We start from the raw sequence: 56,562 nt of genomic DNA, 5'->3' as shown, positions 1-56,562 counted from the left end.
CCCGAGGACCACCGACGTGGTCGTGGTCGGGGGTGGCCAGGCGGGCATGGCCATGAGCCACTGCCTCACTCGGGCCGGCATCGACCACGTCGTCCTCGAACGGGGCGGGACCGCGGAGTCGTGGCGCACGGAACGGTGGGACTCCCTGCGGCTGCTGACGCCGAACTGGATGACCAGGGTGCCCGGCCACTCCTACGAGGGGCCGGACCCCGACGGCTTCATGACGGCCACCGAGGTCGCCGCGTTCATCTCGTCCTACGCCGCCTCGTTCGGGGCGCCCGTCCTGGCCGGCACCACCGTCGCGTCGGTGGTGCCGGTCGACGGCGGCTACGTCGTCGACACCGACCGCGGCCGGTGGCGCACCCGGGCGGTGGTCATCGCCACCGGAGCGTGCAGCGACCCCCACGTCCCCGCCGTCGCGCAGGACCTGCCGGGCCACCTCGTCCAGGTGACTCCCTCGGACTACCGCAACCCCGGGCAGCTCCCCGACCGCCCCGTGCTCGTGGTCGGCGGCTCGGCCTCGGGCGCACAGATCGCCGACGAGCTGGCCCGCTCGGGTCGCGCGGTCACCCTGGCCACCGGGGAGCACGTGCGGCTGCCGCGCACCTACCGCGGCATGGACATCCACTGGTGGATGGACACCATCGGCATGCTCGACGAGCGCTACGACGAGGTCGAGGACATCGAGCGCGCTCGCCGCCTCCCCTCGCTCCAGCTCGTCGGGAGTCCCGAGCTCCGCGACCTCGACCTCAACGCCCTCACCGCCCGCGGCGTCACCGTGGTCGGTCGGCTCGGGGGCATCGACGGTGCCCGGGCGTTGTTCGCCGGTTCCCTCGACAACGTCTGCCGGCTGGCGGACCTCAAGCAGCGCCGCCTGCTCGACCGGATCGACGAGTTCGCGACGGAGCACGGGCTCGACGCGGAGCTGGGAGAGCCCTCGAGACCCGCGGCGACCGTGGTGGACCCCGACCGGCTCGACGCCGACCTCACCGCGTTCGGAGCCGTGGTGTGGGCCACCGGCTTCCGGCCCCGCTACCCCTGGCTCGACCGCAGCCTGCTCGCCCCCTCCGGGCGGCTGCGCCACGACGGCGGCGTGCTGGAGGCGCCCGGGCTGTACGCGCTCGGACTCACCTTCCAGCGCCGACGCAAGTCCAGCTTCCTCGACGGCGTCGGTCCCGACGCCGTCGAGCTCCTCCCCCACCTGGTGCGCCACCTCGACGGTGCCAGCAGCCAGGTCCGGTAGCGCCGGATCCCTCACCAGAATTGGGCAAACCCCCTCCGTCTCCAAGAGCCGCGGCGTGCCTCCCCCGTAGGTGTCGAGGGGTGGGCGCCAGGAAGCGGCGCCGGCGCGTGAACCGGAGCCCCGGCCCGATCGGGGACGACGACACCGATCCCTGGGGGAACGATGAACAGGTCCACCACCGTCCTTCCTGCGCTGGCAGGACTGCTCCTGGCGGGGCTGGTCGCGACCGGTCCGACGGCCGCGGCAGCACCGCCGGGGCACGACGTCCTGCCCCGGGAGGTGCCGGCCGCGGGCACGCCCGGTTTCCCTGACGGGGAGGTCCACGCGATCACGCAGGTCGGCGACACGATGGTCGTCGGCGGGTCCTTCAGCCAGGTCACCTCCGGCGGCACCACCCGCAGCGCGAGCCGGATCGTCGCCTTCGACGCCGACAGCGGACAGCTGGTCAACGGCTTCCGGCCCACCCTCAACGGCAGCGTCGAGGACGTCCTGCCGGGACCGGACCCGGGCACCGTCTACGTCGCCGGGCGGTTCAGCACCGTCAACGGGGCCAACCAGAGCCACGTCACGCTCCTCGACGTCGCGACAGGGCAGGTCGTCGACGGCTTCCGGCCCGCGGCGACCAACGGCCGCATCGAGACCCTCGTCGTCGCCCAGGGGAGACTGGTGGTCGGTGGGACGTTCCGCAGCGCGGGCGGTCAGGACCACCGCGGCCTCGCGTCCCTCGACCCGCGAACGGGTGCCCTCGACCCACTGATGGACGTCGACGTCACCGGCCACCACAACGACTCCGGCAGCGGCGCCCAGGGTGCCGTCGGGGTTCGCGACATGGTGGTCAACGGAGACGGCTCGCGGCTCGCGGCCATCGGCAACTTCAAGCAGGCCGACGGTCTGGTCCGCGACCAGGTCGTGGTCCTCGACCTCACCGGCAGCTCCGCCACGGTCGCCCCGGACTGGCGGACCCGCCGCTACGAGCCCTACTGCTACAGCTTCGCCTTCGACAGCTACATGCGTGGCATGGCCGTCTCGCCCGACGGCTCCTACTTCGTCATCGGCACGACCGGCGGCGGCAACCCCGGCACCCTGTGCGACAGCATCGCCCGCTTCGAGTTCGACGCCACCGGCGACGACGTGCAGCCGACCTGGGTGTCGGCAGCCGGTGGCGACACCCTCTGGGGCGTCGAGATCACCGAGAACGCCGTCTACGTCGGCGGCCACCAGCGCTGGATGAACAACTCCGAAGGACGGGACAGCAACGGGCAGGGGTCGGTGCCCCGAGCGGGACTCTCCGCCCACGACCCCGACTCCGGCGTCCCGCTCAGCTGGAACCCCGGACGCAACCCCCGCGGCGAGGCGGCGTACGTCATCCACGCGACGCCCGACGGCCTGTGGGTCGGCAGCAACACGGTCTGGATCGGCAACCGCCAGTGGCGGCGCGAGCGACTCGCCTTCTTCCCGCTCGCAGGTGGAGAGGCGCCCCACCCGGAGACGACGCCCGGCCTCCCGGGTGACGTCCTGCTCGGAGGCGCGCAGGCCGTGGACCCCGGGAACGTCCTCTACCGCGTCAACGCCGGCGGGTCCGCACTCCCGGGCGTCGACGGCGGCCCGGCGTGGGAGGCCGACGACCAGTCGGCGAGCCCCTACCGGAACAGCAACAGCAACGCCGCGGGCTATGCCTCCGGCGCGACCGTCGACGGCACCGTCCCGGCGAGCACGCCGCCGCAGGTCTTCGACACCGAGCGGTGGTCGCCCAACGACAACCCGCCGATGTCCTGGGACTTCCCGGTCGAGGCCGGGCTTCCCCTGCAGGTGAGGGTCTACCTCGCCAACCGCTGCACGTGCACCAGCACCGCCGGCGCGCGCCGGTTCGACGTGGCGCTCGACGGTCAGACCGTCCTCGACGACGTCGACATCGTCGCCTCCGTCGGCGACCAGCGCGGCACCATGCGCTCGTGGGACGTCACCAGCGACGGCAACGTCGACCTCGACTTCTCCCACGTCGACGAGAACCCGCTGGTCAACGCGATCGAGATCGTGCGACGCGACCTGCCCCCGCCCGTCCCCGCGGAGAACTCGCTGGTCGCCGTCGGGTTCGACGGCACGACGGCCGAGGCGCCTGCGGCGACCGACCCGCGCGGCATCGACTGGAACGACGTACGCGGTGCCTTCGTCGTGGGCGACACCCTCTTCACAGCGGAGACCGACGGCTACGTCCACCGCCGGACCTTCACCGACGACCAGACCGGGCCCGACGTACGCGTCGACCCCTACAACGACCCGTTCTGGAGCGACGTCGACACCGGCTCCAACAACACCTACCGGGGTCGCGTCCCCGACCTCTACGGCCAGATCGGCAGCCTCACCGGCCTGACCTACGCAGGTGACCGGATCTGGTACACGCGGTCGGGCGACAACCAGCTCTACTGGCGCTGGTTCAACGCCGACAGCGGGATCGTCGGCAGCGAGACCTTCACCGCCAACGGCGGCCGGGGCTGGGCCGACACCGGCGGGCTCTTCGTCGACGGGGACACGCTGTACGTCGTGAGCCGGTCCTCCGGCGACCTGCTCGGCGTGCCCTTCGACGACGGCCCGCAGGGGGCGGCGTCGCTGGTCGACGACACGCTCGACTGGCGGGCGGACGCGGTCTTCATCGGCTCGGGGGCGAGTGCTCCCCCGCCGCCCCCGCCACCGGTCAACGAGCCGCCCACGGCGTCGTTCACCGTCAGCTGCGACGAGCGGGTCTGCACCGTCGACGGGTCCGGCTCACGCGACCCGGAGGACGACCTGGCGTCGTACGACTGGACCTTCGGTGACGGCGGCACCGCGGCCGGCCGGACCGCTGGCCACACCTACGCCGACGACGGCACCTACACGATCCGGCTCGAGGTGACCGACGGCGAGGGCGCCACCGACGCCACGACCCGGCAGGTCACCGTGGCGGCCGAGCCGCCGCCGCCACCGCCCACCGGGGACGTCGCCTTCCGCGCCTCCGCGTCCGAGACCGGCAACCGCCCCGCACCCCGCGTCGTGGTGCCCGGCAACGTGGCCGCCGGCGACCAGCTGGTCCTGGTCGGGACCTTCCAGGACAAGGCCGCGGTCAGCGACCCGATCGGCTGGGACCGTGCCGGCGAGGACGCGCAGCGCGGCATGACCAGCGTCGTGTGGACACGCACGGCGACCGGTGGTGACGCCGGCAGCACGGTCACGACCCCGGCCGGCACCCGGCTGAAGTACGCACTCGCGCTGACGGCCTACGCCGGTGTCGACACCACCGACCCGGTCGCGGCCATCGCCTCGGCGACCGATCGCAACCAGACCCAGCACGTCAGTCCCGAGGTCGACGCCCCGGCCGGCGCCTGGGCGCTGCAGGCGTGGACGGACAAGTCGGGCTCGACCGTCGACTGGTCGGCCCCGGCCGGCGTCACCGTCCGCGAGGAGGCGATCGGGAACGGTGGCGGCCGCATCACCGCCCTCCTGGCCGACAGCAACGGGCCCGTCAGCGCGGGCACCGTCGGCGGCATGACCGCGACGACCAACGCCACCTCCCACGGCATCAGCTGGACGGTGGTCCTCGCCCCGGCCCCCTGACCGGGGCCACCGCCGTCCACGGACGCCGCGGGGTTGCCGATTGGTCACCAACGACAGGAATCCGCTCGGAAATCTGCCATTGGGGACCAATCGGCGACCCGGTGGTGCGCCGAGGGGGTCAGGTCGGGGTCTGCGCCGAGCGACGGACGAGGGCGGTCGTCACGCCGGACACGGTCGCCGAGAGCACCGCACCCCAGGCGAGGTCGATCGGGACCAGCGCGGCCGGGAAGCCGTCGATCACCGACAGGCTGGTGAGGTCCCACGTGGCGTAGGTGACCAGGCCGAAGAAGGCGCCGGACAGGATCGCCCGGCGGACGCTGTCGCGCTCGACGGCCGGAAGCACGACGAAGTGCACGAGACCCGCCACGAACAGCCCGTAGAAGAGGACGGCGGGGACCGGACGGACCGGGTCGGCCAGCAGCGGGCCGAGCTGGTCGTCGTAGAGGTCCTTCGCCACGACCGTCAACCAGACCAGGTCGACGACCAGGAAGACGACGACGGCGACGGCGTAGGAGCGCAGGGCGGTGCGCGCGAGGGAGCTCATCCACCGAGCCTAGGTCCGGGCCGAGGACCGGGAACGACGAAGGCCCGGACCATCAGGTCCGGGCCTTCGTCATCTGGTAGCGGGGGCAGGATTTGAACCTGCGACCTCTGGGTTATGAGCCCAGCGAGCTACCGAGCTGCTCCACCCCGCGTCGGTGATGTGAACACTACGCGATGGGGGGTGGGCCACCAAATCGGGGGTCAGCCCTCCGATCCGGAGGCGGAGCCGGCATCCCCGTTGCCGCCCCCGTCACCGGCCTGGTCGGACAGCTCGAAGGCCTGCTCGATGTAGTCCCGCGCCTCCTCGGTCTTGCGCGCTCCCTCGACCGTGTCGCCGTCGCGGTAGGCGGCATCGGCGTCCTCGAAGGCCTGCTGCGCCTGGGCGAGCAGCGCGGCGATCTGCTCCTCGCGGGTGCCCGGGTCGGGGTTCTGTCCCCCGCCGCCGGGCCCACCGGGTGTCTGGTCGATGACGTCGCCGGGGTCGACGCCGAGCACGTCGCCCAGCGCCTGCTCGAGGGAGTTGCCGATGCCGACCCGACCGCCGTAGGACACGATGACGAACTGCAGGATCGGATAGCTCGCGTCGGACAGCTGACGCACGGCGTAGACCGGCTGGACGTACATCAACCCGTCGTTGACCGGCAGCGTGAGCAGGTTGCCGAAGGTCGGCTTCGTCTCGCCCGCGTTGAACGCGAGCAGCTCGCGACGCACGTTGTCGGCGTTCGCCATGTCGCTCGCGACCTGGCTCGGCCCGTCGACCTGCTCGCTGGGGAGCTGGAGCGCGCGGATCCGGCCGTAGTTGTCATCGGTCGCGTCGGAGTCGACCGACATGAAGGCGGCCAGGTTGGCGCGGTCGAACGGCGTGAAGACCGAGGTCATCGACCAGGTCTCCCCCTCGTCGATCGTCGGGTCGTCGATGAACAGGCGGTACGGCGGCTGATAGCTGCCGCGCTGGTAGGGATCCTCCGGGACCGCCCACCGGTCGGCGCCGCGGTAGAAGTCCTCGGCGTCGGTGACGTGGTAGCGCGCGAACTGGTAGCGCTGGGTCTTGAACAGGTCCTCGGGGTAGCGCAGGTGCTCCAGGACGCTGTCCGGGATCTCGTCGCGGTCCTGGACGGTGCCCGGGAAGGCGTTGCGCCACGCCTCCAGCACCGGGTCGGACTCGTCCCACGCGTAGAGGTTGACCGTGCCGTCGTAGGCGTCCACGGTCGCCTTGACCGCGTTGCGCATGTAGTTGATCTCGTCGGTCGGCAGCGTGCCGAACGCCGAGTCGTCGGCCAACGAGTCGTCGATCATCGTGTCGAAGGACTCGCGCTCGGCCTGCGGGTAGCGGTCGGAGGTGGTGTAGCCGTCGAGGATCCACACGATCCGACCGTCGATCACGGCCGGGTAGGGGTCGGCGTCGACCGTCAGCCACGGCGCGACCCGCTCGACCCGCTCGGCGGGCTGGCGGTGGTAGAGCACCTTGGAGTTCTCGTGGACACGGCCCGAGAGCAGGAAGTTGGGCTCGCCGAAGCGCAGCGCGAACATCAGCTCCGAGAAGATGTTGCCGACCTCGACGCCACCGGCACCGTCGTAGGTGACCGTCGTTCCCTCGTCGCTGCTGGCGTCGCCGAGGTCGAGCTCGACGTCCTGGGCGCCGTCGCTCGGCTTGCCGACCACGGAGTAGTCCGGACTCTGCTCGCCGAAGTAGACCCGGTCCTCGTAGCCCTCCGAGTCGAGGTTCTCCAGCGCGTCCTGGCCGGCTCCGCGACCCTCCGCCCACGGGATCTCGCTCTGCTCGTCGACGTCGTCCTCGCCGCGCTGGTTGGCGTAGGCCGCGATCATCCCGTTGCCGTGGGTGTAGACGGTGTGGAGGTTGGTCCAGTTGCGCGCACCCTCGGAGATGCCGGCCTGGTCGAGCTCGCGCACCCCGAGGACCAGGGCACGCTCGGTGCCCTCGATGTCGTAGCGGTCGACGTCGAGCACCGGGGCGACGGAGTAGTAGGACCTGACCTGCTGGAGCTGGTCGAAGGTCGCGTTGACCACTTGCGGGTCGACCAGCGGCACGCTGTCGGTGCTGGAGGCCAGCTGCGCCAGCCCGGAGCCGCCCACGTCGGTCGAGGCCGTGTAGGGCTCGACCTCGATGTCCTCGAGGTCGTACGCCGCGCGCGTGGCGTCGATGTTGGCCTTGATGTAGGGCGCTTCCTTGTCGGCCTCGGTCGGGTTGACGCTGAACTGCTGGATGATGGCCGGCCAGATCATGCCGAGCAGGATCGAGCTGAGCACCAGCAGCGCCAGGCCGACCGAGGGCAGCATCCACGTGCGGCGCCACACGTTGAGGAAGAACAGCACCGCACAGATGACGGCGATGCCGAGCAGGATGTTCTTGGCCGGGAGGACCGCGTTCTCGCCGGTGTAGGTCATGCCGGTGAGCAGCGATCCCTTGTCGTTGACCAGGTCGAAGCGGTCGAGCCAGTAGTCGAGGGCCTTGAGCAGGACGAAGACGCCGAGCAGCACGGAGAGGTGCACCTGGGCCGAGCCGGAGAGCCGGTCGTGGCGCGTCTGGAGCTGGATGCCGCCGAAGAGGTAGTGGACCAGCGCCGCCATCAGCAGCCCGATGACCGTGAAGGCCATCGCGGAGTCGACGACGTAGTGGAGCCACGGCAGGTCGAACACGTAGAAGCCGATGTCGCGGCCGAAGTAGGCGTCCTGCGATCCGAAGTCGCCGCCGTTGGACCACAGCAGGTACTGCCGCCACTGGCTCGAGGCCGAGGTGCCGGCGAAGAGCCCGAACAGCGCAGCGACACCGATCGTCAGCCACAACCGGATCGGCACGACGACCTCGCGGTAGCGGTCGAGGCTCCCCTGCTCCGGCGACGGCGGCCGGTAGAGCGGCCGGAACCGGAAGGCGAGATACATGTTGAGCCCGACCACGAGCCCCATCAGCCCGCCGAACACGGCGAAGAGGCCGACCCGGGTCCACAGCAGCGTGGTGAAGACGCGGGAGTAGTCCACGACCTCGTACCACGCGCGGTTGGTCCAGAACGCGGAGAAGGTCGTCAGGCCGAAGAAGCCCACGACCAGCACCACCGCGGTGATGATGAGCGCGCGCGAGCGGCGCGGTTCGGGAGGCGGCGTACGGCGCTGCTCCTCACCCTCGTCGAACAGGTCGCTCACCGGTCGTCCTCCTCAGGATCGTCCTGCAGGGTGGCGACGATCAGCTCCAGCAGGCCGGGCACCAGGTCGATGCCGGCGACCACGGACTGGTCGTCGTCGTGGGCGCGCAGACGCAGCGCGCAGTAGGTGGAACCGCCGCGGGTCGCGCCGGCGACGATGCGAACCTCCTGGCGGTCGGGGTGGGTCGCGGCGTACTCCTCCGCGGCGGCGGGGTCCTCCGGCAGCTCGCCGTCGGCCCCCGGCGGCAGCACCAGCCGCTCGACGACGGCCGCACAGCCCGTCACGCCCGAGGGCCAGGAGATGCCCTCGAGCACCGACTCCAGCGGCTGGTCGGGCCGCAGCTGGTCCTGCTCGACGGGCGTGAAGGATCCGTCGGCGGAGGCGTCGGTGAGGCCAGCGCTCGCCGCCAGTGCGGGCTCCTGCTCGACGAGGCGGGCGGTCTCCACGAGCGCGTAGAGCCGGGCCGGCTGGTCCCAGCCCTCTCCCGCGACGTGGGTCTCGATCTCGAGGACGGCGGCGGCCAGCGCGGGGTCGGCGTCGAGGCCGGCCAGCGGGTCGTCGTTCATCAGTGCTCTCCTGCGGCCTGGGTCTGGGCACCGCCCCCGGCGGTGCACTGGGGGAGGTCGGTGTCGGGGTCGGCGGCCCACGCCTCGACGGCGTCGACTGCCTCGGACATGGTGGACACGCGGGTCAGTCGCATGTCTCCGGCCGGGGCGTCGACGGCGTCGTCGCAGTTGTCGGCCGGCACGAGGAACAGCTGGGCGCCGTCGTCGCGGGCGCCCGCGATCTTCTGGTCGATGCCGCCGATCGGTCCGACGGTGCCGTCGGGCGCGATGGTGCCGGTGCCGGCGATCACCTCTCCCCCGGTCATCGAGCCGGGCGTCAGGGTGTCGTAGATGCCGAGCGAGAACATCAGGCCGGCGCTGGGCCCGCCGATCTGGGGGTCGACCCCGACGGTCACGTCGACCGGGAAGCGGAAGGAGTCGCGCATCTGGATCCCGATGCGCTGGCCGCCCTCCATCTGCTCCCGCGGGATGGCGAAGTCGAGCCGCTTGCCCTTGCGGTTGACGGTCAGCTGGACCGGCTCACCGTCGCCGGTGGCGTCGACGGCCTCGGCCGCCTCCTGGACCGTGGTGACCTCGCGGTCGTTGATGGAGACCAGGTGGTCGCCCTCGCGCAGCTCGCCGTCGGCGGGGGTCCCCTTCTCGACGACAGCGACGACCGGTGTCGGGTTGACGTCGTAGCCGAGCTCGACGAGGGCCGAGGCGATCGCCGCGTCCTGCGAGGTCGCCATCTGGAAGGCCCCCTCCTCGCGCTGGGTCTCGTCGGTGTCGTCGGGGGCGTAGACCGAGGCGTAGGGGTAGATCGCGTCGTCGCCGTCGAACCAGGCGCCGATCAGCTGCGGCAGCGTGACGGTGGTGTCGGGCTGCGAGACCAGGACGGTGGTCATGCGCAGCTGGCCGTCGTCGCGGTAGGTCTTCGCGCCCTCGACCTCGATGATCTCGTCGCCCTGCCCGTCGGCCTCGGTCGTGCCGAGCACGTCGACGGTGAGCCCGGGCGAGTAGACGACGTAGGGCAACGGCTCACGGAGCACCTGGACCCACAGCGCCACGAGCAACGGCACGGCCAGGAGGCCGGCCAGCGTGCGCTGCGTCATCGCGCGCAGCTCCGCGTGCGCTGGGTCATGGCGCACAGCCTCTCACCCGGCGCAACTCCGTCACCGCGTGACCCAGTGGTCGGCCCGCTCAGGCGGGGCCGCGCGAGCGCGACGGTCGTACGGCGATGCCGGTGCTGCGGTCGACCGGGGCCGTGGGGCGGGGCCGGTGGCGGGCGGTGTGGTCACGCTGCATCGCGGCCGCCAGCTTCTCCACGGCGGCGTCGCGGTCGACCTCGCCGCGACCGTCGCGCCCCAGCCAGGCGACCCACAGCATCGCGACCGCGGTCACGACGGCGGTCGGCACCAGCCACAGCAGGATCTCCACGCGCCGAGCGTACGGCGCGAGCCGCGCCGGTCCGGTCAGGGCGCGCCGACCCACTCCTGGGTGCCGTCGCCGAACCGCTGGTGCTTCCAGATCGGGACCTCGGACTTCAGCGTGTCGATGAGCGCGCGGGAGGCGACGAACGCCTCGCCGCGGTGGGCCGCGGTCGTCGCCACGACGACGGCGATGTCGCCGATCTCGAGCGTGCCGACCCGGTGGACGGCGGCGACACCGGTGACCTCGTGGTCGGCGGCGACCCGGTCGCACACCTCCTGCAGCTTCTCCAGGGCCGAGGGGTGGGCGGAGTAGTCGAGCCCGTCGACCCCCTTGCCACCGTCGTGGTCGCGCACCCGGCCGACGAACAGCGTCAGGCCGCCGGAGGCGTCGTCGTCGAGGGCGTCGAGCACCTCGGTCACGTCGAGCGCGGTGTCGCGGAGCGCCACCAGCCGCACGGCCGGTCGCTGGTCCCTCCTGGTGCTGTCGTCCACGCCGCCGACCCTAGCGCCCGACGACCCCTGCCGCCTTCCCGTCCGCCGCGTACCGTGGATGCATGAGCAACGAACCCGACGAGGGCAACAACCCCTTCAAGGGCACCCCCTTCGAGCAGTTCTTCAACGCGCTCGGCGGCGGCGCCGGCGCTGGAGGCACTGGCGGCATCGGCTTCAACGCCGGCACGCCGGGGCAGCCCGGCGGCAGCCTCCCCGACCTCAACGCGCTCTTCGCGCAGGTCCAGGCGATGATGCAGCCGCACGAGGGTCCCCTCAACTGGGACCTCGCGCTCGACCTCGCCCGCAAGCAGGCCGCGTCGGAAAGCGACCCGACGCCCACCCAGCGCCAGCAGGACCAGGTCGCCGACGCGGTCCGCCTCGCTGACCACTGGCTCGACGAGACCACCGACTTCCCGTCCGGTGTGACCTCGACCGCCGCCTGGAGCCGCGCCGAGTGGATCGTCGGCACCCTCGACGTCTGGAAGGGACTCGTCGAGCCGATCGCCGCGTCCTCGGTCAGCGCGCTGTCTCAGTCGATGCCCGAGCAGATGGAGGGCATGGGCCTGCCCGGCCTCCCCGGCATGGGCGGCGGGATCGTCGAGATGCTCCAGCGTGCCGTCGGCGGGATGCTCGCCCAGCAGATCGGCTCCGGCCTCGGCGCGCTCGCCGGCGAGGTGCTGACGGCCTCCGACATCGGGCTGCCGCTCGGCGCTCCGGGCAAGGCGGCCCTGGTGCCGGCCAACGTCACCGCGTTCGCCGAGGGCCTCGACGTCTCCGAGGACGACGTGCTGCTCTACCTCGCACTCCGCGAGGCCGCCCACCAGCGGCTCTTCGCCCACGTCCCGTGGCTGCGCGACCACCTCATCGGCGCGGTCACCGACTATGCGACGGGCCTCGAGATCAACACGCAGCGGCTCCAGTCCAACCTCGAGGAACAGGTGCGCGGCCTCGACCTGTCCAACCCCGAGTCGCTCCAGCAGCTCGCCGACGGCGGCATGTTCGACCTCGGCCACGGCCCCGAGCAGGAGGCCGCCCTCCAGCAGCTCGAGGTCACCCTCGCCCTCGTCGAGGGCTGGGTCGACGAGATCGTCGGTCAGGCCACCGCCGAGCGGATGCCGGCCGCCGACAAGCTCCAGGAGGCCGTACGCCGCCGCCGCGCGTCCGGCGGTCCGGCCGAGCACACCTTCGCCTCGCTCGTCGGCCTCGAGCTGCGGCCGCGCCGGCTGCGCGACGCCTCCACCCTATGGGCCTCGCTGCGCACCCGGCAGGGCACCGAGGCGCGCGACGGCGTCTGGATGTCGCCCCACCTGCTCCCCACCGCCGCCGACCTCGACGACCCGCTCGGCTTCCGTGAGGACGCTGCCGCGCCCGAGGAGCTCAGCGACGAGGACTTCGACGCGCAGCTGAAGAAGCTGCTCGACGGGGAGTGAGCAGCACCGACGGGCTGCACGCCGACGCGCTGGCGCTGCTCCGGACGTGGGCCCCGCCCACGTCCGGACAGGCGTCGCTGCGCGACCGCTACGTCGCCCACCTCGAGGCGCAGCCGACCGGCATGACCCGGGACTGCTACCCGGACCACCTCACCGCCAGCACGCTGGTCCTCTCCCGCGACGGGTCGCACGTCCTGCTGACCCTGCACGCCAAGGCCCGCCGATGGTTCCAGTTCGGCGGCCACTGCGAGGCCGGTGACCCCACCCTCGCCGCGGCGGCCGAGCGGGAGGCCGTCGAGGAGTCAGGTCTCACCGGCCTGCGGGTCGACCCGGCGCCCGTCCAGCTGAGCGAGCATGCCGTGCCGTTCTGCGACCCGCGTGGCGGCGTACGGCACCTGGACGTGCGGTTCCTGGCCATCGCCCCCGAGGGAGCCGACCACGCGGTGAGCGAGGAGTCGCTCGACGTCCGCTGGTGGCCGGCCGACGCGCTGCCGGACGACGACCTCGCCGACCTGGTGCGGCTGGCGCGCGAGCGTCAGTCGACGTCGCCGGGTGCGTCGGTGCCGTCGTCGGGCGGGTCGAGCCGGGCGGCCGCGGACCAGCCGAGCAGGTAGCCCTTCGCCTTCTCGGCGTGGGGGTAGCGGTCGACCCAGGCCCAGAACTTCTGGTCGTGGCCGGCCTCCAGCAGGTGGGCCAGCTCGTGGACCAGGACGTAGTCGACGACCCAGGCCGGCATGCCCTGGAGCCGCGCCGAGAGCCGGATCGTGCGGTCACCCGGCGTGCAGGAGCCCCAGCGCGAGACCTGGTTGTCGACCCACCGCACCGACTCCGGCTGCGCCATGCCGCCGAGGTGGCTGTCGCTGAGCCGGCGAGCCCGCTTCATGAGGTCGTCGTCGGAGAGCTGCTTGCGCTTCTCGGACTTCTCCAGGCGCGCGAGCATCGTCTCGACCCACTCGGCCTCCTGGGCCCGGGTCATCGTCGCCGGGATCATCACCACGACCGTGTCGCCGTCGCGGTACGCCGAGACCGTACGCCGCCGGCGCCGGGAGCGGCGCACCTCCACCTCGGGGGGGCGGGATCCGGCGGCCATGGCTGCAACCTAGCCCTTCGCGGCCCAGGACAGGAGACGCTCGCGGGGCCAGGTGTTGACGATCCGGTCGGGGTCGATGCCGGCCTGCTCGGCCCGCTCGCAGCCGTAGTCGAGCATGTCGAGCTGGCCCGGCGCGTGGGAGTCGGAGTCGATCGAGAACAGGCAGCCCGTGTCACGGGCGAGCTCGAGGAGCCTCGTCGGCGGGTCGCGACGTTCCGGGCGCGAGTTGATCTCGACGGCCACGTCGTGCTCGACACAGGCCTCGAAGACGGCCCGTGCGTCGAACTCGCTGCTGGGCCGCGTCCCCCGGTTGCCGGTCACGAGCCGACCGGTGCAGTGGCCGAGGACGTTGGTGAACGGGTTGCGGATCGCGCCGACCATTCGCCGGGTCATCGGCTCCGTGTCCATCCGCAGCTTGGAGTGGACGCTCGCGACCCGTACGTCGAGGCGGGCGAGCATCTCCTCGCTCTGGTCGAGCGAGCCGTCGTCGAGGATGTCGACCTCGATCCCCTTGAGCAGGGTGAAGGCGCCGCCGAGGTGCTCGTTGACCGCGTCGACCACCCCGAGCTGGCGCTGCAGCCGTTCGGCGCTGAGACCGTTGGCCACGCGCAGCCGCGGCGAGTGGTCGGTGAGGACGAGGTAGTCGTGGCCGAGCTCGATGGCGGTGAAGGCCATCTCCTCGATGGGCGACCCGCCGTCGGACCAGTTCGAGTGGCTGTGGAGGTCGCCCCTCAGCGCTGCCCGGATCTCCCGCCCGCCGGGCGCCAGCGGGCCCCGGTGCTCGGCCTCGAGCCGTGCGAGCCGCTCGGGCAGGACACCGCGGACCGCGTCGGCGATGACCCCACCGGTGCTCTTGCCGATCCCGGGCAGCTCGGTCAGGGTGCCGGCCTCCACCCGCGCCGTCACCTCGTCGGCGGGCAGCGGCAGGATCGTGGCCGCCGCGGCCCGGAACGCCTCGATCCGGCGCGACTCCTCGCGCCCGCGCTCCATCAGGAACGCGATCCGCCGCAGCGCGGCGACCGGCCCCCCGTCGTAGCTCTCGCTCACTTCTTCTCCTCCACAGCCCGTGGACGACCATCCTGCCTGCTCAGCGCGCGGGTGCACGAGGGGACCCGCCCCGTCCTCCACAGGCTCGTCCCGAGGCGATCCACCGCTGTGAGCCGCTCTGCACACCGTTGTCCACAGCCTCCTCCACAGCCCGGGAGGGTGAGATCACGAGACGGCGTTGACCTGCGACGTCGTCGCCTCCTAGCGTGGCGCCTGATGAGGCCCCCGGCCCGTCGAGCGACATCCGCAAGGGGAAGGCAGGTGTCGTGAGTCGGCCAGGGGCCTCTTCGCCTGTCAGCGGCCGGTGAAGCGGGGCGCGCGACGCTCCCTCGAGGCCGCGATCCCCTCCTGGAGGTCGGCGGTCGCGAGCGTGATCGGCTGCGCCATCGCCTCCCACTGCAGTGCCGACTCGAGGCTGTCGTGGCCGCCGTCGCGCAGCGCCAGCGTCGTCAGCCGGGTCGCGACCGGCGCGGTCGCCGCGACCTCGTGCGCCGTGGCCATCACGTCCTCGAGGAACGTCTCCGGTGCGTGGACGCGCGAGACCAGTCCGATCCGCAGCGCCTCCTCGGCGTCGACGACGCGACCGGTGAGCAGCAGGTCCTTCGCGTGGGCGTCGCCGACGACCTCTGGCAGCAGGTGGGTGCCGCCCATGCCCGCGTGCATCCCGAGCTTCACGAACGGCACGCCCAGCTTCGCCCCGGCGGCGGCGTACCGGAGGTCGCAGGCGAGCGCGAGGCACAGGCCGGCCCCGATCGCGTGGCCGTTGACCGCCGCGATCGTCGGGACCTCGAGCCGACGGATCGAGAGCCAGGCCCGGTAGAACGGGAGCATCCGGGTGCGGAGCTCGTCGACGGTGGCGTCGGGCTCGCTGGCGATCCACGAGGTGTTGCCGCCGGAGCAGAACGCCGATCCCTCCCCCGTCACCACCACGACCCGCACCGACGGGTCGCCGGCGAGCTCGTCGACGGCAGCCGACCAGGACGCCGTCATCCGGTCCGACATCGCGTTGCGCTGGTCGGGGTTGTCGAGGGTCAGCAGCGCCACGCCGTCGCCGGTGCGGTCGAGCCGGAGGTGTTCGTAGGAGGACATGAGCGCAGGGTAGTGAGACGCGGGATCCACGCTCAGGGCGTGCCTCTCACACGCTGGGACGAGCGTGTCGTAGGGTCGTGGACGGTTCAGGGGCTCCGTGCCCCGAACTCCGGCGGGCTTCCCCACGAATCCCCGCCGCGACGACCGAACAACGAAACAGCAAGGAGGCCGTCATGGCGGAGACCTGGAGCGGCGAGTTCTACTGCGTCAAGTGCAAGGAGAAGCGCGAGGCGGAGGGCGAGGTCAAGGTCAACGACAAGGGCACCCGCATGGCCAAGGCCGTGTGCCCCGTGTGCGGGACCAACCTCAACCGGATTCTCGGCAAGGCCTGAGCACACCCCACACGTCACGGCGGCACCCACCCGGTCACCCGGGCGGGTGCCGCCGTTGCGTTGGGTCGGGCGAGCTCTGTGGAGGAGTCCCGGCAGGGTGGCGCCGTCCGTGGCAGGGTCGGCGGACATGGGGGAACACAGGCCGCGCGTCCGGCTGGCACCGGGGACCCGGCTCTCGGAGCGCGGTGACGGCCGCTGGCAGCTCGGCCTCCACGCCGACCGGCGGCTGGTGCTGGCCGCCGAGGCGACCGATCACCTGCTGCTCGCCCGGCTGCGGACCGGGGTCGACCCGCTCCGGGTCAGCGTGCCCCAGCGCGAGCTGCTGGTCCGGATCGGCAGTGCCGGGCTGCTCGTCCCCTGCGATCCGCCTCCGGCCTCCGGTGCGGTCTCGGTCGACGCACCCGGAGACACCCGCGCCGCGGTCGTGGCGGCGCTCTCCCGGGCCGGGCTCGCGGTCACCGAGGCAGCGGGAGCCCTGGCCCTGGTCGTGACGACCGGGGCGGAGGTACGCCGCGACCGGCTCGACCCGCTGGTCCGCGACGACCTCCCCCACCTCCTGCTGACCGCCGTCGCCGGTCGGGTGCGGCTGGGGCCACTTGTCGTCCCGGGCGTCACCTCGTGCCTGCGGTGCGTCGACGAGCACCTCACCGACCGCGATCCGCGTCACCCGCTGGTGGTTCACCACCACCTCGAGCGCGCCGTCGACGACCGCACGACACCGGGCGACCTCGCCCTCGGCCTGGCCTGGGCGGCGCGCGACGCACGGTCCTGGCTGACCGGCGGCCGGCCGACGACGTGGGCGGCGACCGTCGAGCTCACCGAGACGGGGCCGGTGACGCAGACGTGGAGCCGTCACCCGCGCTGCGGCTGCGCGTGGGGCGAGGCGCTCCTCGCCTGAGCCACCACGACATCACCACCCGCTCACCACCACTCGGAGTCGAGCTTGCCCTCCATCGCCCGCAGGTGCTCGCGCGAGCAGGTGTCGCAGAAGGTGCGGTGGCGACCGTTCTCGACCGCGGTCGACCACGTCAGGGTCTTCGCCTCGTCGGCTTCCTGCCGACCGCAGAAGTCGCAGGTCGTCATGCTCGGAGCCTAGGACATGACAAGGAGCCGGGTACGACGCCCGTGGGGCGCCGTACCCGGCTCCTGTGTTCAGCTCACCCAGCGATCAGGGTGGAGGTGGCCCGTCCCCGAGGGGAGGTGGCCGCCGGCTCCTCAGATCGCGCGAGCGAGAGCGAGGCGTGCCTGCCGCGCGGCCTTCTCGGCCTTGCGGCTCACGCGACGGGCCTGGGCCTGGTGGTAGGCCCGTCGCTGCAGCTGCGCCTCTCCCAGGCGCACGGACATCTGTGCCCGTGCGAGCTCTTCGTGCATGAGTTCCATCTCGGTGCTCCGGTTTCGTGAAAGTGGTGGTGGTCGTGTGGTGCTGCTGTGACGCGGGGACGTGTCAGGCGGCGTCCTTGCGGGGCCGGCCGCGAGGCCGCTTGCGCGGGATCACGACGCCCTGCAGGAAGAGCTGGCCGCCCCAGACCCCCCACGGCTCCCGGCGCTGCTGGGCGCCGGCGAGGCAGAGGTCGCGCACGGGACAGTCCGTGCACAGGGTCTTGGCGTACTCCACGTCGGTCGGGGACTCGGCGAACCACAGCTCCGGGTCGTTCACCCGGCACGGCAGTCTCTCCTCGTCCACCTCGCTGGCTGTGTCGTGAAGACCGCCGAGCGAGGCGTGAGACCCATCAGTGCGGTCGAGAACGCTGATGGTCATCTGGTCACCTCCTGTTGGACCTGATCGCTGGTGTGGTGCGGAAACAGAAAGGCCGCGGATCCCGGGTTTCGGGTCCGCGGCCTGGAGGTAGCCGATGCTGTTGCTAGGTCAACAGGTCGGTGGACTCCAGGCGGTGGAACCCGGGCGGTAGGCCTGGGCGACGGCGATGCCCGCCACGTGCCGATCGCGCACGGCAAACGTGGGGGCGGTGCAGACCGCGCCGGTGGTCTCGGTCATGCCGAGGCCGGTGCCGGAGATGGCACCGGAAACGGGCATGCCGAAGCCGGACGGGATCTGAGCCGTCACGGTGAGCTTGTTGCTGATCATGTGTGCCACCTCCTTGTCGTTCTTCGTGCGCCGGCCGTGCCAGGGCCGCGATGCGCTGATGGATGTCTGCAGGCAGTTCTCTCGAACTGCCCCTGAAAGATATCGGCTCGGCTCGGTAAGGAGCAATCGATTTATTGGGTATTTCGCGGAAAAGTTTGCGCGAGCTCCCCGATCCGCCCTCAGGAGATGAGGGCGAGCACCTCGTCGCCGTACTTGTCGAGCTTGGAACGCCCCACCCCGCTGATGCGCAGCAGCGCCTGCTCGTCGCCCGGCTTGTGCTCGGCGATCAGCTGGAGCGTGGCGTCGGTGAAGACGACGTAGGCCGGCACCTCGTCGTCGCTCGCACGGCTCCGCCGCCAGTCGCGCAGTCGCTCGAAGAGCGCCTCGTCGTAGGAGGCCGGACAGTCGGCGCAGCGCCCCACCTTCTTCTCGGCGGGGGTCGAGACCGGCTTGCCGCACTCACGGCAGTGGACCGCCTTGCGCCGGCTCCCCGAGGTCGTGCGCTGCCGCTCGTCAGCCGGCAGCAGCTCGGTGAGGAACCGCGACGGCTGGCGGGTCGCGCGACCCCCGGGGTTGCGTGCCTGGGCCCAGGAGACCGACAGGCTCCGGCGGGCACGGGTCATCCCGACGTAGAGCAACCGCCGCTCCTCCTCGACCTCGGCCGGCCCCTCGGCCATCGAGATCGGGAGGGTGCCGTCCTGGACGCCGGCGACGAAGACCGCGTCCCACTCGAGGCCCTTGGCGGCGTGGAGGGTCGTGAGCGTGACGCCCTCGGCGACCGGGGCGTGCTGCTCGGAGGCGCGACGATCGAGGTCGTCGACGAACGCCCCGAGGTCGGCGGCGGGATCGGCGGCGGAGAACTCGGTGGCCTGGTCGACCAGCGCCTGCCACGACTCCCAGCGGTCGCGCACCTGGCCGCGGGCCGTCGGGGGCTCGTGGGTCCACCCCATCGTGGACAGCGTGGCGCGCACGGCGTCGACCAGCCCTGCGTCGGGGTCGACCGGGGCACCACTGCCGGCGCGTGCGGTGCCGCGCAGGAGCGTGACCGCCTGACGCACCTCGGGTCGGTCGAAGAACCGGGCGGCCCCGCGCACGACGTAGGGGATGCCGCGCTCGGTCAACGCCTCCTCGTGGGCCTCGGACTGGGCGTTGATCCGGAACAGCACCGCCATCTCGCTCCAGGGCACGCCCTGGTCGGCGAGGCGGCGCAGCTCACCTGCGATCGCGCTGGCCTCGGCCACCTCGTCGGGGTGGCCCCGGAAGGCGACCGCCGGCCCCGAGGCGTGCTGGGACCGGAGCCGGACCCCTTGGCTCGGGCTGCCGGCGAGCAGCCGGTTGGCCGCGTCCACGACCTCGGGGGTCGAGCGGTAGTTGCGGACCAGCTCGACCGAGGTCGTCCCGGGGAACTTCTTCGCGAAGCCGGTCAGGTGGTCGGCGCGGGCACCGGCGAAGGAGTAGATCGTCTGGGCGGGGTCACCCACGACGCAGATCTCGTCGCGCCCTCCGAGCCAGAGGTCGAGCAGCGCGGACTGGAGCGGGGAGACGTCCTGGAACTCGTCGACGACGAAGCGCTTGTACTGCGACCGGACCTGGGCCGCGACGCGCTCGTCGTCGGCCAGCATCCCGGCGGTGAACAGCAGCACGTCCTCCATGTCCATCCGGCCCTGGCCGCGCTTGCCGTCCTCGTAGGCCGAGAAGACGCGGGCGACGGTCTCGGGGTCGTGGCCGGCGACCGACCGCCCCCGCGCCGGGGCGACGCGGGCGTAGTCGTCGGGATGGACGTTGGAGACCTTCGCCCACTCCACCTCGGAGGCGAGGTCGCGCAGCAGCGCCTGGTCGGCGCTGACCCGGCAGCGGCGAGCGGCCGTCGCCATCAGAGCGAGCTTGGACTCGGTGAGGGTCGGCAGCTCGGTGCCGTGGACGTGGGGCCAGAAGAAGCGCAGCTGCCGCAGGGCGGCGGAGTGGAACGTCCGCGCCTGCACCCCGGCCGCCCCCAGCGTCCGCAACCGGGCGCGCATCTCCCCCGCCGCCCGCGTCGTGAAGGTCACCGCCAGGACCTCGGACGGCTGGTAGAGCCCGGACGCGACCCCGAGCGCGATCCGGTGGGTGATCGCGCGCGTCTTGCCGGTGCCGGCACCCGCCAGCACGCGCACCGGGCCGCGCAGCGCCTCGGCGACCTGGCGCTGCTCGGGGTCGAGGGCCTCGAGCAGCTGCTCGGGACGGGGGCCTGGCATCAGGGGAACATCTCCGGTCGGACGTGGGTTGTGGTGTCGTACGGGTTCGAGCAACCAACCCTAGACGCGACCGAGGACACTTCTGCGATGACGTTCACCATGTTCAGCACCCCCTGGTGCGGCTACTGCCACCGCCTCAAGAGCCAGCTGAACCGCGAGGGCATCGAGTTCGAGATCGTCGACATCGAGCAGCACCCCGAGGCGGCGAAGACGGTCGAGCAGGCCAACGGCGGCAACCAGACCGTGCCGACCCTGCTGTTCGCCGACGGCACCACCCAGACCAACCCGTCCGTGGCGCAGGTCAAGCAGAAGCTCGCCGCCCTGGCCTGATCGGGCGGTCCGGCTGAGTACGCCGACGGGTAGGCCACCACCGCGTCGTACGGCGACGCTGGTCGGGTGGACGAGAACCCCGACCAGCCGCTCCCTCCGCCCGTCGTCGTCGGACACGGGGCGGCCCCGCGGTCGACCTCCCTGCCGTGGTCGCTGCCGGCGACCACCATCGGGCTGCTCGGCCTCACCGCACTGACGGCTCTCACGTTCGCCGTCGACGGCCTCGGCCACGGTGCGCTGGCGGTGCTCGCACCCCTGGGCGACAGCACGCCGGCGGCGCCGCGGGCCTCCCACTACGTCGGCACGCTGGCGCTCGGCTGCGTCGCCGGACTCGGCGTCGCGACGGCCGGCTCGGTCCTCTGGGACGGTCGGGCCTCCCGTGCGCCCGCCGCGGTGCGTGGCCTGGTCGTGGGCGCCGCCGCCTCGACCGTGGCCGCCGTGGTCGTGGCCCTCGGTCTCGGCCTTCTCTGAGTCACCAGCCGCCGGGCAGCGGAGCGCCGTACCAGAGCGAGAGCAGGGACGAGGAGATCGAGACGCTGCGCGGCACGAACACCTCCCCGGTGTCGACGGCCTCGCCGAGCTGCTCGCGGGTGAACCAGCGGGCCTCCTCGATCTCCGCTCCGTCGACGTTGACGTCCTTGGAGAGCGCCTCGGCCACGAACCCCACCATCAGGCTCGCCGGCAGCGGCCACGGCTGGTTGCCGACGTAGGTGACCTTGCCGACGGGAACTCCGACCTCCTCGTCGACCTCCCGGCGCACGGCGTCCTCCAGGGTCTCCCCCGGCTCGCAGAAGCCCGCGAGGGTCGACCAGCGACCCGCGGGCCACCGCGGCTGGCGGCCCAGCAGGATCGAGCCGTCGGCGTGGACGACCGACATGATGACGGCCGGGTCGGTGCGCGGGAACTGACGCCGGTCGCAGTGGGTGCACCGCAGCTCGTGGCCCGCGGCGATCGACTCCAGTGGTCCCCCGCAGCGCGGGCAGAACCGGGTGGCGAAGTGCCACTCCGCCAGGCCGATCGCGTGGAAGAGCAGCGGTGCCGCGTCCGGGTGGTCGGCGAGATCGTTGAGCAGGGCACGCAGCGACACCCAGTCGTCGTGGTCGCCCGGCGCGTCCGCCGGGTCGACCAGGCACGCGGCGTACGTCGTGCCGCCCTCCTGGCCGAGCAGCACGCGGGTGCCGTCGGGCACGTCGGCGGGCGAGGACCACTCGACGGCACCCTCGACCGGCCGCAGCCGGTTCCCGGCGACGACCAGCACCCGGGTGGCGGGGTCGGCCCACTGCTCGGCGAGCCAGGCGTCGTCGGTACGACGCAGGCCGAGCCGGTTGTGGGCGTGGCGCGAGAGTGCGACGTGCGGCAGCTGCGGCTCGGTCACGCCCCCGAGGTTAGCGACCGCCCGTGACCGGTAGGTTGCGTGGCCGTGAGCACCCACATCGGAGCCCAGCCCGGAGACATCGCCCCCGTCGTCCTCATGCCCGGTGACCCGCTGCGTGCAAGGTGGATCGCGGAGACCTCCCTCGACGACGCCGAGTGCTACACCGAGGTCCGCGGGATGCTCGGCTACACCGGCACCTGGAACGGCCACCGCGTCTCGGTGCAGGGCTCGGGCATGGGGCAGCCGTCGCTCGCGATCTACGCCAACGAGCTCTTCCGTGAGTACGACGTCACCACCGTCGTGCGCGTCGGCTCCTGCGGCGCCCTCACCGAGAAGGTCGCCGTGCGCGACCTGGTCATCGCCGCCGGCGCGTGCACCGACTCCTCCATGAACGCGATCGCGTTCGAGGGGCTCCACTACGCCCCCGTCGCCGACTTCGGCCTGCTCCGCGACGCGGCGGCCGCTGCTCCCGAGGCCCACGTCGGGCTGATCTTCTCCAGCGACTCCTTCTACTCGGCCCGGCCCGAGCTCGTCGCCCGCATGGTCGACTACGGCGTCCTCGCGGTCGAGATGGAGGCGGCAGCGCTCTACACCCTCGCGGCCAAGCACGGCGCCCGGGCGCTCGCGATCTGCACGGTGTCCGACCACGTGGTCACGGGCGAGGAGACGACCGCCCAGGAGCGCGAGCAGACCTTCGGCCGGATGGTCGAGGTCGCCCTCACGGCTGCGCTGGGCTGACCAGCGCCTCGAGCTCCACGCGACCCGGCAGGTCGTCGTGGCTGACGATCGCGCCGGTGCGGACGTAGTGGAAGGCCGCTCGCACCTGCTCGACCGGAACCCCGGCGAGCTCCGCCCACGCCAGCCGGTAGAGAGCGAGCTGGAGCGGGTCGGCGTCCTGGCGCCGCCCGGTCTTCCAGTCGACCACGAGATAGCCGGGCTCGCCGCCGACGTCCTCGGTGTAGACCGCGTCGATGCGACCCCGCACCACCTGTCCGGCGAGCACGAGGGCGAACGGCGCCTCGACTCGGTGCGGTGTGCGGTGCGCGAAGGGGCCGGCCTCGAAGGCCGCCACCAGCTCCTTGAGGTCGGAGTCGTCGTCGATGCCGGCGTCGGCCCGTCCGGGGAGCTCGTCGAAGTCGAAGAGGTCCTGCTGTCCGAACCGCGCCTCCACCCAGGCGTGGAAGCGGGTGCCGAAGCGCGCCGCTGACGACGGCGGGCGCGGCATCGGCCGGGCCAGGTCGGCGGCGAAGGCGTCGGGGTCGTCGCGCAGCCGCGCCAGCGCGGTGGCGGACAGGCTGCTGGGCAGGGTCACCGGCAGCTCGGGCGCGCGGTCGAGCCGGGCCTCGGCGACGAGCCGGTCGAGCTCGGCGTCCCAGTCGGCGACCCTCGCGACCTCCAGCATGTCGAGCTCGTCGTCAGGCGCGGACGGGTCGGCGGCCATCACGAGCTCGGCGGCCTCCCGCCGCCGCAGCGCCTCCGCGCCGGCCTCGAGCACCGGCCACGGACGGGAGGGGTCGACGGCGTCGTAGGGGTTGGGGTCGCCCTTCACCGGCCGGTCGCGCCACGGCTCGACCACCTCGCCCCACTCCTCCAGCTGGTCGCGCACGACCCGCTGGTAGTCCGACGGGCCGAAGGGTGTCGTCCGCGGCGTCCAGCAGTAGGAGGTGACGCTGAGACGGTGGGCGGCCCGCGTGAGCGCGACGTAGCCCAGTCGCAGCTCCTCCTCGGCGTCGTGTGCCCGGGTGGCGGCGCGGTAGGCGTCGAGGGCGGCCTTGTCGGACCCCTCCAGCTGGGGCAGGTCGTGGGCGTCGCCGCGCAGCGGGGCCGGCAGGATGGCCGGAGAGCTGGTCCAGAGCGTGCGCGACCGGTTGGAGGGGAACCGGGTCTCGCACACCCCCACCAGGAACACCGACCGCCACTCGAGGCCCTTCGAGCGGTGGACGGTCAGCAGCTTGACCGAGTCGGCCTCGGTCGGGGTCGCCACGTCGAGCCCGTTGCCCTGGTCGTCCTCGGCCGTGAGGTAGGCCAGCAGCGCGGCGAGCGAGACGTCGCCGTCGACGGCCTGGAAGTCGGCGACGGCCTTGACGAAGAGGTCGAGGTTGTCGCGCCGGGCGGCCGCAGCCGGGCTGGTGGAGGAGGCCAGCTCCACGTCGGTGCCGGTGGTGTCGATGATCCGCCGGACGACGTCGAGCAGCGGCTCCCCCACGTGGGTGCGCAGCATCCGGAGCTCACCGGCGAGCAGCGCGAACCGGTCGAGGGCCTCCGCCGAGTAGGGATGGTCGCCGGGGTCGGCCAGGGCGTCGTCGAGCGACGGCACCTCGGCGGGGTCGATCCCGTCGGCGATCGCCGTGAGGTGGTCGGTCACCGACTCCGGCGTCTCGCCCCGCCCGCCGCGACCCGCGATCTCGTGGGCCCTGCGTGAGAGCAGCCGCAGGTCGCGCGGCCCGATCGCCCAGCGGGGACCGGTGAGCAGGGTGAGCAGGGAGGCGTTGGCAGTCACGTCGTGGAGCAGGTGGAGCGTCGCGACGAGCTCGGCCACCTCGGGGAGGCGGAGCAGCCCGGACAGGCCCACGATCTCGACCGGCACCCCGGCCGCGGTGAGGGCGTCGAAGACGTCCTCGGCGTGGCTGTTGTCGCGGGTCAGGACACCGACGTCGGACCAGGCGCCACCGGCCTCGTGGGTGGCACGCACCTCGGCCACCAGGGCGTCGAGCTCCTCCGCGTGGGTCTCGTGGACGCCGGTGGTGACCACACCCGCGTCGGCCCCGTCGGCGGGCACCAGCGGCTCGACCTGGGAGTACTTCTCCATCAGGGGCGCGGCCAGCCGGTTGGCCACCTCGAGGATGCGCCGGTCGGAGCGACGGTTGACGGTGAGCGGGTAGGTCGGCACCGGCTGCCCGTCGGCCGCCGGGAAGGTCTCGCCGAAGCCGAGGATGTTGGACACCGACGCCCCGCGCCAGCCGTAGATCGCCTGGTTGGGGTCCCCGACCGCCGTGACCGCGTGGCCACGACCACCCTCCGCCGCGGCGCCGGAGAACAGCCGGGACAGCATCACCGCCTGGGCCACCGACGTGTCCTGGTACTCGTCGAGGAGCACGACCCGGAACTTCTCGCGCTCGGCAGCCCCGACCTCCGGCTGCTCGCTCGCGAGCCGTGCCCCGAGCTCGATCTGGTCGGAGAAGTCCATGAGCCCGAGGTCGCGCTTGAGCCGCCGGTAGGACTCCACCAGCCCGAGCAGCTCACCGCGGCGCTCGATGGCGGAGAGCGCCTTCTCGACCGGCTCGCGGTAGGTGGAGCGGTTCTTGCCCGCGGTCTCCTCCGCCAGGGCCGCCTCGAAGCCACGACACGCCTCGTCGTCCACACGGCGTACGTCGCCGGGGCCCACGAGGTGCTCGGACATGGCGGAGTCGAGCGCCAGCAGGTTCTGGATGGCCGTCTCGGGGTGGTCGGTGAGCGCGCGGACCTCGCCGGTGAACCGGTCGACGGCGCGGGCGCCGAGCTGGTAGCGAGCGGCGTCGGTGATGACGCGGGTGTCGGGCTCGTGGCCGATGCGGAGACCGTGGTCGGTGAGCAGTCCCGCGGCATAGGCGTTGTAGGTCGCCACCGTCGGCTCGAGGACGTCGTCACCCTCCTCGGGCTCGTCGAGGGCGCCGGCGGTGCGCAGCGCGGAGCGGATGCGGGTCCGCAGCTCGCTCGCGGCCTTGGTGGTGAAGGTCAGGCCCAGCACCTGGTCGGGACGCACCTGGCCGGTCACCACGAGGAAGACCACGCGGGCCGCCATCAGGGTGGTCTTGCCGGAGCCGGCGCCCGCGATGACGACCGCCGGAGCGAGCGGCGCCGAGATCGCGGCCCACTGCTGGGCGCTCGGCGCGTAGTCGGTCTGCATCACCGCCTGCAGGTCGGCCGGGGTGCGGAGCTCGACCGGGCTGACAGCGCTCACGGGGCTCACAGGGCTCACAGGGCTCATCGGGTCACCGGTCCTGCGGACTTGATGGGACACAGCGGGACGAAGGAGCAGTCACGGCACTGCTCGCCGGCCACCGCGGGGAACGACTCCTCCCGCAGCAGCCGGGCGCTGCGGGCGAGGTGGCCCCGCAGCTCGCCGCGGCCGGGTCCGTCGTCGGGCTGGACGGGCTGCGGCTGCACGGTGGCGGTCGTGCCCCCGTCGAGCAGGCCGAGCTGGACGAGCTCGGCACCGCCGGCCGCCACGGGACGCTCGAGCTCGTCGTCGAGGGCGCCGGCGTCCACGGCGTACTGGTAGAGCCCGAGCTGGACATGACGCTCGACCGCCTTGTTGCTCGGCTTGCGGCGGGCCGTCTTGAGGTCGACGACGACGACGCGACCCTCGGCGTCGAGCTCGAGCCGGTCGGCGAAGCCGGTGAGCCGGACCCGCTCGGGGGCCGCCCCGGCGTCGGCCGGGTCGGCGAGCTCGACGACCGTGGAGAAGGGCGCCTCGGTGGCCACGAGGGTGCGTCCGTTGTCGTGGTGCCAGGTGAGGAACCGCGCCAGGGCCACCCGGACGCGCTCGTGCTCGCGCGCCTTCGACCACGGGGTGCGGAAGGCGAGCCGGTCCCAGACGGCGTCGACGTGCTCCATGAGCAGGTCGACGTCGTCGCGGCCGGCGGCCACCTCGCCCGAGGCGACCCGCTGCGCGAGGGCGTGGACCATCTCACCGAGGTTCGCGGACTGGTGGACCCGCGAGACCCCGCCGGCCTCGCGTTCGAGGAACCAGCGCGTGGGGCAGACGAGCATCGACTCCAGGACGCTCGCGGACACCGGCACCGGTTCACCCGGGTCGCGCACCGGCTGGGTGCTGCGGGTGGCGGAGCGGGTGCCCCACCAGCTCGACGGATCGGCGGCCGGGACCAGCGGACGCGCCCCCACCTGCTCCCCCGCCAGGCGGGCCAGGCGGCGGGCGGCGGCGTCGCGCAGCCCCGGGGACGCCGACGGGTCGGCGACGGTGCGGCGCAGCTCGGCGACGAGGCCGGCCATGGACAGCGGGCGGGTCGGCCGGCCAACCACCTTCTCGACCCCCACGCCGAGCTCGTCGAGGAAGCGGGACGGCTGCTCGCCCTCGTCGTCCGGGCTCTGCACCGCGGTGACGACGAGGCGCTCTCGGGCACGGGTGCAGGCGACGTAGAACAGCCGCCGCTCCTCCAGCAGGAGCTCGCGGCTGCTGACCGGCGGCACCACCTCGCCCTCGCCGATGCGGTCGGCCTGGAGCAGGGTCGAGCGACGGCGCAGGTCCGGCCAGCCGTCCTGCTGGACGTGGGCGACCACCACGAGTCGCCACTCCAGCCCCTTGGACCGGTGGGCGGTGAGGAGCCGTACGGCGGCGCCGCGCGCGCCGCGGTCGGCCAGGGTGTCGGCCGGGATCTGCTGGGCGACGAGGGTCGCGAGGAAGGCACGGACCCCGACGTGGTCGCGCCGCTCCTCGGCACGCGCCGCCACGTCGAACAGGGCGCAGACCGCGTCGAGGTCGCGGTGGGCACGGCGGGCGGCGCCGCCGCCGAGGTCGACGCCCCGACGCAGCCGCGCGGGCCACCCGGTGCGCGACCACAGCGTCCAGAGGAGCTCCTCGGCCGTCGCGCCGGCGTCGAGCTCGTCCCGGGCTTCGGCGAGGAGCGTGGTCAGCGCCCGCGCCTTGGCCACCTCCGGGGCGTCGAGGTCGGCCAGGAAGGCCACGTCGACCACGGCCGCCCGGACCAGGTCGCGGCTCGGGCGGGCAGTCCGGCCCTCCTCGTGGGCGAGCGTCTTCTCCCGGGTGCGCAGGAGGCGGGCGAGGCGGCGCACCTCGCCGGCGTCGAGCCCGCCGAGCGGACCGAGCAGCAGCGCCTCGGCCCGCGTCGGGTCGAGGTGGTCGACGTGCTCGGGGTCGTCGTTGTCGAGGTTGACGACGGCGCGCAGCGCGTCGACCAGCGGCAGCACCGCCGGGTCACGCACGAGCGGCAGCTCGTCGCTCGCGACCTCGACCGGCACGCCGGCGGCGCCGAGCGCGCGGCGCAGCGGCGGGATGGAGCCGCGTCCGGAGCGGACCAGCACGGCCATGTCGTCCCAGGCGACGTCGTCCTCGAGGTGGGCCCGGCGCAGCAGGTCGGCGAGGTGCTCGGCCTCGGCTCGCTCGGTGTCGAAGGTCCGCACCAGGACGCGGCCGTCGCCGTGGGCGCCACCCTCGGCGCGTGGCGACAGGAAGGCCTCGCGGGCCTCGGTCGGGATGGAGCCCGGCAACGCCAACCGGCCGGCCACCCGCTGGGAGGCCACGAGCAGACGGCGACCGAAGCGACGGGTGGTGCGCAGGGCGACCACGTCGGCGGCACGGCCGTCGCGCTGGGGGAAGGACGCCGGGAAGTCGAGGATGCCGCGCACCTCGGCGCCACGGAAGCCGTAGATCGACTGGTGGGGGTCTCCGACGACCACCAGGTCGCGCCCGTCGCCGGCCAGGGCACGCAGCAGGGCCACCTGCCCGGGGTCGGTGTCCTGGTATTCATCGACGAAGACGTGGCGCAGCTGGGCGCGCACCTCGTCGCGGTGCGCCTCCGCCTCCAGCGTGGCCCGCCGGATCAGGTCGGCGTAGTCGACGGCTCCCTGGGAGTCGAGGTTGGTGAGGTACTGGTCGAGGAACAGGCCGGCGGCGACGAGCTCGGGCAGGCCCTCACGGCGCCCGAGGTCGTGGAGCGCAGCGCCGTCCAGCCCCTTCTCCCGGGCCCGGGACAGCACCGCGTGGACCTCCCGGGCGAATCCCCGGGTGCCGAGCGCGCTGGCGAGGGAGTCGGGCCACGCGACCGACTCGGGCCGGTCGGTGAGCAGCTCGCGGAGGACGACGTCCTGCTCGGGGGCGCTCAGCAGGCGCAGCGGCGCCTCGTAGAGGTCGACCGGCGCGAAGCGGCGCACCAGCGCGTAGGCGAAGGAGTGGAACGTCGAGCTGACCGGGGTCGCGACCGTGCGTCCGAGGCGGGCGGTCACCCGGTCGCGCAGCTGCTCGGCCGCCTTGCGGGAGAAGGTGAGGGCCAGCACCTGGTCGGGGTCGGCGCCGCGCCGCTCGATGCGGTCGACGATCGCCTCCACCAGCGTCGTGGTCTTGCCGGTGCCGGGACCGGCCAGCACCAGCAACGGTCCGCCCGGGTGGTCGACCACGGCCTGCTGGTCGGCGTCGAGCACCGGCGCCGCAGGGGCGGTGCGCGGCGCGCGGTCGAGGCGGTAGGTCGTCATGGGATCACCCCATCATGCGGGACCGACACCTCCGGGGCGACGACCCGTGGTGGGTGTCGGCGTCCGGTGGCACAGTGGCGCGCATGGGAGACGACGACGAGTCCACCGATGCCCTGGCCACGGCGCTCGACCAGGCCGCGGAGGCGATCGCCGCTGTGCGTGAGGACCAGCTCGGCGACCCGACGCCGTGCTCCGATTGGGACGTCGGCCAGCTCGTGGCCCACCTCACCGTCGGCGCCGGCCACCTCCTCGAGCAGGCGCGGGGCGGCCAGCCGGACTGGTCGGCCGTGCCCGACCGGGTCGACGACGCCGCGAGCACCTTCCGGGCCAACGGCGCCGCGCTGCTGGCCCACCTCCGCGACACCGGCGCCGACGCCGACTGGCAGCTGGCCGAGCTCGCGGTCCACACCTGGGACCTCGTCACCGCGACCGGCCAGAGCCTCGACCTCGACCCGGCGCCGGCCGAGCGCGGCCACGCCTTCATGGCAGCGTCGCTGAAGCCGGAGATGCGCCAGGGCGTCTTTGGGCCCGAGCAGGCTCCGCCCGAGGGCGCCGACGCCCACACCCGGATCGCTGCCTTCGCCGGGCGGCAGGTCGGCTGACCCCGACGTCAGTCGTCGTCCAGCGACCGCAGCAGCGCCAGGTCCGCCCGGTCCTGCGGACGTGGGTCGTAGCCCGCGTGGAGCCGCAGTTGCGCCTGCCGGGTCAGGCAGGGCACCGGGCGACCACCGAGCGTGCCGAGGGTCCGGTCGCCGGCGGCGTACTCGTAGGTCGTGCCTGCGGGGCCCTGCTGCACGCCGTGCCCGCCGGCGTCGACGTCGACCGGGTGGAGGTCGACCCACCCACGACCCGGCGCCGCCACCTCGAGCCTCACCGGCAGCCAGTCGGTCTCCCGCGCGTAGCCGAGGGCCGCGAGGGTCTCCACCGCCTCCTCGAACGCCGTGGCGTCGACGAGCAGGTCGAGGTCGCGGTGGTCACGACTCGGCCGCCCGAGCAGCGCGTCGACGCCCCAGCCCCCTCCCACGCAGAGCGATACGCCGGCCTCGTCCAGCCGGTCGAGGACGCGCAGCACCTCCTCGAGCTCCACGGGCCGCCGCCCGGGGTCAGCCGAGGTCGACGATCGCGGCGACCGGGCCCCCGCCGTCCGGGCCCTGGTGGGCGGCCGAGACCGACACGAAGACGGCCGGGTCACCCGTGACCGAGGCGGTCACGCCGCCGACGGCGGCCTTGATCTGGCGGTGCCAGTGAACGTCGGAGTCGTCGAGCATCGCGTTGCGGCGACCGCGGACCTTGCCGTCCTGCGAGGCCTCGCACTTGAGGAAGACGTTGACGAGGCGGCCGCCGAGGTCCTCGGTGCGCGGCCGCTCCGGGAGGTCGAGGCCGGCGTCGCGGATCGCCTCCCAGATCCCGTCGGCGTCCAGGGCGTCCTTCATGACCGAGTGGCCGATGCGGTAGCGACCGCCCACGCCCGGCGCGTTGCCGACGACGACCACCTGGGCGCGGTCGAGCTCGACGCCGGAGGAGCAGGAGGCGACCGAGGAGTAGAGCGAGCGGTCCTGGAGCACCTGGTCGTCGCGGGGCATGTCGATCTCGCCGAGGGCCACGGCGATGCCCAGGGCGGTCCCACCGTTGGAGACGTCCATGGAGTAGAGCGTGTCCTCGGTGAAGACGGTCTTGCCGCGCGACTTGGCGTCCTCGATGGTCGAGAGGGTGAGCAGCGGCGTCTTGGTCTGGACGTAGTGGACCTCGCTCGGGTCGGTGATGCCCGCCCGCTCCATGGCGACCTCCACCGCGGCCGCCACCTTCGTGACCATGCCGGAGCGGCCGATGTCCTCGGGCAGCAGCACCTCGCTCATCGCGAACCCCACCGAGAGCCGCGGCTCGTCGGTGGGGTCGACCTCGCCGTCGGGCAGCGTGGCGAAGATGGTCGCGTGGGGGCTGATGACGCCGTCGGTGCCGCCCGACCACACGATCGGGACGTCGCGCACCGCGTCGGGGTCGGCGCCCCCGGCCACCAGCGCCTCACGGAAGGCCCGGTCGGCGATGATCCGCGTGTAGTCGTTGACCCCGCCGTTGCCCTCGGTCTTGCCGATGATGGCGACGACGCGGCTCGCCTCCATCACGCCCTCGTCGAGGAGCGCGGTCAGCTCGCTCGCGTCGGCGACGGAGTGGATCGGGACCTTCCGGACTTCGATGGCGCTGGGCATGAGGTTCCTCTCGGGTCAGGGGCGTGGGGACGGTGCGGGGACGACGCGGGTGCCGGCGCGGCCGGCGACGGCGTCGACGATCTGGTCGAGCTCGGTGATGACGGCGTGGCGGCCGCCCTGCTCCACGAAGCGGCAGACGGCCTCGACCTTCGGGCCCATCGAGCCGCTGGCGAACTCGCCCGCGGTGAGGTGCTCGCGCATCCGGGTGACGTCGACCTCACCGAGGGGTTCTGCGCGCGGCGTACCCCATCCGAGGACGGCGTGGGGCACGTCAGTGGCGACCACGAGCACGTCGGCGCCGACGGTCCGGGCCAGCACGGCGGCGCCGAGGTCCTTGTCGATGACCGCTTCGACCCCGCGCAGCACACCGCCCTCGCGCACGGTGGGAATGCCACCACCTCCCCCGGCCACCACCAGGAAGCCCGCGTCGACGAGCGTGCGGACGGCCGCGCCGTCGAGGATCTCCAGCGGCTCCGGCGAGGCCACGACGCGGCGCCAGCCCTTCTCGCCGCGGTCCTCCCAGGTCTCTCCGTGCTCGACCAGCCGGCGCGCCTCGACCTCGGGGAGGTAGCGACCGATCGGCTTGGTCGGCCGCGACAGGCCGGGGTCGTCGGCGGCGACGAGGGTGCGGGTCACGACCGCCGCGACCTCGCGGCTGGCCCCGCGGGTCGCGAGCTCGTTGTCGAGCGCGTTGAGGATCGTGAACCCGAGGGTGGCCTGCGTCTGGGCGCCGCACCAGTCGAGCGGCACCGGCGGCACGACCTGGGCGGCCAGCTCGTTCTTCACCAGCAGGTTGCCGACCTGGGGGCCGTTGCCGTGGGTGATGACCACGTCGGCGCCCTCCTCGACGAGGGTCGCCACCGCACGCATCGCGACCGCGGCCGCTGCCTGCTGGTCCTCGACCCGCGCGCGGCCCTCGGCGTTCGTCATGGCGTTGCCACCGAGCGCGAGCAGGACCCTCATGTCCCGAACCTAGGTGAGCAGACCGGTCCCCGGCACCCGGCACTTCCGCCAGAGGAGCGGCCCGGTCGCTGGCAACCCTTGCCAGCGGCTACCAGGTCCAGCGGACGCCGACGGTGCCCGGGCCGAACTGGCTCGCGACGCGGTGCAGCGAGCGACCGCCGCCGATGTCGACCGGTTCGCTCAGCTCCTCCCCGTCGACGACCTCGAAGGCCTCGAACGAGCGCGGCACGGCGTCCGGGTGGAACCGGGCCCACAGGATCGACTGCCCCACGCGGCGCGGCGCGTAGTAGGCCAGGCTGCCGTCGCGCCGCTCCGACGGGGAGAGCACGACGTCGTAGTGGCCGAAGGCGTCGCCCCCGCGCTCGACCGGACGCTCCAGCAGCAGCTCGGCGACCGTGAGCAGCTGGTCGTCGTCCACGACCGAGCGCCCGACCTCGACGCCGCCCTTCGGCTCGAAGACCGGCGGACCGTCGTCGCGGTGGTCGAGGGTGACGACGGTGGCGAGCCGGCGTGCGCCCTCCACCAGGGCCCGGTAGCGCGTCAGCACGGTCATGCGGGTCGCCCGGCCGGTCTCGTCGTGGTCGAGGGTCAGCATCACGGCGTACTCGACGAGCTCGTCGTGGGCGGTCTCGAACCCCAGGGCGCCCAGCGCCCGCCGCGTGGCGTCGGGGTCGGCGGTCAGGTCCTCGATCGGCACGGCCCTGCCCGGTGGCCCCGGGCGGCGTACGGGGCGCAGGTGGCGCGACAACGACGACCCGTCGAGGCCGAGCACCTCCTCGAGCACCGCCACCGCCGCCAGCGAGGTCTTGCGCTCCGGCTCGCTGCGTCCCGACCGCCAGTAGCTCAGGGTCGCCACGCTCACCGGCGTCGCCAGCTCGGTCAGTCGGCGGTGCAGCCAGGTCAGGCTCACGCCGCGCGCGCGCACCGCGCTGTCGAAGGCCTCCGCGAACGCGGAGGCGCCATCCTGCTCGGTCATCTCCCATTCCCCCCAGGACCAGGCGGCCCCCACCGCCGTTAACTCATTCGGTGGTCCCGTGTGTGAACGAGTGTTGCCTAGATTGGGTCACGGCGCCGGAGGTTCGGGGGGAATCTCCGGCGCCATCCACGTCCGGAGGGGTCCCGCCCGCGGCGTGCCAGCGTGCCAGCCGGCCGCCACGGCCCACCTCGCGCAGCCGTCGCTCGACCTCGCCCTGGTGGCACCGGACCGTGGCCACGAGGGCATGGTCCCCCGCACGCAGCGCGGTCGCCGGCGTCGGCACCGACAGGGTGCCGTCGCGCAGCAGGAGCGTGACCACCGCCCCCTCGGGCAGCCGCAGCTCCTGGACCTCCACCCCGGCCAGGCGGGAGCCGGGCGGGACGTCGAAGCGGAGCAGCACGGCGTCGAGGTCGTCCAGCGGCGCGGAGTCGAGCACGACGTCGCGGGTGGCCGCGTCGACGTCCGCCCCGGTCCACCGGGCGACCGCGGGAAGCGTCGGACCCTGGAGCAGCGTGAAGAGCACGACGAGCAGGAAGACGACGTCGAAGACCCGTTCGGCCCCGGGCAGGCCGACGCTCATGGGGATGGTGGCCAGCACGATCGGGACCGCGCCGCGCAGCCCGGCCCAGCTGATGAAGGCCTGGTCTCGCCACGGGACGCGGAACGGGGTCGCGCACACCGCGACCGAGACCGGTCGCGCGACCAGGGTCAGCGCGATCCCGACGACCAGCGCGGTGGGCAGCGCCGCGAGCAGCCGGTCGGGGCTGGCGAGCAGGCCGAGCAGCACGAAGAGGCCGATCTGGGCGAGCCAGGTGAGTCCCTCCACGAAGCTGTCGGTCGTGGAGCGGTGGGGCAGCCGGGCGTTGCCGAGGACCAGTCCCGCGACGTAGATCGCCATCAGCCCGCTCGCTCCCGCCACGCCGGCCACGGCGAATGCACCGAACGCGATGGCCAGGGTCGCGAGCGGGGCGAGACCCGAGGCCGGCAGGGCGCTCCGCGCGAGCAGGAGCACACCGCCGCGGGCGACGACCAGCCCCAGCACCACACCGGCCACCAGCTGGTAGCCGACCTGCCCCGCAATGGCGAGCGCGCCGCCGCTCCCCCACGCGTCCGACGTGACGACCGTGACCAGGATGATGACGGGCGGGTCGTTGAAGCCGGACTCCGCCTCGACCACCGACCGCAGCCGGCCGCGGACCGGCACCGACCGCAGGACGGAGAAGACGGCGGCGGCATCGGTCGACGACGCGACGGCCCCGAGCACGATCGCCGTGCGCAGGTCGACGTCGAGCACGACGTACACCAGCGCGCTCGTGACCGTGACGCTGACCAGCACCCCGACCGTCGCGAGCACGACGGCGAGCGGAGCCACCGGTCGCACGGCCGACCAGCGGGTGGTCAGTCCGCCCTCGACCAGGATGACCGCGAGCGCGAGGGTGCCGAGCACCTGGGTGAGGTCGGCGTCGTCGAACGGCAGGCCGAGGCCGCCCTCGCCGAGGGCGAGGCCGATGGCCAGGTAGAGCAGCAGGCTCGGGAGCCCGGCGCGGGCCGCGACCCGGACGGCGCCGACGGCGACCAGCAGCACCGCGGCCACGGCGAGCACGACGAGGGGCAGGTCTCCGGGGGTCACGACCTGCCCCCGTCGCTGGCGCCGGTGGGCAGGGCAGGAAGGGCGACGTCCGGGCCACCGGACGCACCACCGTGCAGCGGCCCTCTCACTGCCGCCCTCCCTCCCTGCCGACCGGCACCTCCAGTCTGGCCGGGCGCCCACTCCCGGCCCATGGGGAGCAGTCCCCATCTGCGGTTCCCCGGGTCCCCGCCGGCGTGACACGTCACCGGCCGTGGGCGACGCTGGTCGGGTGCTCGCGCGGCTCCCCCTCTACTGGCAGGTCTTCCTCATCAACGGCCTGGTGTTCCTCGTCGCCACCGTGACCCTCGCGCTGTCTCCCGCCCGGGTGTCGGCCCCGGTGCTGCCGCGCGAGTGGATCGTGCTGCTCGGCGGCCTCGCGGTGATGCTCACGACCAACGCCGTGCTGCTACGGGCGAGCCTCCGTCCGGTCGACCGGGTCGTCCACGAGATGCAGTCGGTCGACCACCTGCACACCGGCGACCGGCTGCCCGAGCTCGGCGAGGGGCCGGGGGGACGGCTGGTGACCAGCTACAACGCGATGCTCGACCGGCTCGACGCCGAGCGCAGCGCGAGCACCGCGCGGGCCGTCGCGGCGCAGGAGTCCGAGCGGCACCGGATCGCCCAGGAGCTCCACGACCAGGTCGGCCAGGACCTCACGGTGGTGCTGCTGGGGCTCAGCCAGCTCCAGCGGCGCGTCCCGGACGACGTCGCCGAGGAGGTCGCCCTGCTCCGCGACAGCGCACGCAGCAGCCTCGACGACGTACGCCGGGTGGCCCGGGAGCTGCGCCCGGGCGTGCTCGACGACCTCGGGCTGGCGAGCGCGCTCGCCGCGATGTGCTCCGACCTCGCCGTCCACGCCGGCCTCCCGGTCCGGCGCACGGTCTCCCCCGGGCTGCCGGAGCTCGGGCCCGAGCGCGAGCTCGTCGTCTACCGGGTCGCGCAGGAGGCGCTGACGAACGCCGCCCGCCACGCGCGCGCCACCGAGCTGCGGCTCTCGTTGGCCCGGGTCGGAGACGCCGTCGTCCTCGAGGTCGCCGACGACGGCCGCGACGCCGGCCCGATCGTCCCGGGCGCCGGCCTGCTCGGCATGCGTGAGCGGGCGTCGCTCGTCGGTGCGCGGGTCCGGGTCGAGCCCGGTCCTCGCGGGACCACGGTGCGGCTGGAGCTCCCCCTGGGGTCGGCGTCGTGACGACCCGGATCCTGCTGGCCGACGACCACGTGCTGGTGCGGCGCGGCGTACGCCTCATCCTCGAGGCCGAGCCGGACCTCCAGGTCGTCGCCGAGGCCGACGACGGGGCGGCTGCCGTCGAGAGGCTGCGCGACACCGAGGTGGACCTCGTCGTCCTCGACATCGCGATGCCGCGGATGACGGGGCTGCAGGCCGCACGCGAGATCGGGCGACGGCGGGAGGCGCCGCGGATGCTGATGCTCTCGATGCACGACAACGAGCAGTACTTCTTCGCCGCCCTCAAGGCAGGCGCGTGCGGCTACGTCCTCAAGTCGGTCGCCGACCAGGACCTGGTCGGCGCGGTCCGAGCCGCGATGCGCGGCGAGGCGTTCGTCTACCCCGGAGCGATGGGCGCGCTGGCCCGTGACTACCTCGACCGGCTCCGCCGCGGGGAGCGTGTGCCGGACACGGTGCTGACCGAGCGGGAGGACGAGGTGCTCAAGCTGGTCGCCGAGGGCCACTCCTCCCGCGAGATCGCCGAGGCGCTGACGATCAGTGTCCGCACGGTCGAGCGCCACCGCGAGAACATCCTCGCCAGGCTCGGCATGCGCGATCGCACCCAGCTGACCCGCTACGCCATCCGCGCCGGCCTGATCGAGCCCTGAGCGCAGGGCGTCCGGCGGCTTGTAACGCCGGGTTATGACCTCTTCCACTGGGGTATGCCCTGGGTGAAACAGTCCCTAACCCGGCGTTACAAGCGGTCGACGTCGGCGTACGCCGCGCCGCCGGCGAGGGCTGCGTAGCCCGGCCCACGGTCGAAGAACACGTCGTCGGGCGCGGGTCGCGAGGCACGCTCGGCCTCGGTGGCGGCCGCGTCGTGTCCCAGCGAGTCGTCGTCGACACTGCCGGTGAGCACGACGCCGTAGTCGGCGAGCGCCGCCTCCCGCGAGACCTTGTGCCAGACCACGTCACGGACGACGAGCGCCGGGTCGCGGCCGAGCGGGTCGCCCCAGCCGCCGCCGCCCGTCGTCCGGATACGGATCACCTCGCCCGCCTTCACGGGCTCGGCGTCGGCGAGCGCGTCGACCTCGCGCTCGTGGGGCCCACCGGGGTCGACCGTGACCTGGAACGGCCGGCCGGCACGACCGCCGCGCACGCCCCAGCAGGCCAGGATCGAGCGGTCGGCGATCGACATGAAGTGCGCGTCGCGCAGCATCCGGATCTGCTTCTCGTAGCCCAGGCCGCCACGGTGCTCCCCCGCGCCGCCGGAGTCGACGGCAAGCGACAGCGACTCGACGAGGAACGGGAAGCGGGACTCGGTGAACTCGGTCGGCAGGTTGCGCGAGTCGGGGACCACGTGGATGGTGTCCTCGCCGTCGGCGTACCAGCGGCCGCCGGAGCCGCCGCCGAGCACCTCGCGCATCAGGTAGGAGCGGCCCTCAGCGTCCTCGCCGTAGACCCCGGTGTAGCGGATCGTCTCCTGGTCGGCCGGCATCCTCCCGTCAACCGCCTTGGCGACCACGCCCGCGAGCACGCCGAGGAGCCGCAGGATCACGAAGGTGCGGGCGTTGGTGGGCGCCGGGAAGACCGGGGTCAGCAGCGTCCCCGGCTCCGGGAAGCGCATCTCGATGAGCGGCACGACGCCCTCGTTGACGTCGAGCTCGGCCATCCGCTCCGGGGTGTCGGCGAGGTTGCGCAGGATCGGCGCCAGCCACTTCTTCAGGAAGACCCCGTCGGAGTAGTCGCCGCAGTGGTTGATCGGTCCCTTGGCCTGCGGGCCGGTGCCGTCGAAGTCGAGGACCAGCCGCTCGCCGTCCGGGTCGTCGGGCGCCGTACGAGTGAGCGTGATGCGCTGGGCGTGGAGCCGGGGCTCGTCGACGCCGTCGTGCTCGGCGTAGTCCTCCCACGTCCACGACCCGACCGGGATCTTCGAGAGGATCTCGCGACGGTAGGTCTCGGTGGTGCGGGCGAGGATCGCGTCGAAGCACTCCTCGACGGCCTCGACGCCGTAGCGGTCGAACATCTCCCCGAGCCGGCGCGCACCCATCAGGCAGGCCGAGCACTCGGCGTCGAGGTCGGCGGCCAGCGACTCGGGCATGCGGGAGTTGCGGGTCATGATCGCCAGCGCGCCACGGTTGGGCACCCCGGCGTCCCAGAGCTTGATGGGCGGGACCATCAGTCCCTCCTCGAAGACGCTGGTCGCCTGGCTCGGCATCGACCCGGGTACGGCGCCGCCGATGTCGTCGTGGTGGCCGAAGGCCTGCACGAAGGCGACCACCCGCCCGCCCGACAAGACCGGCACCGTCACGCAGAGGTCGGGCAGGTGGCCGATGCCGCCCTCGGACCGGTAGACGTCGTTGTGGAAGAAGACGTCGCCCTCCCGCATCTCCCCGATCGGGAAGTCGCGGGCGATCGGGTGGACGAGCGCGGAGTAGGACCGGCCGGTGAGCTTGCGCAGCAGCCGGTCGTGGATGCCGGCGCGGAAGTCGTGGGCGTCGCGGATCATCGGGCTGCGGCTGGTGCGCGCGATGGCGGTCTCGACCTCCATCTCGACGCTGGCCAGCGTGCCCTGCACGATCTCGGTGAGGACCGGGTCGGCACCCGCGCCCTCGTCGGCGGTCAGCGGTCCGTAGGGGAACTGGGTCGCCACGCGACGGCTCATGACTCGCTCCTCGTCACGATCAGGTTGCGGAAGGCGTCGACCCGGGCGGTGAAGCCGGGGTGGAGCGGCACGGTCGAGCCGAACTCCTCGATGATCGCCGGCCCCACGACGACCGCGCCCGGGTCGAGGTCGGGTCGCCAGTGGACCGGGGTGTCGACGTGGCCGTCGGCGGGCTCGAAGCAGACGCCGCGCCGGCTGCGCTCCTCCACCGCTCCCCCGGCGACGTCCGAGCGTCGGATCTCGGGGCGCTGGATCGGGCCGATCCCGGAGACCCGCAGGTTGACCCACTCGACCTGCTGGGAGGGGTCGGTGGCGAAGTCGTAGCCGTAGAGCGCGCGGTGCTCGGCGTGGAAGGTGGCGGCCACGCTGCCCAGGTCGTCGACCGGGACCCGCACCTCGAAGGCCTGCCCGAAGTAGCGCACGTCCGCCGTCCGCACGAACCGGTGCTGCTCCGGAGAGAAGCCCTCGGTGGCCAGCGCCGCGGCCGCCCGGGCCTCGAGGTCGTCGTAGATCCGCTCGACCTCGTCGGCGTCGAGCTGGTCGTCCAGCACGACGTGGGTCTGGACGTAGTCGTTCTTGACGTCGACGGTGAGCAGGCCGAACGCCGAGACGTTGCCGGGGTCCGGCGGCACCAGCACCGTCGGGATTCCGAGCACGTCCATCAGGCGACAGAGCAGCAGCGAGCCGGAGCCGCCGAACGTCGTGAGCGTGAAGTCGCGGACGTCGAGCCCGCGCTTGACCGTGACCTGGCGCAACGCGTTGGCCTGGTTCCACGCGGAGATCTCCAGGACACCGACAGCCGCCGCCTCGGGCGACAGCCCCAGCCGCTCGGCCAGCTCCTCGACCCCGGCGCGGGCGGCCGCCACGTCGAGCGGGATCTCACCGCCGAGCAGGTGGGGCGGGATCCTCCCGAGCACCACGTGGGCGTCGGTGATGGTGACGTCGCGACCCCCCTTGCCGTAGCAGAGCGGACCGGGGTCGGCACCCGCCGACTGCGGTCCGACCTTCAGCGTCCCCTCCGGGGAGACGTGGGCGATGGAGCCGCCGCCCGCCCCCACGGTGACGACGTCGATCATCGGGATCTTGCTCGGGAACGCGCCGACCGATCCCTCGGTGGTCAGCGTCGGCTCGCCGTCGACCACCACGCTGACGTCGGTCGACGTACCCCCGCCGTCGCTGGTCAGCACCTTGTCGAACCCGGCGACCTTCGCGATCAGCGCGGCGCCGAGCGCCCCCGCGGCCGGGCCGGAGAGCACGGTGGTGATCGGCTGGTGCACCACCTCGACCCCGCTGAGCACGCCCCCGTTGGACTTCATGACGTAGAAGGGGATCTCACGGTCGTCGTAGGCCCGCAGCCGCTCGGTGATGTTCGAGACGTACGCCGAGAGCCGGGGCTTCACGGCCGCGTCGACGAGGGTCGTCATCGCGCGCTCGTACTCGCGGTACTCGCGCAGCACCTCGCTGCTGATCGACACGACCGCGTCGGGGTGCTCCTCGAGCAGGATCGTCCGCATCCGCTCCTCGTGGGCGGGGTTGGTGTAGGCGTGGAGGAAGCAGACGCCCAGCGTGGTGACGCCGCGGTCGCGGAACCAGCGGGCCGTGGCACGCGCGCCCTCCTCGTCGAAGGGACGCACCTCCGCGCCGGTGACGTCGAGCCGTCCCTCGACCCCACGGACGAGGTCGCGCGGCACGATCCGGTCGGGCTTCACCCAGAAGTAGCTGTTGCCGTAGCCGTCGGGCACCGACTGGCGCGCGATCTCGAGCATGGCCTCGTAGCCGGTGTTGGTGACGAACCCGAGCCGGTCGACCTTGCCCTCGAGCAGCTGGTTGGTGGCGACCGTCGTGCCGTGGCTGACCGCCGCGATCGCGTCGCCCCCGTCTCCCAGCAGGCCCAGCACCTTCTCGATGCCGGCCAGGAAGCCGTCGGCCGGGTTCGCCGGCGTCGACGGGGTCTTGGTCGTGACGACGTCGCCGGTGGCCTCGTCGACGGCGACGACGTCGGTGAAGGTGCCGCCGGTGTCGATGCCGATCCGGATCCGCTGGGTCATGGCGCCCAGTCAATCGGCGAGCGCCGGGACCGGCCACGGCACATCCTGCCCAGCGGACGGGGGTCGGTTGGCAGGATGTGCTGCATGGTGCAGGCGGTGGAGCTGACCCTCGACCGCACCTCGGACGACCGGGTGCGGGCGGAGTGGGCCGCGCTGCGGGACGCGGGCCTGCCGAGCCTGGCCGACCACACCGGGGAGACCAACGCACCCCACGTCACGCTCCACGTCCGCGACGCGATGGAGGCGGCGGCCGAGGAGCGCCTGCTTCCCCTCCCCGACCGGCTGCCACTGGAGCTGTGGGTCGGCAGCGTCGTACTGTTCCACAGCCGCCGACGCTGGGTCGTGGCCCGGCAGGTCGTGGTCGACCGGACGTTGCTGGAGTTCCACGAGGCGGTCGGCGCGGCCGTCGGAGGCGGTGGATCGCCCCTGACCGTGCCGGGTCGGTGGGTGCCGCACCTCTCGATCGCGCGCGGTGTCCGCGACGACCAGCTCCCCCAGGTCCTCGCGCTGCTCGCCACGACCCCGCCGTACGCCGCCACGGCGCTCCGGCTGCGGCGCTGGGACCAGGACCGCCGGCAGGCGTGGGTCGTCGATCAGGCGTCGACGGGTCGCTCGTTGTAGACGCCGGCCGGCTCCTGACCGGTCAGCGCACCGATCGCGGCCATGATCTCGTCGGTGATCTCGCGGCGGGCGCGGCCGGCCGGCACGCCGTCGAAGCGACCCTCGAAGCGGAGCGGCTCGCCGAAGGTGACCGACACCGAGGCGAGGCGCGGCAGCCGGGAGCCGACGGGCTGGATGTCCTGGGTGCCGGTGAGTCCGACGGGCACGACCGGGCAGCCGGCCGTCAGCGCCAGGTGTCCGACGCCCGTCCGGCCGCGGTAGAGCCGGCCGTCGCGCGAGCGGGTGCCCTCGGGATAGATGCCGAACGCCTCCCCGCGGCCGAGCACCTCCAGCGCGGTGTCGAGGCTGGCGATCGCTGCCTTGGTGTCGTCACGGTCGACGGGCAGCATGCCGAGTCCCTCGAACCACGCCTTGCTCAGCGCACCCTTCACGCCGGGGCTGTCGAAGTAGTCGGACTTCGCGAGGAAGACGACCTTGCGCGGCACCACGATCGGGATCACGACGCTGTCGATGAAGGAGAGGTGGTTGCTCGCGAGGATCACGGGGCCGGTCGACGGCACCCGCTCCAGCCCGGTCACCCGGGGTCGCCACACCACCTTGGCGACGGGAGGCACGACCGAGTGCACGACCTCGTAGAGCATGCGCCCATCATGCCGCCCGGTCGTCCGGGACGGTCAGGCCGTCTCGGCGAGCACCCTCTCGAGCACCGCGGCCCCCGCGCGGGCGTCGGCCGCGCGGTCGGGGTCGACCTCCTCGTAGGCCGCCGCGGCAGCCTGGAGGTCGTCCACCTCGGCGAGCAGCAGGCCCCGCTGCTCGGCCTCCTCGACGAGGCGCCGATCGGCCTCGACCGTCCCCTCGGGCAGGTCCTCGGGTGGGACCGCCTCGGCGTTGCTCAGCGCGGCGAGCGCCGTACGCAGCGCGGAGGTCGCGGCCCGGTCACCCGCCTTGCGGGCGGCGAGCAGCTCGCGGTCGAGGACGTCGGTCAGGGGGCTGGCCATGCCACGACGCTACGGGAGGTCGAGTCGCGCGTCCGTGACCGTCCGATCGCGGGTCTGTGACCGTCGCGTGCCCCACATCCGCGACCGGACGGTCACACGTCCGCGACTCGGCGACAAATGACGGAAGGGCCCTTCCAGGTATGAGCTGCAAGGACCCTTCCGCTTGGGGAGTCTCGAGGCACTGGGCCGACGATCCACCCCGGTGACCGGCTCGGGTGACGCGTCCCCGGTCGATGCACTCCTCGACTCCGGTCCCCACCAGCCCCGTCACCGGGCAGTACGGTCGGACCTGGCGGACCAGCTCCTGACCTGGTGGACCCTCGTCTCCGAGTCATCCCGTCCTCCCTCGCAGGAGGACGTGAGGAGAGTTCTACGCCCGGTCGGACCGGGCGCACAAGGGGTTCGGAGCAGCCGGTGGGGCTGTTCCGCGGTTTCCGGCGTGTCCTCAACAGCTCCGGACGCCTTGCTCACAGCCGGAACCGGTTTCTCCACAGAGCGGTGGAGAAGCTGTGGAGAAGTGGTCTGGACATCGAGGGCCGATCGGGCACCGGCACCGGACGCCCGACGCCCTCGAGACGCGACGCACCCCCGCAGCGGTGCTGCGGGGGCTCGTGCCCAGAAATAGGTGAAGGGCCCTCGCAGGTATGAGCTGAAAGGGCCCTTCGGGTGGCAGGTCGCGAGCCAAGGCCCGCGGTCCCGCCGGTGACCGGTACTGGTGATGCTCCCGGTCGATGCACTCCTCGACTCCGGTCCCCTCCGCCTCATCACCCGGCGGTGGCGGCCTTCCCTGGGCGAACCAGCTCCAGCCGTACGGACCCTCGTCTCCGAGCCATCCCGCTCCCCCTTGCGGGAGAACGTGAGGAGAGTTCTATGTCGCAGAGCCCCTGCCGCACAAGGGGTTTCGCCGATCTTTCTTCACATACTTCGAGTTCCGGCGAGTCGTGCACAGCGAGCGACGAGTTGTCCCCCGCTCCGGCTCAGTTCTCCACAACATCAGCCGTCTCCTGTGGAGGGACCGCCGACCGTCGACGGACCTCCTCGAAGGCGGAAGCGATCTCGAGGAGCCGGCGGTCCTGGCCGTGCGCGGCCACGAGCTGGACGCCGACCGGGAGCCCCTCGGGGGTGTGCCCGGCGGGCACCGAGATCGCCGGACACCCGGTGACGGAGATCAGGTAGCCCGAGCGCATCCACGCGAGGTAGTCGGGCATCGTCTCGCCGTCGACCTCGGTGGGGTACTCCTGGTCGGCCGGGAAGGGCGGGACCTGGGAGGTCGGCAGGACCAACAGGTCGTAGCGCTCGAAGAACCGGCGCATCGTCTCCGACAGGGCCGTGCGCTGGGAGTAGGCCCCCGCCACGTCCGCGCCGGTCAGCGACTCGCCGGCCCGGATGTTGTCGGCCAGCGACTGCTTGATCCCGTCGGGGTGCTCGCGCAGCAGGTCTCCGTACGACGCCTGGAAGTGCCAGGCGCGCAGGGTCCGGAAGGTGTCGTCACCCAGGGCCAGGTCGGGGTGGTCGTCGTAGACCTGCGCCCCCGCGCCCACCAGCAGCCGCCCGGCGTCCTCGACGACCGATCGCACGGCCGGGTCGACCCGCAGCAGGCCCCCGAGGTCGGCGCTCCACCCGACCCGCAGCCCCGGCAGCGAGCCGATCACCGGCGGGGCGAAGGCGTCGCCGGGGTCACCCAGCGCGAGCGGCACGCGCGGGTCCGGGCCGGCGAGCACCGACAGCAGCAGGGCGACGTCACCGACCGTGCGCGCCATCGGGCCGGCCACCGACGTCGTCTCCCACTGGTTGGGGGCGGGCCAGGTCGGCACCCGCCCCAGCGACGGCCGCATGCCGACCACCCCGCAGAACGACGCCGGGTTGCGCAGGCTGCCGCCCATGTCGGACCCCTCCGCGAGCGGCACCATGCCCGAGGCCAGCGCAGCCGCCGCTCCCCCGCTGGAACCACCGGCCGAGCGCGTGGCGTCGACGGGGTTGAGGGTGGTGCCGAAGACCCGGTTGAAGGTGTGGGAGCCGGCGGCGAACTCGGGGACGTTGGTCTTGCCCATGAGCACCGCGCCCGCGCGGCGGATCCGCTCGACGACGAGGTCGTCCCGGTCGGGGACGTGGTCGGCGAACAGCGGCGAGCCGTAGGTCGTGCGCCAGCCGGCGACGTCGTGGGTGTCCTTCACCGCGAACGGCAGGCCGTGGAGCGGGCCGACCGGGTGGCCGGCCGCGAGGTGCTCGTCGGCCGCCCAGGCGCCGGCCCGCGCGCGTTCCTCGTCGAGCGAGACGATCGCGGTCAGCTCGGGGTTGCGCTCGGCGATCCGGGCGAGGTGGAGGTCGAGCAGCTCGCGGGCGGAGATCTGGCGGCGGCGTACGGCGTCGGCCATGCCGCGCGCGGTCCACTCGACGGTGACACTCATGGCCGACAGCCTGTCAGGAGGTTCCTGAGCCGGTCGACGGGGTCAACGGCGACGGCCGACGAGCACCCCGAGCGCGACCAGCCCGGCGCCCACGGCGAGGCCGACCCAGAAGTCGTTCGCGCCGCCGACCCGGCCGGGCCGGGCGTCGGTGTAGACGGCCGGCATCCCGGGCGCCGAGGGGTCGGTGAAGGTCGCGCCCGCCGGCGTCACCCCGGCAAGGACGTCGTCGATGCCGCCGAAGAACTCGCCGGCCATCCGCTTGGACACCGAGGCCAGCATCCGCTGCCCCACCCCGCCGAGCATGCCGCCGACGACGGCGTCGGCGTCATAGCTGACGGTCGTGCCGTCGCCCGACGACGAGAACGTCACCGGCACGGTGGCGCCGATCGTGCCGGGCGCGCCGGCGCCGTCGAGCCGCATCACCAGCGACTCGTGGGGCACCAGGTCGGTCAGCGTGCACGATCCCGAGTATGTGCCCTTGATCGCCGCGACCCCCGCGGTCACCGTCATCGCGTAGGCGTTCTCCCCCACTGCCTCCAGCCGCTCGCAGCCGGGGATCGTGCGGACCAGCACGGCCGGGTCGAGCAGGGCCTCCCAGACGCGGTCGACCGGGGCGTGGAGGGTGTGCTGGCCGGTGAACTTCACGGGGACTCCTCGGTGGCGTGGGACTGGCGGAGGTGGAAGAGCTCGGACGGCGAGATCGGCATCGCGGTGATCGGGAAGCCCTCCGCGTCCTCGATGGCGGCCGCGAAGACCGCCGCCGACGGGATCACGCCCGCCTCCCCTGCACCCTTGATCCCCAGCGGGTTGAGCGGCGAGGGCGTCTCGAGGTGGTCGATGTCGATCCCGGCGGGCACCTCGGTGACGTAGGGCATCAGGAAGTCCATGAAGGAGGCGTTGAGCAGCTGGCCTGCGTCGTCGTAGACCATCCGCTCGTAGAGCGCACCGCCGACGCCCTGGGCGACGCCGCCGTGGATCTGGCCCTCGACGATCAGCGGGTTGATGAGGTGGCCGCAGTCGTGGACCACGGCGTACTTCAGGATCGTGATCTCGGCCGTCACCGGGTCGGTCTCGACGACGACCGCGTGCATGCCGGAGGCGAACGTCGACCGCTCGGGGCTGTAGAAGTCCTTGCCCTCCAGGCCCGGCTCGTCGTCCTCGGCGACCGGCGGCCGGCCGGGATCGCCGACGGAGAACTGGGTGGCCGCCTTCGATGCCTCGTCGAAGGCGTAGCGCAGCGGGTTGGAGAGGACCGCGACCGTCCCGAGGTCGATCTGGGACTCGGTCCCCTTGACGCGGACGACGCCGTCGACGATCTCGAGGTCGTGCTCGTCGGCCTCGAGCGCGTCGGCCGCGATCCGCAGCGCCTTCTCGCGTGCCCGCAGCGCTGCCAGGTGGACAGCCGAGCCGCTCATCACCGCCGCGCGCGAGGCGAACGTGCCGACGGCGTAGGGCATCCGGCGGGTGTCACCGGTGGTGACCTCGACGCGGTCGAAGGGGACGCCGAGCGCGTCGGCGACGATCTGGGCGAAGACGGTCTGGTGGCCCTGTCCCTGCGTGGTGAGGCCCGTGGAGACCTTGACCTTCCCGGAGGTCTCGACGTGGACGTGGGCGCCCTCGTAGGGGCCGACGCCGGTGCCCTCGACGTAGCATGCGAGGCCGAGGCCGACCTGTCGGCCCTCGCGCGCCATCTCCTCACGGAAGGCCGGGAACTCGTCCCAGCCGACCAGCGCCTTGATCTTCTCGAGCATCGCGGGATAGTCGCCGGAGTCGTACTCGAGCTCACGGCCGTCCTGGAAGACCAGTCCCTGGTCGAACGGGAACTCGTCGGGCTGGATGAAGTTGGCGGCACGCACCTCGGTGCGGTCCTTGCCGAGCGCGGCCGCGATCGCGTCCATCGTGCGTTCCATGACGAAGCAGCCCTGCGGCCGGCCGGCGCCGCGGTAGGGCGTGACCATCACGGTGTTGGTGTAGATGCTCTCGAAGACCACGCGATAGCTCTGCGGCTTGTAGGGGCCGAGCAGCTGGGTCGAGGTGATGATCGGGACGATCAGGCCGTACGGCGTGTAGGCGCCGTGGTCGTGCCAGAACTGCACGTCGAGCCCGAGCACCCGGCCGTCGTCGTCGAACCCGACCTCGACGTGGTGCTCCTGGGCGCGCTCGTGGGCCGAGGAGATGAAGTGCTCGCGCCGGTCCTCGGTGAACTTCACGGGGGTGCCGAGGATGCGGGCCGCCATCGGTACCAACAGCTCCTCCGGCCACGGATGGTTGATCTTCACCCCGAAGCCGCCGCCGACGTCCGGCGTGATGACGTCGACCTGGCCGAGGTCGAGGCCGAGCCGTGCGGCGATGCAGCCGCGGACGCCGGTCGCCGTCTGGGTCGACGTCCACACCGTCATCCTCCCCAGGTCGGGGTCCCAGCGGGCGACCGTGCCGCGACCCTCGAGCGGCTGGCAGGCCGACCGCTCGACGGTGAGGTCGAGGCTCAGCGTGTGGGGCGCGGCCGCGATCGCCGCCCGGGCGTCACCGTTCTCCTGCTCGAGCCGGGCGCCGACGTTGCCGGGCACGTCGTCGTGGACGAGCGTGCGCGCCTCGCGGGACGCCGCGATGCCGACGACGGGCTCGAGGAGCGCGTAGTCGACCCGGATCCGGGCGACCGCGTCCTCGGCGACGTAGCGGTCCTCGGCGACGACGAAGGCGATCGCCTCGCCGACGTGGTTGACCTCGTCCTTCGCCAGCGCGTGCTGGGTGCGGCCGTGGAGCAGGGCCGGGTGCGGGATGAGGAGCGGCAGCGGCTCGGCCATCGCTCCCTCCAGGTCGTCGTGGGTCCACACGAGGTGGACGCCCTCGACGTCGAGCACCCCGCTGACGTCGATGTCGAGGATCCGCGCGTGGGCGTGGGGCGAGCGGAGCACCGCGGCGTGGAGGACCCGCTGGCCGACCAGCACGTCGTCGGCGTACCGCCCCTGGCCGGTGACCAGCCGCTGGTCCTCGACGCGCCTGACGGGCGTCCCGAACAGCTTCGTCGTCATGACCGCGCCGCCTCCATCACGGCCTTCACGATGTTCTGGTAGCCGGTGCAGCGGCACAGGTTGCCGGCGACCATCTCGCGGGCCTCGTCCTCGGTCGGGTCGGGGTTGTCGCGCAGCCCGGCGGTGATGGTCGTGAGGAAGCCGGGGGTGCAGAAGCCGCACTGGAGGCCGTGGCAGTCGCTGAAGGCCTGCTGCACCGGCGACAGCGATCCGTCGGACGCGGCGAGACCCTCGACCGTCGTGATCTCGGCGTCCTGGGCCGAGACGGCCAGGACCAGGCAGGAACGCACCGGGCGCCCGTCGACCAGGACGGTGCAGGCGCCACACACGCCGTGCTCGCAACCGACGTGGGTGCCGGTCAGCCCGCAGTCGTGGCGCAGCGCGTCGGACAGCAGCCGCCGCCCCGGCACGGTCACCGCGTGGGCGGCGCCGTTGACGTGGAGCACGACGTCGTGGGTCTCCTCAGGCGGTCCGGTCACGGGCCATCTCCTTCGCTGCCGCCAGGACCCTGCCGGTGAGGACCCGGACCAGGTGGGCGCGGTAGTCGGCGGTCGCGTGGATGTCGTCGGCCGGATCGAGGTGCGCGAGCGCGACCTCGGCAGCCTCCGGCTCGCGGCCGGTCACGTCGACCACGGTCGGGGTGTCGTCGACCGAGAGGTAGCCCAGGCGTACGGCGTCCGGCGCGACGTGGGCGGCGACGCCCACCATCGCGTAGTCGCCGTGGCGGCGTGCGATCTCCGCGAAGCCGACCCCCTCCCCCGCACCCAGCGCGGGGAACCAGGCGGAGGTCGCGACCTCGTCGGCGGCCAGGGTCGACTCGAGCGGACCGGCGTAGAGCTGCGAGGCCGGGACGGTGCGGGTGCCGCGCACCGACGTCGCCTCGACCGACCCGCCCAGGAGGCAGAGCACGGCCGGCATCTCCGCAGCGGCGTCGGCATGGACGATCGAGCCGACGGTGGTGCCGAGGTTGCGGATCGTCGCGTGCGCGACGTGGGAGAGCGCCAGCGGGATGAGCGGCTGGGCCGCCCCCACCGCCGCGTCGGCCAACAGGTCGGCGTGGCGCACCATCGCCCCGACCCGGACGCCCCCCTCGTCGACCGAGATCGTGTCGAGCCCCGGCACACCGCCGAGGTCGACCAGGGTCTCCGGGGACGCGAGCCGCATGTTCAGCAGCGGGACCAGGCTCTGGCCGCCGGCCAGCACCTTCGCGCCCGGCTCGCCGGCCAGCAGCGTCAGCGCCTCCTCGAGGCTCGCCGGCCGGCGGTAGCGGAAGGGAGCTGGCTTCACGCCCTCCTCAGTCCTCCTTCGCCCGGCGACCGGGGGCCGGCGCCTGGTCCTCGGCGTGGGCGCCGGTGCGGCCGACGGCCATCATCGTGCCCTCGGCGTCGCTCGGGGCGACGGCCTTGGCGAGGTGGTAGCCGAGCACGATGATCACGGTACCCATCGCGATCCCGCCGAGCGGGAAGTCGGCGGTCACGTTGAAGAAGGCGTTGTCGGCGAGGCCGATGCCCATCGTCAGGCCGGCCGCGACGGGCACGAGGTTGACCGGGTTGGCGAAGTTGACCTGGTTCTCGACCCAGATCTTGGCGCCCAGCAGTCCGATCATCCCGTAGAGGACGAGCGTGATCCCGGCGAGCACGCCCGAGGGCGTGGTCGCGACCAGGGCCCCGAACTTGGGCACGAAGCCGAAGAGGATGGCGACGATCGCGGCGACGAAGTAGGCCGCGGTGGAGTAGACCCGGGTCGCGGCCATGACGCCGATGTTCTCGGCGTAGGTCGTCGTGGGCGAACCGCCCACCGCCGAGGCGAGCGCCGTGCCGAAGCCGTCGGCGGCGACCGCCTTGCCCATGACCGGGTCGAGGTCCTGGCCGGTCATGCCGGAGACGGCCTTGACGTGGCCCATGTTCTCCGCGACCAGCGCGATCACCGCCGGCAGGGCGAGGAGGGTGAAGGTGACCGAGAGGTTGGGCAGGTGCCAGCCGACCTCGGCCATGTTGTTGGCGCCGCCGAAGGGCGACTGGTTGCCGATCAGGCCGTCGACGGTGTGGGGCGGGAAGCCGAACCAGTCGGCCGCCTTGACGTTGGTCCAGTCGACGCGGTCGCCCTCGACGCCGCCGACGCCCATGGCGTCGAACACGATCGAGAGCACGAAGCCGAAGACCAGGCCGAGGAAGATCGCGATCCGCCCGAGGAAGCCGCGCAGACCGACGGCCATCAGGATGACCGCGAACATCGTGATCAGGGCCACCCAGCGGTCGGCCGGCATGTAGATGCCGGTGGCGACGCGGGCGAGGTTGAAGCCGATCAGCATCACGACCGCGCCGGTGACCACCGGCGGCAGCACGGCGTTGACGAACCCCGGACCGGCGACGTGGATCGCCACGCCGACGGCGAGCAGGACGACGCCGGAGACGAGGATCGCGCCGGTGACGTCGGCCGGGCCGCCGCCCGCGGCGTAGATCGCGGACGCGCCGCCGACGAACGACGCGGAGGTGCCGAGATAGCTGGGGACCCGGCCCTTGACGATCAGCAGGAAGCAGATCGTCGCGATGCCGCTCATCATGATCGCGAGGTTGGCGTTGAGGCCCATGATCAGCGGGAAGACGAAGGTCGCCCCGAACATCGCCACGACGTGCTGGGCGCCGAGGCCCACCGTCTTGCCCCACGCGAGGCGCTGGTGCGGTGCGACCGCCTCGCCCGGCGCGGGATCCACCACGTCCCACTTGAACATCGACATCGTTCCTCCATGGCTGACCCGGCCCCCGCGTGGGGACTCAACGTAGTGAGGTCATGACACACCCTCGACGGCGGAACGTGCCGAAGGAACGCCGGTCGCGCTGGCACACGTTGCGGGGTGTGACGGGCACCCCGTGAAGGTCGTCTCAGGCCCTGCGCCGGGCGCGGAGCAGCGTGACCGCGGGCGCCAGAGCGACGACCCCGCCCAGCAGGAGCGAGGAGCCCACGACCAGCTCGGCGGCGTGGGCCGGCGGGACCACGAGCCAGACCAGGCCGAATGCGGCGCCGAGCGCTCCCGACACCCCCGCGACGACCGCCCCGAGCACCACGGCGCCCCGCAGCGTCGCCTCCTCGGAGGCGACCGCGGCGACGATCCCGGTCAGGAGCGTGATCCCGAGCGGCCACGACGCGTAGAAGACGGTGAGGAGGACGAAGCCGAGGAGGTAGGGCCAGCCGCCTGGCCCGTCGAGGCCGCCGTGGTCGGCCACCGCGCAGCCGACCCCCACCACGGCGACCTGCGCCAGCACGGACAGCAGCGGGCGCCAGCAGCTCACGTCGCGGCCTCCTCGCGCCGGAAGGCCACCAGCAGCGGCAGCAGCGGGACCACGCTGGTGACCAGGAGCGCGGTGGCGAAGACCCGGTCCGCCTCACCGTCGGCGCGGAGGAGCTCGGGAGCGCCCAGCACGAGACCAGCCACCCCCACGAGCGCCGCCACCACCGCACCCACGATCGTGGCCGTCCGCGCAGCGTCGCCGCTCCGGGCGAAGCTGCCGGCCAGGGCGCAGCCGAGGAGCAGCAGCCCCGGCAGCGAGAGGTAGAGGAGCGCGATCACCACCACGCCGAAGGCGTAGCCCCAGGAGCCGACGGGCTGCGGCAGGTCGGAGCGGTCGATCCAGAGCGCCACGAACAGGGCGAGACCGACCTGGGCGAGGACCGACAGGAGCGGGAGCCAGGGGCGCAGTCGCATGGCCGCCAGTCTGGTCGCGGCCGGCCGGGTCGCGCGTGAGGCCGGGTGCTCAGCCGGCGATCTCGAGCACCCGCAGCGCCACCGCGACGTCGAGGCGCAGGTGGGGGTCGGACGAGAGCGGCCCGAGCAGCCGCTCGAGCTTGCCGACGCGGTAGCGCATCGTGTTGTAGTGGAAGAACTGCAGGCGCGCGGCTTCCGCCACGTTGAAGTTGGTGTCGAGCAGGACCTGCAGCGTCTCCCGCAGGTCCGCGGCCTCGGGCGTGCGCAGCGCCAGCGGCCCGAGCACGTCGTCGACGAACGACCGCAGCTCGGCCGGGTCGGGGACGAGGGCGATCAGCCGGTGGAGGCCGAGCTGGTCGAAGAAGGTCGTGGAGCCCGCCCCCGAGACGCGGCGGCCGACCTCGACCGCCCGACGCGCCTGGGCATAGCAGTCGGGGAGGTCGTCCAGTGTCGCCGCGACCCGCGACACCCCGGCCGAGAACGACCGTCGCCCACCGCCCCGGTCACCGGCCACGGCCGCCACGACGCGCCGTACGACGTCGGCGGCGGCGGGCTCGCCGGGGTCCGCGTCCGTCGTGTCGAGCGGCAGCAGCGTGACGACCTCGGAGGAGAAGTCGACCGAGGGCACGCCCGGACCGAGGCCCTGCGTGACCTGTCGCCACGCCGCCGAGAAGCGGCCCTGGTGGCGGCGCCGCTGGTCGGCGGGCAGCGCCTCGTCGGCAGTGTCGAGCTCGGCCGACACGACGACGACCGGGCGGTCGAGGCGCCAGCCGAAGGCGGTGGCGTGCTCCTCGACGTAGGCCGCGTCGCGGACCCGGCGCGCGAACAGCTCGCGCAGGAAGTCGCCCTGGTACTTGTTCTCGACAGCAGTGATCGACTCCTCGCGCGTGATCAGGAGCGCCGCCACCGTCGCCGCCCGCTCGAGGGCGTGGACGTCGTCCTCGCCGAGCGGGCCGTCGCGGCGTACGCCGACGAGCCGCGCGAGGTCGGTGCCGGCGGCCGCCACCCGCAGCACGCGGACCTCGCCGCCGCCGACCCGGGTGCCGTCGGCGCCGATGCGCTCGACGCGGACCCGGCCGGTGTGGTCGAGGAGGTCGGCGCCGGCCAGCAGCTCGCGGTCGCCCGGCTCGAGGTGGGACGCCTGCTCCCGGCCGTCGCTCGACGTCACGGCGATGCCGGCACCGAGCACCCCGGCGACCTCCTCGGCGATCCGGGCCAGGTCGCCGCCGTCGAGGACGATGTGGGTCAGCGCCGTGTGGAGGGCGTCGACACGGGCGAGCGCGGCGGCCGCATCGAGCTGGTCGGGCCTCATCCCTCATCACCTTCTGTCACGGATCGGACCGATCGTTGGCACAACCTCACGTCGCGGAGGCTACCGAGACGCCACTAGCGTCGGAAGGCATGACCCCCGTCGCGGCGCCGCCCCGCGTGCGCGACCTGCTGCGCACCGCGCCCGACGGGCCGGTGCCGGTGCTCCACGCCGGCCCGCTCGCGATCTACGTCGAGGTGGCCGGTCAGGCCGTCGGGGTGCTGGCGGCCGGTGCGGTCCGGGTGCCGTGCGGACTGCGGACGCGGCTGAAAGATCTGGCCCTCCATGTTTCGACAAACGGTGGTCCAGACCCGTACGTTGTGGGTGGGGCGCTTCACCTCGGCAGTCGGCCACTGACCGTGGGACGAGTCGTGGGGACGTACGTACCCACCCTTCGTCACGAGGTCGTCCGCAGCACAAAGACGGGCCCGGCCACCGTTCAGGCCACCCCCCCGGCCACGGTTGCCGGGCTCGTCGCTGCACTCCCCCGCCGCCGCGACGACGCCACCGGCCTCCCCGCACTCGTCGGCCGCGGCGAGGGTCTCACGCCCCTGGGCGACGACCTCCTCTGCGGATGGCTCGCCACGCAGCGCGCGCTGGGCGTCGCGACCCCGGCGGTCGACGCCGAGCTCCGACGCCTGCTGTCGCGCACCACCCGACTCTCCGCGACCCTGCTCGAGTGCGCCCTGGCCGGAGAGACGCTCCCCGAGCACGCCGACTGGCTGCGTGCCGTCGGCGGCCACGACGAACCCGCCCGCGCCCGGGCCCTCGCAGCCATCGGCGCCACCTCCGGCTCGGGACTGCTCCACGGCTCCCGCGCCGCCCTCGACCAGCTCCGGGAGGCCGCATGACCACCACCCGTCCGACCACCGACCACGTCGAGCTCCGGCGCGGCGCCTACGCCGACTCCGTCGCGCTGCTCCAGGTCAGCCGCGACGTCCAGGGGGTCGCCGGGGTCGTCACCGCCCAGGTCGCGATGGCGACGCCGCTCAACGTCGAGGTGCTCGAGGGGCTCGGTTTCACGCTGCCCGACGGCACCACGACCAACGACATGGTGGTCGCGGTCCGCCTGTCCCCGGACGGCGATCTCGAGACGGCGCTCGCCGCGGTCGACGCCGCCCTGCGACCAGCCCGCGGTCCGTCCGGCCCGGAAGGTGCTAGCGCGCCGCGGCGTACGACCGCGACGGCGCTCGACGAGGGCCGCGGGCTCGTGCTCGTGTCCGTGCCGGGGGCGAGCGCCTTCGTCGAGGCGATGGACGCCCTCGACGCGGGCTGCGACGTGATGGTCTTCAGCGACCACGTGCCCGTCGAGCAGGAGGTCGCGCTCAAGCGCACGGCCACCGACCGGGGGCTGCTGGTCATGGGCCCCGACTGCGGCACGGCCGTGGTCGGCGGGGTCGGCCTCGGGTTCGCCAACGCGACCCGGCCGGGTCCCGTCGGCATCGTCGCCGCGTCGGGCACCGGGTGCCAGCAGCTGCTGGCGCTGCTCGACCACGCCCGCGTGGGAGTCGGTACGGCGCTGGGCGTCGGCGGTCGCGACCTGTCCGCGGCGGTGGGCGGGCTGTCCACGCTCGAGGCCATGCGGCGGCTCGAGGTCGACGACGACGTCGAGCTGGTCGTGGTCGTCTCCAAGCCGCCCGACCCGGCGGTGGCCGCCGAGGTGGAGGCCCTGGCGGCGACCATGTCGACGCCCCTCGAGCTCGCCCTGCTCGGCACCGGTCGCCCGGACCTGACGGCTGCGGCCGAGGCCGTGCTGCGCCGGTTGGGGCACGACGTGCCGGCGTGGCCGGTGTCGGGACGTGCCGTCCCGGGACCAGCTGGCGTCGTGCGGGGGCTCTTCGTGGGCGGCACCCTCTGCCAGGAGTCGCGGCTCCTCGCCGACGCCGCCGGCGACGGCGGGGGCCACACCTTCACCGACTTCGGCGACGACGACTACACCCAGGGACGCGCCCACCCGATGATCGACCCGACCCTGCGGCTCGAGGAGCTCCACCGCGCTGCCACCGACCCGACCACCGGGGCGCTGCTGCTCGACGTGGTGCTCGGCCACGGTGCCGAGGCCGACCCGGCGGCGGCGCTAGCCCAGGCGCTCGCCGGGGTCCGGGTGCCCGTGGTGATGTCGGTCGTCGGCACCGCCGACGACCCCCAGAACCGGGAGCGCCAGGTCGCGGCCCTGATGGCCGCGGGCGCCGAGGTCCACCTCTCCCACGCCGCGGCCACGCGCCGCGCGCTCGAGCTCGCCGGAGGCACGCGATGAACGCACCCGACCGCGTCGTCACCGTCGGTGCCGAACGGCTGGCCGACGCCGTCGAGGCCCAGGCCGTCGACGTCGAGCGCGTCTCCTGGCGGCCGCCGATGCCCGGCACCGAAGCCGATCTCGTCGCCGTCGCGGCCGACCCACGTCGGCGCGAGGCCAACGCCCGTGCCGTCGAGGCCGTCCTCGGTGTCACCGCCCACCTCGTGGACGTCGCGCCCGCCGCCGAGCTGCTCGGGCTCGAGCCCGGCCAGTTCCTCCACGCCGGCCCGCCGATCGGGTGGGACCGGGCGTCCGGCCCCCTGCGCGGCGCGCTGATGGGAGGGGCCGTCCTCGAGGGGCTCGTCGACGACCCCGACGACGCGGTCCGGCTGTTCGAGGACGGGTCGACGGTCAGCCTCGAGCCGTGCCACCACCGCGACGCCGTCGGTCCGATGGCGGGCGTGGTCACGCCGTCGATGTGGATGTTCGTCCTCGAGGACCGGGCCACGGGGCGGCGTACGCACTGCACCCTCAACGAGGGGCTCGGCAAGGTGCTGCGCTACGGCGCCTACGGGCCCGAGGTCGTCGCGCGGCTGCGCTGGATGGGCGACGTGCTCGGCCCGCTGCTGCGGGCCGCGGTGCGCGGGAGCGACCCCGTCGACGTCACCGGCATCCTCACCCAGATGCTCCAGATGGGCGACGAGGCCCACAACCGCAACCGGGCCGGCACCCTGATGCTGCTGCGCGACCTCGGTCCGGCGATGGTCAGCAGCGGCTTCGACGCCACCGACGTCGCCGAGGCGCTGCGCTTCGTCGGCGGCAACGACCACTTCTTCCTCAACCTCGCCATGCCGGCCTGCAAGCTCGCGCTGGACGCGGCGCGCGGCATCGACGGGTCGACGATGGTCGTCGCGATGGCGCGCAACGGCACCGACTTCGGGATCCAGGTCGCCGGCACCGGCGACGAGTGGTTCACCGGGCCGGCGCAGGTCGCCGACGGCCTCTACCTCGGCGACTACGGCCCCGACGACGCCAACCCGGACATCGGCGACTCCGCGATCACCGAGACCGCCGGCATCGGCGGCTTCGCCATGGCGACCGCACCCGCGATCGTGCGCTTCGTGGGCGGCTCCGTCCCCGACGCCCTCGCCACGACCCGGCGGATGCGAGAGATCACCCTGGCCGAGAACCCGCGCTGGTCGGTGCCGATCCTCGACTTCGCGGGTGTCCCGACCGGCATCGACGTCACCCGGGTGTGCCGGACCGGAATCCTGCCCCAGATCAACACCGGCATGGCCGGCCGCGTCGCCGGCACCGGACAGGTCGGGGCCGGCCTGGTGACTCCCCCCGCCGACATCTTCCCGAAGGCCCTCGCCCGA

At 73.2% G+C, this 56,562-nt stretch carries 51 protein-coding genes and 1 tRNA gene (1 of these 52 running past the window's edge); 16 read left to right on the top strand and 36 right to left on the bottom strand.

Annotation, left to right across the window (positions count from 1 at the left end; translation table 11 throughout):
* Together ABD091_RS15910 and ABD091_RS15905 are read left to right on the top strand one after the other, a co-directional pair.
* Positions 1–1,243 carry the 3' portion of an NAD(P)-binding domain-containing protein gene (locus ABD091_RS15910; RefSeq protein ID WP_343920203.1) on the top strand. Its footprint begins 29 nt before the window's first position, so only the last 1,243 of its 1,272 coding nucleotides appear in the window; its start codon lies off the left edge, out of view; it ends in the stop codon at positions 1,241–1,243.
* 162 nt (positions 1,244–1,405) lie between these two features.
* The gene (locus tag ABD091_RS15905; RefSeq protein ID WP_343920201.1) at positions 1,406–4,831 is read left to right on the top strand and encodes a PKD domain-containing protein; all 3,426 of its coding nucleotides are present in this window, start codon (positions 1,406–1,408) and stop codon (positions 4,829–4,831) included.
* Between the two features lie 118 nt (positions 4,832–4,949).
* On the opposite strand, the gene ABD091_RS15900 is transcribed toward ABD091_RS15905, so the two are convergent.
* The 7 genes from ABD091_RS15900 to ABD091_RS15870 form a co-directional block, all read right to left on the bottom strand.
* Positions 4,950–5,375 carry a DUF2177 family protein gene (locus tag ABD091_RS15900; RefSeq protein ID WP_343920199.1) on the bottom strand — a complete coding sequence of 142 codons (426 nt, stop codon included), beginning with the start codon at positions 5,373–5,375 and terminating at the stop codon, positions 4,950–4,952.
* 74 nt (positions 5,376–5,449) lie between these two features.
* Positions 5,450–5,526: transfer RNA gene (locus ABD091_RS15895), tRNA-Met, on the bottom strand.
* Between the two features lie 49 nt (positions 5,527–5,575).
* On the bottom strand, positions 5,576–8,533 hold the full coding sequence (locus ABD091_RS15890) for a UPF0182 family membrane protein (RefSeq protein WP_343920197.1): 2,958 nt from the start codon (positions 8,531–8,533) through the stop codon (positions 5,576–5,578).
* Positions 8,530–9,099, bottom strand: a complete 570-nt coding sequence (locus ABD091_RS15885; RefSeq protein WP_343920195.1) for a PPA1309 family protein — start codon at positions 9,097–9,099, stop codon at positions 8,530–8,532. Before ABD091_RS15885 ends, ABD091_RS15890 begins: the two co-directional genes overlap by 4 nt.
* Positions 9,099–10,190 carry a YlbL family protein gene (locus ABD091_RS15880; RefSeq protein ID WP_343920193.1) on the bottom strand — a complete coding sequence of 364 codons (1,092 nt, stop codon included), beginning with the start codon at positions 10,188–10,190 and terminating at the stop codon, positions 9,099–9,101. Before ABD091_RS15880 ends, ABD091_RS15885 begins: the two co-directional genes overlap by 1 nt.
* A gap of 88 nt (positions 10,191–10,278) precedes the next feature.
* On the bottom strand, positions 10,279–10,515 hold the full coding sequence (locus tag ABD091_RS15875) for a hypothetical protein (RefSeq protein ID WP_343920191.1): 237 nt from the start codon (positions 10,513–10,515) through the stop codon (positions 10,279–10,281).
* A 35-nt stretch (positions 10,516–10,550) separates the two neighbouring features.
* On the bottom strand, positions 10,551–11,000 hold the full coding sequence (locus ABD091_RS15870; protein WP_343920189.1) for a molybdenum cofactor biosynthesis protein MoaE: 450 nt from the start codon (positions 10,998–11,000) through the stop codon (positions 10,551–10,553).
* Positions 11,001–11,062: 62 nt separating this feature from the next.
* Between ABD091_RS15870 and ABD091_RS15865 the strand changes: the two genes are divergently transcribed.
* Positions 11,063–12,430, top strand: a complete 1,368-nt coding sequence (locus ABD091_RS15865; RefSeq protein WP_343920187.1) for a zinc-dependent metalloprotease — start codon at positions 11,063–11,065, stop codon at positions 12,428–12,430.
* Complete coding sequence (locus ABD091_RS15860) at positions 12,427–13,044, top strand: NUDIX domain-containing protein (RefSeq protein WP_343920185.1); 618 nt, start codon at positions 12,427–12,429, stop codon at positions 13,042–13,044. The genes ABD091_RS15865 and ABD091_RS15860 overlap by 4 nt, the downstream gene beginning before the upstream one ends.
* Here the strand turns inward: ABD091_RS15860 and ABD091_RS15855 are convergent.
* The 3 genes from ABD091_RS15855 to ABD091_RS15845 form a co-directional block, all read right to left on the bottom strand.
* Complete coding sequence (locus ABD091_RS15855; protein ID WP_343920182.1) at positions 12,966–13,520, bottom strand: M48 metallopeptidase family protein; 555 nt, start codon at positions 13,518–13,520, stop codon at positions 12,966–12,968. The two genes, ABD091_RS15860 and ABD091_RS15855, sit on opposite strands and share 79 nt — an antisense overlap.
* A 9-nt stretch (positions 13,521–13,529) precedes the next feature.
* Positions 13,530–14,567 (bottom strand): PHP domain-containing protein, encoded by a 1,038-nt coding sequence (locus ABD091_RS15850; RefSeq protein WP_343920180.1) that lies wholly within the window; start codon positions 14,565–14,567, stop codon positions 13,530–13,532.
* A gap of 294 nt (positions 14,568–14,861) precedes the next feature.
* Positions 14,862–15,656, bottom strand: coding sequence for an enoyl-CoA hydratase/isomerase family protein (locus tag ABD091_RS15845; protein ID WP_343920178.1), 795 nt, complete (start codon positions 15,654–15,656; stop codon positions 14,862–14,864).
* 173 nt (positions 15,657–15,829) lie between these two features.
* Between ABD091_RS15845 and ABD091_RS15840 the strand changes: the two genes are divergently transcribed.
* The gene (locus tag ABD091_RS15840; RefSeq protein ID WP_011754982.1) at positions 15,830–15,988 is read left to right on the top strand and encodes a DUF5679 domain-containing protein; all 159 of its coding nucleotides are present in this window, start codon (positions 15,830–15,832) and stop codon (positions 15,986–15,988) included.
* 127 nt (positions 15,989–16,115) lie between these two features.
* Positions 16,116–16,886, top strand: a complete 771-nt coding sequence (locus ABD091_RS15835; RefSeq protein ID WP_343920176.1) for a hypothetical protein — start codon at positions 16,116–16,118, stop codon at positions 16,884–16,886.
* 23 nt (positions 16,887–16,909) lie between these two features.
* Here ABD091_RS15835 and ABD091_RS15830 read toward each other — a convergent pair whose 3' ends face one another.
* From ABD091_RS15830 to ABD091_RS15810, 5 genes are all read right to left on the bottom strand, one after another.
* On the bottom strand, positions 16,910–17,071 hold the full coding sequence (locus ABD091_RS15830; protein ID WP_343920174.1) for a hypothetical protein: 162 nt from the start codon (positions 17,069–17,071) through the stop codon (positions 16,910–16,912).
* Between the two features lie 132 nt (positions 17,072–17,203).
* Positions 17,204–17,359 carry a hypothetical protein gene (locus ABD091_RS15825; RefSeq protein WP_343920172.1) on the bottom strand — a complete coding sequence of 52 codons (156 nt, stop codon included), beginning with the start codon at positions 17,357–17,359 and terminating at the stop codon, positions 17,204–17,206.
* Between the two features lie 73 nt (positions 17,360–17,432).
* Positions 17,433–17,645 carry a WhiB family transcriptional regulator gene (locus ABD091_RS15820; RefSeq protein ID WP_425571491.1) on the bottom strand — a complete coding sequence of 71 codons (213 nt, stop codon included), beginning with the start codon at positions 17,643–17,645 and terminating at the stop codon, positions 17,433–17,435.
* Between the two features lie 210 nt (positions 17,646–17,855).
* Positions 17,856–18,074, bottom strand: a complete 219-nt coding sequence (locus ABD091_RS15815; RefSeq protein WP_343920168.1) for a hypothetical protein — start codon at positions 18,072–18,074, stop codon at positions 17,856–17,858.
* A gap of 179 nt (positions 18,075–18,253) precedes the next feature.
* Positions 18,254–20,308 (bottom strand): ATP-dependent DNA helicase UvrD2, encoded by a 2,055-nt coding sequence (locus ABD091_RS15810; RefSeq protein WP_343920166.1) that lies wholly within the window; start codon positions 20,306–20,308, stop codon positions 18,254–18,256.
* 87 nt (positions 20,309–20,395) lie between these two features.
* Between ABD091_RS15810 and ABD091_RS15805 the strand changes: the two genes are divergently transcribed.
* Together ABD091_RS15805 and ABD091_RS15800 are read left to right on the top strand one after the other, a co-directional pair.
* On the top strand, positions 20,396–20,638 hold the full coding sequence (locus tag ABD091_RS15805; RefSeq protein WP_343920164.1) for a mycoredoxin: 243 nt from the start codon (positions 20,396–20,398) through the stop codon (positions 20,636–20,638).
* Between the two features lie 66 nt (positions 20,639–20,704).
* Positions 20,705–21,109 carry a hypothetical protein gene (locus tag ABD091_RS15800; protein ID WP_343920162.1) on the top strand — a complete coding sequence of 135 codons (405 nt, stop codon included), beginning with the start codon at positions 20,705–20,707 and terminating at the stop codon, positions 21,107–21,109.
* Between the two features lies 1 nt (position 21,110).
* Here ABD091_RS15800 and nudC read toward each other — a convergent pair whose 3' ends face one another.
* Positions 21,111–22,013 carry an NAD(+) diphosphatase gene (nudC, locus tag ABD091_RS15795; protein WP_343920160.1) on the bottom strand — a complete coding sequence of 301 codons (903 nt, stop codon included), beginning with the start codon at positions 22,011–22,013 and terminating at the stop codon, positions 21,111–21,113.
* Between the two features lie 45 nt (positions 22,014–22,058).
* Between nudC and deoD the strand changes: the two genes are divergently transcribed.
* Entirely contained in the window at positions 22,059–22,751 is a 693-nt protein-coding gene (deoD, locus tag ABD091_RS15790; protein WP_343920158.1) for a purine-nucleoside phosphorylase, read from the top strand.
* On the opposite strand, the gene ABD091_RS15785 is transcribed toward deoD, so the two are convergent.
* Together ABD091_RS15785 and ABD091_RS15780 are read right to left on the bottom strand one after the other, a co-directional pair.
* Positions 22,732–25,953, bottom strand: coding sequence for an ATP-dependent helicase (locus ABD091_RS15785; protein WP_343920156.1), 3,222 nt, complete (start codon positions 25,951–25,953; stop codon positions 22,732–22,734). The genes deoD and ABD091_RS15785 overlap by 20 nt on opposite strands.
* Positions 25,954–25,976: 23 nt before the next feature.
* On the bottom strand, positions 25,977–29,222 hold the full coding sequence (locus ABD091_RS15780; RefSeq protein WP_343920154.1) for an ATP-dependent helicase: 3,246 nt from the start codon (positions 29,220–29,222) through the stop codon (positions 25,977–25,979).
* Between the two features lie 83 nt (positions 29,223–29,305).
* On the opposite strand from ABD091_RS15780, the gene ABD091_RS15775 reads away from it, so the two are divergent.
* Positions 29,306–29,824 carry a maleylpyruvate isomerase family mycothiol-dependent enzyme gene (locus tag ABD091_RS15775; RefSeq protein ID WP_343920152.1) on the top strand — a complete coding sequence of 173 codons (519 nt, stop codon included), beginning with the start codon at positions 29,306–29,308 and terminating at the stop codon, positions 29,822–29,824.
* 8 nt (positions 29,825–29,832) lie between these two features.
* Here ABD091_RS15775 and ABD091_RS15770 read toward each other — a convergent pair whose 3' ends face one another.
* From ABD091_RS15770 to ABD091_RS15750, 5 genes are all read right to left on the bottom strand, one after another.
* Entirely contained in the window at positions 29,833–30,309 is a 477-nt protein-coding gene (locus ABD091_RS15770; protein ID WP_343920150.1) for a nucleotidyltransferase domain-containing protein, read from the bottom strand.
* A 16-nt stretch (positions 30,310–30,325) separates the two neighbouring features.
* Positions 30,326–31,429, bottom strand: coding sequence for a barbiturase (gene bar / locus ABD091_RS15765; protein ID WP_343920148.1), 1,104 nt, complete (start codon positions 31,427–31,429; stop codon positions 30,326–30,328).
* Between the two features lie 15 nt (positions 31,430–31,444).
* Complete coding sequence (locus ABD091_RS15760) at positions 31,445–32,392, bottom strand: carbamate kinase (protein WP_343920146.1); 948 nt, start codon at positions 32,390–32,392, stop codon at positions 31,445–31,447.
* An 88-nt stretch (positions 32,393–32,480) separates the two neighbouring features.
* Positions 32,481–33,368 (bottom strand): hypothetical protein, encoded by an 888-nt coding sequence (locus ABD091_RS15755; protein WP_343920144.1) that lies wholly within the window; start codon positions 33,366–33,368, stop codon positions 32,481–32,483.
* A 43-nt stretch (positions 33,369–33,411) separates the two neighbouring features.
* Positions 33,412–34,998, bottom strand: a complete 1,587-nt coding sequence (locus tag ABD091_RS15750; protein WP_343920142.1) for a potassium/proton antiporter — start codon at positions 34,996–34,998, stop codon at positions 33,412–33,414.
* A gap of 229 nt (positions 34,999–35,227) precedes the next feature.
* Between ABD091_RS15750 and ABD091_RS15745 the strand changes: the two genes are divergently transcribed.
* Together ABD091_RS15745 and ABD091_RS15740 are read left to right on the top strand one after the other, a co-directional pair.
* Positions 35,228–36,187: a HAMP domain-containing sensor histidine kinase gene (locus ABD091_RS15745; RefSeq protein ID WP_343920140.1), complete on the top strand. Its 960-nt coding sequence runs from the start codon at positions 35,228–35,230 to the stop codon at positions 36,185–36,187.
* Positions 36,184–36,831: a response regulator gene (locus ABD091_RS15740; protein WP_343920138.1), complete on the top strand. Its 648-nt coding sequence runs from the start codon at positions 36,184–36,186 to the stop codon at positions 36,829–36,831. The genes ABD091_RS15745 and ABD091_RS15740 overlap by 4 nt, the downstream gene beginning before the upstream one ends.
* 86 nt (positions 36,832–36,917) lie before the next feature.
* Here the strand turns inward: ABD091_RS15740 and ABD091_RS15735 are convergent, their stop codons facing one another.
* Positions 36,918–38,828: a hydantoinase B/oxoprolinase family protein gene (locus tag ABD091_RS15735; protein WP_343920136.1), complete on the bottom strand. Its 1,911-nt coding sequence runs from the start codon at positions 38,826–38,828 to the stop codon at positions 36,918–36,920.
* Positions 38,825–40,876, bottom strand: coding sequence for a hydantoinase/oxoprolinase family protein (locus tag ABD091_RS15730; RefSeq protein WP_343920135.1), 2,052 nt, complete (start codon positions 40,874–40,876; stop codon positions 38,825–38,827). Before ABD091_RS15730 ends, ABD091_RS15735 begins: the two co-directional genes overlap by 4 nt.
* 84 nt (positions 40,877–40,960) lie before the next feature.
* Here ABD091_RS15730 and ABD091_RS15725 point away from each other — a divergent pair, with 84 nt between their 5' ends.
* Entirely contained in the window at positions 40,961–41,497 is a 537-nt protein-coding gene (locus ABD091_RS15725; protein ID WP_343920133.1) for a 2'-5' RNA ligase family protein, read from the top strand.
* Here ABD091_RS15725 and ABD091_RS15720 read toward each other — a convergent pair.
* The 11 genes from ABD091_RS15720 to ABD091_RS15670 all read right to left on the bottom strand — a co-directional run bounded on the left by ABD091_RS15720 (position 41,470) and on the right by ABD091_RS15670 (position 52,950).
* Complete coding sequence (locus tag ABD091_RS15720; protein ID WP_343920131.1) at positions 41,470–42,138, bottom strand: lysophospholipid acyltransferase family protein; 669 nt, start codon at positions 42,136–42,138, stop codon at positions 41,470–41,472. The two genes, ABD091_RS15725 and ABD091_RS15720, sit on opposite strands and share 28 nt — an antisense overlap.
* A 33-nt stretch (positions 42,139–42,171) precedes the next feature.
* Positions 42,172–42,495, bottom strand: coding sequence for a hypothetical protein (locus ABD091_RS15715; protein WP_343920129.1), 324 nt, complete (start codon positions 42,493–42,495; stop codon positions 42,172–42,174).
* Positions 42,496–43,472: 977 nt separating this feature from the next.
* Positions 43,473–44,903, bottom strand: coding sequence for an amidase (locus tag ABD091_RS15710; RefSeq protein ID WP_343920127.1), 1,431 nt, complete (start codon positions 44,901–44,903; stop codon positions 43,473–43,475).
* A 42-nt stretch (positions 44,904–44,945) separates the two neighbouring features.
* Positions 44,946–45,548, bottom strand: coding sequence for an SRPBCC family protein (locus tag ABD091_RS15705; protein WP_343920125.1), 603 nt, complete (start codon positions 45,546–45,548; stop codon positions 44,946–44,948).
* On the bottom strand, positions 45,545–47,935 hold the full coding sequence (gene cutA, locus ABD091_RS15700) for an aerobic carbon-monoxide dehydrogenase large subunit (RefSeq protein ID WP_343920123.1): 2,391 nt from the start codon (positions 47,933–47,935) through the stop codon (positions 45,545–45,547). The genes ABD091_RS15705 and cutA overlap by 4 nt, the downstream gene beginning before the upstream one ends.
* Complete coding sequence (locus ABD091_RS15695; protein WP_343920121.1) at positions 47,932–48,414, bottom strand: (2Fe-2S)-binding protein; 483 nt, start codon at positions 48,412–48,414, stop codon at positions 47,932–47,934. Before ABD091_RS15695 ends, cutA begins: the two co-directional genes overlap by 4 nt.
* On the bottom strand, positions 48,398–49,222 hold the full coding sequence (locus ABD091_RS15690; protein WP_343920119.1) for an FAD binding domain-containing protein: 825 nt from the start codon (positions 49,220–49,222) through the stop codon (positions 48,398–48,400). The genes ABD091_RS15695 and ABD091_RS15690 overlap by 17 nt, the downstream gene beginning before the upstream one ends.
* Positions 49,223–49,229: 7 nt before the next feature.
* On the bottom strand, positions 49,230–50,672 hold the full coding sequence (locus tag ABD091_RS15685; RefSeq protein WP_343920117.1) for a uracil-xanthine permease family protein: 1,443 nt from the start codon (positions 50,670–50,672) through the stop codon (positions 49,230–49,232).
* A 145-nt stretch (positions 50,673–50,817) separates the two neighbouring features.
* Positions 50,818–51,225, bottom strand: coding sequence for a hypothetical protein (locus ABD091_RS15680; protein WP_343920115.1), 408 nt, complete (start codon positions 51,223–51,225; stop codon positions 50,818–50,820).
* Complete coding sequence (locus tag ABD091_RS15675) at positions 51,222–51,638, bottom strand: hypothetical protein (protein WP_343920113.1); 417 nt, start codon at positions 51,636–51,638, stop codon at positions 51,222–51,224. Before ABD091_RS15675 ends, ABD091_RS15680 begins: the two co-directional genes overlap by 4 nt.
* Positions 51,639–51,687: 49 nt before the next feature.
* Positions 51,688–52,950 (bottom strand): PucR family transcriptional regulator, encoded by a 1,263-nt coding sequence (locus ABD091_RS15670; protein WP_343920111.1) that lies wholly within the window; start codon positions 52,948–52,950, stop codon positions 51,688–51,690.
* A gap of 89 nt (positions 52,951–53,039) precedes the next feature.
* Between ABD091_RS15670 and ABD091_RS15665 the strand changes: the two genes are divergently transcribed.
* From ABD091_RS15665 to ABD091_RS15655, 3 genes are all read left to right on the top strand, one after another.
* On the top strand, positions 53,040–53,798 hold the full coding sequence (locus ABD091_RS15665) for an oxamate carbamoyltransferase subunit AllH family protein (protein WP_343920109.1): 759 nt from the start codon (positions 53,040–53,042) through the stop codon (positions 53,796–53,798).
* Positions 53,795–55,204 carry an AllF/FdrA family protein gene (locus ABD091_RS15660; protein WP_343920107.1) on the top strand — a complete coding sequence of 470 codons (1,410 nt, stop codon included), beginning with the start codon at positions 53,795–53,797 and terminating at the stop codon, positions 55,202–55,204. The genes ABD091_RS15665 and ABD091_RS15660 overlap by 4 nt, the downstream gene beginning before the upstream one ends.
* The coding region (locus ABD091_RS15655; RefSeq protein ID WP_343920105.1) for a YlbE family protein at positions 55,201–56,562 on the top strand (1,362 nt) is incomplete at its 3' end. The genes ABD091_RS15660 and ABD091_RS15655, both read left to right, overlap by 4 nt.

It is taken from the genome of Nocardioides aestuarii (assembly GCF_039527245.1).
Lineage (GTDB): Bacteria > Actinomycetota > Actinomycetes > Propionibacteriales > Nocardioidaceae > Nocardioides > Nocardioides aestuarii.
The sequence above is the reverse complement of the archived record's forward strand: the minus strand, read 5'-3'. Positions and strand labels throughout refer to the sequence as shown.

Excerpts from the sequence above, each read along its gene's own strand:
- ABD091_RS15670 (WP_343920111.1), bottom strand. The coding sequence starts at position 52,950 with ATGAGGCCCGACCAGCTCGATGCGGCCGCCGCGCTCGCCCGTGTCGAC.
- ABD091_RS15840 (WP_011754982.1), top strand. The coding sequence starts at position 15,830 with ATGGCGGAGACCTGGAGCGGCGAGTTCTACTGCGTCAAGTGCAAGGAG.
- ABD091_RS15720 (WP_343920131.1), bottom strand. The coding sequence starts at position 42,138 with ATGCTCTACGAGGTCGTGCACTCGGTCGTGCCTCCCGTCGCCAAGGTG.
- ABD091_RS15865 (WP_343920187.1), top strand. The coding sequence starts at position 11,063 with ATGAGCAACGAACCCGACGAGGGCAACAACCCCTTCAAGGGCACCCCC.
- ABD091_RS15880 (WP_343920193.1), bottom strand. The coding sequence starts at position 10,190 with ATGACGCAGCGCACGCTGGCCGGCCTCCTGGCCGTGCCGTTGCTCGTG.
- ABD091_RS15900 (WP_343920199.1), bottom strand. The coding sequence starts at position 5,375 with ATGAGCTCCCTCGCGCGCACCGCCCTGCGCTCCTACGCCGTCGCCGTC.
- ABD091_RS15710 (WP_343920127.1), bottom strand. The coding sequence starts at position 44,903 with ATGAGTGTCACCGTCGAGTGGACCGCGCGCGGCATGGCCGACGCCGTA.
- ABD091_RS15835 (WP_343920176.1), top strand. The coding sequence starts at position 16,116 with ATGGGGGAACACAGGCCGCGCGTCCGGCTGGCACCGGGGACCCGGCTC.
- ABD091_RS15760 (WP_343920146.1), bottom strand. The coding sequence starts at position 32,392 with ATGAGGGTCCTGCTCGCGCTCGGTGGCAACGCCATGACGAACGCCGAG.
- ABD091_RS15845 (WP_343920178.1), bottom strand. The coding sequence starts at position 15,656 with ATGTCCTCCTACGAACACCTCCGGCTCGACCGCACCGGCGACGGCGTG.
- ABD091_RS15730 (WP_343920135.1), bottom strand. The coding sequence starts at position 40,876 with ATGACCCAGCGGATCCGGATCGGCATCGACACCGGCGGCACCTTCACC.
- ABD091_RS15775 (WP_343920152.1), top strand. The coding sequence starts at position 29,306 with ATGGGAGACGACGACGAGTCCACCGATGCCCTGGCCACGGCGCTCGAC.
- ABD091_RS15780 (WP_343920154.1), bottom strand. The coding sequence starts at position 29,222 with ATGACGACCTACCGCCTCGACCGCGCGCCGCGCACCGCCCCTGCGGCG.
- ABD091_RS15825 (WP_343920172.1), bottom strand. The coding sequence starts at position 17,359 with ATGCACGAAGAGCTCGCACGGGCACAGATGTCCGTGCGCCTGGGAGAG.
- ABD091_RS15815 (WP_343920168.1), bottom strand. The coding sequence starts at position 18,074 with ATGATCAGCAACAAGCTCACCGTGACGGCTCAGATCCCGTCCGGCTTC.
- ABD091_RS15735 (WP_343920136.1), bottom strand. The coding sequence starts at position 38,828 with ATGAGCCGTCGCGTGGCGACCCAGTTCCCCTACGGACCGCTGACCGCC.
- ABD091_RS15805 (WP_343920164.1), top strand. The coding sequence starts at position 20,396 with ATGACGTTCACCATGTTCAGCACCCCCTGGTGCGGCTACTGCCACCGC.
- ABD091_RS15855 (WP_343920182.1), bottom strand. The coding sequence starts at position 13,520 with ATGGCCGCCGGATCCCGCCCCCCCGAGGTGGAGGTGCGCCGCTCCCGG.
- ABD091_RS15725 (WP_343920133.1), top strand. The coding sequence starts at position 40,961 with ATGGTGCAGGCGGTGGAGCTGACCCTCGACCGCACCTCGGACGACCGG.
- ABD091_RS15755 (WP_343920144.1), bottom strand. The coding sequence starts at position 33,368 with ATGACCGAGCAGGATGGCGCCTCCGCGTTCGCGGAGGCCTTCGACAGC.
- ABD091_RS15885 (WP_343920195.1), bottom strand. The coding sequence starts at position 9,099 with ATGAACGACGACCCGCTGGCCGGCCTCGACGCCGACCCCGCGCTGGCC.
- ABD091_RS15685 (WP_343920117.1), bottom strand. The coding sequence starts at position 50,672 with ATGTCGATGTTCAAGTGGGACGTGGTGGATCCCGCGCCGGGCGAGGCG.
- ABD091_RS15715 (WP_343920129.1), bottom strand. The coding sequence starts at position 42,495 with ATGGCCAGCCCCCTGACCGACGTCCTCGACCGCGAGCTGCTCGCCGCC.
- ABD091_RS15675 (WP_343920113.1), bottom strand. The coding sequence starts at position 51,638 with ATGCGACTGCGCCCCTGGCTCCCGCTCCTGTCGGTCCTCGCCCAGGTC.
- ABD091_RS15905 (WP_343920201.1), top strand. The coding sequence starts at position 1,406 with ATGAACAGGTCCACCACCGTCCTTCCTGCGCTGGCAGGACTGCTCCTG.
- ABD091_RS15810 (WP_343920166.1), bottom strand. The coding sequence starts at position 20,308 with ATGCCAGGCCCCCGTCCCGAGCAGCTGCTCGAGGCCCTCGACCCCGAG.
- bar (WP_343920148.1), bottom strand. The coding sequence starts at position 31,429 with ATGCCCAGCGCCATCGAAGTCCGGAAGGTCCCGATCCACTCCGTCGCC.
- ABD091_RS15660 (WP_343920107.1), top strand. The coding sequence starts at position 53,795 with ATGACCACCACCCGTCCGACCACCGACCACGTCGAGCTCCGGCGCGGC.
- ABD091_RS15830 (WP_343920174.1), bottom strand. The coding sequence starts at position 17,071 with ATGACGACCTGCGACTTCTGCGGTCGGCAGGAAGCCGACGAGGCGAAG.
- cutA (WP_343920123.1), bottom strand. The coding sequence starts at position 47,935 with ATGACGACGAAGCTGTTCGGGACGCCCGTCAGGCGCGTCGAGGACCAG.
- ABD091_RS15665 (WP_343920109.1), top strand. The coding sequence starts at position 53,040 with ATGACCCCCGTCGCGGCGCCGCCCCGCGTGCGCGACCTGCTGCGCACC.